Raw genomic sequence first — 57,025 nt, 5'->3', positions numbered from 1 at the left:
GCGGGAACGATTCGGCGTCGGTCTTCGGGAACTTCCGCCGCGCGTCGGCATGGTCGGCGTCGTCGAAGGGCACGCCGTCCTTGGTCAGGTACGGGAAGGCCCCCTTGGAGAGGTACGAGGAGGAGGCCTCCCGGTGGTCGATGACATCGGCCGTGTGGTTGGTGATGACGTCGAAGAAGACCTTCATCCCCTTCCCGTGCGCCTTGTCGATCAGCCGCTCCAGGTCGGCGTTGGTGCCGAAGTGGGGATCGACCTGGGTGAAGTCGGTGATCCAGTAACCGTGGTAGCCGGCCGAGACGTCGTCGCCCTTGCCCTGCACCGGCTGGTTCTTGAAGATCGGCGCCAGCCAGATGGCCGTGGTGCCGAGGCCCTGGATGTAGTCGAGCCGGTCGGTCAGGCCCTTGAGGTCGCCGCCCTGGTAGAAGCCCTTGTCCGTCGGGTCCAGGCCCGTCTCCAGCCGGGTGCCGGTCAGGCCGCCCCGGTCGTTGCGCGGGTCGCCGTTCGCGAACCGGTCCGGGAGGACGAAGTAGAACTGCTCCCGGGTCAGATCGTGCCGCGCCGGCTCGGCGGCCAGTTTCGCGTCCGAGGGCGGGGCCGGAGGCCGGGCGGCGGCCGCGGCGGGGAGGGCGGGCAGGAGCGTCACGGCCAGGGTGGCGGCGAGCACTCCTGCGGCGGGGCGTATCAAGGCGGTTCTCCTTGGTTACGTGCAGCGTGGATGAGGGCCGCCCGGCGGTGGCGGGGATTCTTGATGTGCCGGGCGGCCCTGGTCGGTGGGCGGTCAGCTCGCGGGTCAGCCGGCGGGTCAGCCGCGCCAGGTGTCGGCCAGCGTGACCTTGCCGTCGGCGGGGACGGTTGCGGTGCGGTTGGCTCCGCTCTCCCAAGTGACGTTCCCGGCCGCGTCCTTGCGGAGGTACTTGTACGCGAAGGCCGTACCGGCCGGGAGCGTGACGTCGAGCTTCCAGACGGGATAGGAGGCCGGGTCGAGCTTGAGGGCGCCGGCGGGGCTCCAGTTGCCGAGGGCGGACTGGTCGCCGGTGACGTAGATGTTCTCGCCGAGGGTGGTGGTGGCGTTGACGGCGAAGGAGGCACCGGAGGTGACCGGTACGCCGGAGCCGGTGCAGGTGCGGGCGCCCACGTGCAGCGCGACGGCGGTCCCGGCGCCGAGCGTGGCGGTGAACTGGCCGGAGGAGCCGACGGTGACCGTGCGGCCGCTCTGCACGTCGCAGTAGTCCCCGGCCGGCAGGGAGGTCTGGAAGGTCCGGGTCAGGGCCGAGCCCTCGTGGTTGACGGCCAGGTACGCCTTGGCGCCGCGCCCGAAGGCGATCTGGTCGCCGCCGTTGTCCCACCAGTTGGTGACGCCCTCGCCACGGGCCGCGTTGCGGAAGCCGACCATGGAGGAGATCTCCCGCCAGGCGTGCTGGCACTTCCAGCCGTCGGCGTAACAGGCGCTCACCGAGCCGCCGTTCGGCGGGCCCGCGTCCTTGTCGGTCCACTCGTAGCCGGAGTGCACGTCCGGTGAGCCGTAGGGCCAGGCCAGCATGAACACGCTGGCGAGGGTGTAGGCGGAGCCGTCCTTGTAGGAGAGGGTGTCGCCGCCGCGCTCGGTGTCGTGGTTGTCGACGAAGACGGCCGACTGCCCGCTCGCCATGTGCCCCCACGCCTCGCCGAAGTTCTTCAGGTAGGCGAGGTTCTCGTTCTGGAAGACGCGCTTGAGATCGCGCGCGTACCGGAACTCCTGGACATCCCCGTTGCCGAGGTACTCGCTGGGCGAGACGGCCTCGCCCGCCCCGTAAATGGCCTCCTGCTTCCAGTAGACGCCGGGATTGCTCAGCCGGGACTTGATGTTGGCGAGGTCGGCGGCGGGCATGTGCTTGGCGGCGTCGATCCGGAAGCCGTCGACGCCCAGCGACAGCAGGTCGTTCAGATACCCGGCGATCCGCCCCCGCACGTAGTCCTCACCGGTGTCCAGATCGGCGAGCTGCACGAGCTCGCAGTTCTGCACGTTGGACTTGTCCTGGTAATTGGAGATGGTCGCCCGGCAGTCGTCCATGTCGGCACCGGAATAGATCCCCGGATACCCGTACTTCGTGTACGAACTCCCACCCGTCCCGGTGCCGTCCGCGGCGGCCATGTGGTTGATGACGGAGTCGGCGACGACCTTCACCCCGGCGGCGTGACACGTGTCGACCATGGCCTTGAAGGCGGCCCGGTCCCCGAGCCGCCCGGCGATCTTGTAACTGACGGGCTGGTACGAGGTCCACCACTGGGGGCCCTGGATGTGCTCCTGGGGAGGTGAAACCTGAACGTAGCCGTATCCGGCGGGCCCGAGGGTGTCGGTGCAGGCGGCGGCGACGGAGTCGAAGCGCCACTCGAACAGCACGGCGGTGACGTCCTTGTCGCCGGGGGGCGCGGCCTGGGCCTGCGGCGCGAGGGTCGCGACGGCGAGCGCCACGCCGGCGGCGGCGGCGGCCAGCAAGGGTCTGCGGGTGGGGGGCATGCGGGGCCTCCTGGCGGAGAGGTGGGGATTGCAGGCGACCGTATGGGCCACCCCCCGCATGTTGCAAGACCTTGCGCAAGAGATTGCAGATTTGTTTCGTAGGAGTGCTGCGACGTTTCTCCGGTGAAGGTGTCCGGCCGACCCGGTGAGTCCGGAGCGGAGTCTCCGCTGTCGTCGCACGCAAGCGACCTATGAGACGGGCTCCCTGCGCCGGCATTACCCGGATCAGGTAGTGGGGGTCGCCATCCAGTCTCCCGACCTTCCGGCCTCTCAGCCCGACCGTCGACGTCGGCCCCGGCGGTCTCAAACACACTCCGCCAAAGTCGGCTACTCCGGTTGAACTCCCTCGCTCATCCCATAGGCCTTTATCTAGGATAGCGCTCCAGGGACCGGAAAAAAGGGGTCATATCATGATTTTTTAACCGCCGCTGCCGGGCGTTGCGCCGCTTGGCCAGCGTCGTCCCGTTGGCCCCGACCCGACCGCGCCGGGGCGGCGCCGGAGCCCCGTGACAGGGCCCCGGCGCCGGGCGGGGTCTCGGGGGAGCCCCGAGTTCAAAGGGAGCGGGTCGGTGGGGCCGAGGTCGAGCCGCGGACCACCAGTTCCGGCTGGAAGACGTACTCCGTGCGCTGGACCGGGGTGCCGCCCACCGACTCCAGGAGGGCGCCCACCGCCGCCGTCGCCATCGCACGGACCGGCTGGCGGACCGTCGTCAGCGGCGGGTCCGTGAAGGCGATCAGCGGGGAGTCGTCGAAGCCGACCACCGACACGTCCTCCGGCACCCGCAGCCCCCGCTCCCGCGCCGCCCGGATGACCCCGAGGGCCATCGGGTCGCTGCCGCACACGATGCCCGTGCAGCCCCGCTCCAGCAGGGCGACGCCCGCCGCGTGGCCGCCCTCGACCGTGAACAGGGTGCGCTGGATCAGGCCCTCGGCCTCCGCCCCCGGTACCGCCGCCAGGAACCCCTGCTCCTTGCGGGCCGACGGGACGTAGCGCGTCGGCCCGATGGCCAGGCCGATCCGCCGGTGCCCCAGGTCGGCGAGGTGCCGTACGGCCATGTCCGCCGCCGCCCGGTCGTCCGGGGAGATGAACGGGGCGTTGACCCGCTCGTTGAAGCCGTTGATCAGCACGAAGGGAATCCCCCGCCCCGCCAGCCGCTGATAGCGCGACGGGTCCGCCGCCGAGTCCGCGTGGAGGCCGGACAGGAACATGATCCCCGTGACCCCCCGCTCCACCAGCTGCTCCACCAGCTCGTCCTCGGTGGCCCCGCCCGGCGTCTGCGTGCACAGCACCGGCGTGTACCCGTGGCCCGCCAGCGCCTGCTCGATGACCTGCGCGAACGCCGGGAATATGGGGTTGGTCAGCTCCGGGATCAGCAGACCCACCAGGCCGTTGCTGCGGCGGCGCAGGCGCACCGGCCGCTCGTAGCCCAGCAGGTCGAGCGCGGCCAGCACCTTGCGCCGGGTGCCGGCCGCCACGCCCGATTTGCCGTTGAGCACCCGGCTGACGGTCGCCTCGCTGACCTCGGCCTGCGCGGCGATGTCCGTCAGCCGCAGCGGGGACGTCACCCCTGCCACCACACCGCGCTGTCGGCCGGGAGCACCGACGGGTCGGCGAGTTCCGTGCTGGCCAGGAGGACCGTGCCCGGCGCGGCCATCGGGGCCGGCGATCCCGTCGTGTTCACCGTGCAGACGAACTCTCCGCGACGGAAGGCCAGCACGCCGGCGGGCGCCTCCAGCCATTGCACCGAGTCCCCCGCGCCCAGCTCCGCCCGCTCCCGGCGGATCCGCAGCGCGGCCCGGTACAGCTCCAGCGTGGAGGCCGGGTCACCCGTCTGGGCCTCGACGCTCAGCCCCGCCCACTCGGCCGGCTGGGGCAGCCAGCTGCCGCCGTCGCCGAACCCGTACGGGGCCTCGGAACCGGACCAGGGCAGCGGCACGCGGCAGCCGTCGCGCAGTCCGTCCTGGCCGTTCTCCTTGAAGAAGGAGGGGTCCTGGCGCACCTCGTCGGGGAGGTCGGTGACCTCGGGCAGGCCGAGTTCCTCGCCCTGGTAGACGTACGCCGAACCGGGCAGCGCCAGCATCAGCAGCGCGGCCGCCCGCGCCCGGGCCAGGCCCTGCTCGCCGCCGCCGTAGCGCGTGACGTGCCGTACGACGTCGTGGTTGGACAGCACCCACGTCGTCGGGGCGCCCACGGGGCGCATCGCGTCCAGGGATTCGTCGATCGCCGCGCGCAGCGCCTCGGCGTCCCAGCCGGTGCCCAGGTAGTGGAAGTTGAACGCCTGGTGCAGCTCGTCGGGGCGCAGGTAGAGCGCGGTGCGGTCGGCGCTCGGCGTCCAGGCCTCGGCGACGCCGATGCGGTCGCCGGCGTACTCGTCCAGCACCTTGCGCCAGGAGCGGTAGATCTCGTGGACGCCGTCCTGGTCGAAGAAGGGCAGTACCTGGTTGCCGAGCAGCTTGAGCTGTTCGTCGCGGCCGAGGTCGGGCAGGCCGGGGGCCTTGACCAGGCCGTGGGCCACGTCGATGCGGAAGCCGTCGGTGCCGAGGTCGAGCCAGAAGCGCAGGATGGAGCGGAACTCGTCCTGGACGGCGGGGTGTTCCCAGTTGAAGTCGGGCTGCTCGGGGGCGAACAGGTGCAGATACCACTCGCCGTCCTCGACGCGCGTCCAGGCGGGGCCGCCGAATATGGACTCCCAGTCGTTGGGCGGGAGTTCGCCGTCGTCGCCGCGTCCCGGGCGGAAGTGGAAGCGCTCGCGCAGCGGGGTGCCGGGGCCTTCCCGCAGGGCCTGCTTGAACCATTCGTGCTGGTCGGAGCAGTGATTGGGGACGAGGTCCACGATGATCCGCAGGCCCAGGGCGTGGGCTTCGCGGATCACGGCGTCGGCGTCGTGCAGGGTGCCGAACATCGGGTCGATGGCCCGGTAGTCGGCGACGTCGTAGCCCGCGTCGGCCTGCGGGGAGGCGTAGAACGGGCTGAGCCAGACGGCGTCGACGCCCAGTTCCTTGAAGTAGGGCAGTCGGCGCCGGATGCCTTCGAGGTCCCCCATGCCGTCCCCGTTGCTGTCGGCGAAGCTGCGCGGATAGACCTGGTAAATCACCGCTTCTCTCCACCAACCGGGCTGCGTCGCGGTCGGGGTGGGGAGTACGTCGGCGAGGTGCTGGGTCATGTCGTCCTTGGAAGGGTCGGGCCGGGGGTGAGAGGGGGCAGGCGAGGGGGGTCAGCCCTTGGTCGCGCCTGCCGTCATCCCGGCGACGAGGTGACGCTGGGCGAAGAGGAAGAAGAAGGCCGCGGGGATGGCGATGAGGACCGAGGCGGCCGTCATCGGACCCCAGTTGGCGGTGTACTGGGTCACGAAGGTCTGGAGGCCCCCGGCCAGGGTCAGGTTCTCGTCACCGACCATGAAGGCGGAGGCGTACGCGACTTCGCCCCAGGCGGTGATGAAGGAGTAGAAGCCGGTGACCGCGAGGCCGGGCTTGGCCAGGGGCAGGATGAGGCGCCAGAAGGTGCCGAAGGGGTTGAGCCCGTCGACCCGGCCGGATTCGTCGATCTCCACCGGGATGGTGTCGAAGAAGCCCTTCATCATCCAGGCGCAGAACGGCACGGCGATGGTGAGGTAGGTGACGATCAGGCCGAGCGGCTGGTTGAGCAGCCCCATCTGTCCCATGAGGTTGTAGAGCGGGACGATGAGGATGGCCATGGGGAACATCTGCGTGATGAGCAGGGTCCACATCAGCGGCTTCATGCCGGGGAACTTGAACCGGCTGACGGCGTATCCGGTGGTGGCGGCGATGAACACACCGAGGACGGTGGTGATGCCGGCGACCAGTACGGAGTTGGCGAACCAGGTGAAGAAGGAGGTCTCCTCGACCAGGAAGCGGTAGTTGTCGAGGGTCGGTTCCTTCACGAAGTCCGTGGTGATGGCGTGCTTCGCGGGCTTGAGCGAGGTCAGTACGACCCACAGCACCGGGAAGACGGCGATCACGGAGGCCGCGACGAGGGTGGTGTGCAGGCCGACGGAGGCGAGCGGGGAGCGGCGCCCCCGCGCGGGCGTGCGGGTGGACGTGCCGGCGGGCGTACGAGTGGTCACGGTCACCACACCTCTCCCTGCTTGCGCAGCGAGCGCCGGTAGACCAGCGCGAAGATCATGAGCAGGGCGAGGATCAGCACACCCCAGGTCGCGGAGCCGGCGAAGTCGCGCGGGCTCGACACGAAGGCCTCCTTGAAGGCCTGGGTCACCAGGATCTCGGTGGCGTCGCCCGGACCGCCCCGGGTGAGCAGGAAGATCACCGGGAACATGTTGAAGGTCCAGATGGTGGAGAGCAGGATCACCGTCATGCTCACCGAGCGGAGTCCCGGCAGGGTGATGTGCCGGAACCGCTGCCAGGCAGAGGCCCCGTCCATCTCGGCGGCCTCGTAGAGCTCGCCGGGGATCGACTGCAGTCCGCCGAGCAGGGCGACCATCATGAAGGGGACGCCGAGCCAGACGTTGACGCTGATGACGGCGACCTTGGCCCAGGTCGGGTCGTCGAGCCACGGGACGGCGGAGATGCCGCCGCCGTCGAGGAGCTTGTTGAGGATGCCGTTGTCGCGGTTGAAGAGGAACCGCCAGGCGAAGACGGAGACGAAGCCGGGGACGGCCCAGGGCAGGATGAGCGCCATCCGGTAGGCGGCGCGGCCGCGGAACTCCCGGTTGAGCATGTTGGCCAGGACCAGGCCGAGCGTGAAGGTGATCGACACGCACAGCACGGTCCAGGTGACGGTCCACACCAGCCGTTGCAGGAACACCGGGTCGGCGAGGACGGCGGTGTAGTTGTCGAGCCCGACGAACTCGTACGTCGCCTCGATGTGGTTGGCGCCGATGGTCCGGCCGACGTTGCGCTCGTTGGCGTCGGTCAGCGACAGGTAGACGCCGCGGACGAGCGGCCAGCCGATGATCACGCCGAGGACGAGCACCACCGGAGCGACCATGGCCCAGGCGTACCAGTGGGTGGCGAGGGCGCGCCTCAGTCCACCGCTCCCGCCGCGGCGAGTGCCGTCGCTGTCAGTCCTGCGGCTCCGGCCGCGGGCGGCGACGTCGCTCTGCTCGACGTCGTCGCCCGCGGCCGTTGCCACCGACTGGCTGGTGTGAGCAGCCATCTTTTTGTCTACTTCCAACCCTTGAGGATCTTGCGGAACTCGGCGCCGGCCGACTTGGCCGCTTCCTCCGGGGTCGAGGCCCCGGTGATCGCCTTGGTGTATTCGATCTTCAGCGGCTCGAAGAGGGAGCCGTTCTCCGGGATCCAGGCGCGTTCGACGGCCTTGTCCACGGCGGGCTTGAAGAACTGCACCATCTCGCTGGCCTTGACGTCGGGCTGCTCGTAGGCGGCGGTCCGGGTCGGGAGCAGGCTGAGCTCCTTGGCGGACTGCACCTGGACGTCCTGCGAGGTCATGTACTCGACGAAGGCGTGCGCGGCGGCGCGGTTCTTGGAACCGGCGTAGACGCCGAGGTCGTGGCCGCCCTGCGGGGCGCCGGCCTTGACGGAGCCGGCCGGGACGGCGGCGACGCCGAGGTTGGCCTTGTCCTTGAACTGGTCTCCGGCGTAGGTGTCGGCGACGGCCCAGGGGCCGTTGATCATCATGGCGACCTCGCCGCCCTTGAAGGCGTTCTGCATGTTGGTGTAGCCGTCGGTGGCGTTCGTGACGGCGGCACCTGAGGTGACCAGGTCGCGGGCGGCCTTGAAGGCCTTGACGCCGGCCGGACCGTCGACGGTGACCGTCTTGGTCTTGGCGTCGACCAGGTCGCCGCCCTCGCCGTAGATCAGCGGGAGGAACCAGTAGGCCTCGTCGCCGCGCAGGTACAGGCCGGTCTTGCCGGTCTTCTCCTTGATGGTCGCCGAGACGGTCTTCAGCTCCTCCAGCGTGGTGGGGGGCTGGACGCCGGCGTCCGCGAGCATCTTCTTGTTGTAGAAGAGGCCGAGGGAGTCGATGACCTGCGGGACCGCGTAGGTCTTGCCCTCGAACTTGCCGCTGGCCGCGGCCTGCGGGAGGAACTCGGCGTCTACCTTCTTAGCCGTGTCCGCCGGGACCTGGTCGAGGTAGCCGAGCGAGGCGAAGTCGGCGACCCAGCCGACGTCGGCGCGGATCACGTCAGGGGCGTCGGAGCCGCTGGTGAAGGCGTTCTTGGCCTTGTTCTGGGCCTCGCCGTACGGAATGTTGACGTACTTGACGGTGACCTTGGGGTGCTTCGCGGTGAACGCCTCGGCGATCTTCTGGAAGCTGGCCTTCTCGGCGTCGTTCGAGGTGTCCCACCACGTGACGGTGCCGGAAAGCTCGCCACCGGCCTTGGTCTCGCCGCTGTCCCCGCCGTCCCCGCCGCCGCAAGCCGTCGCCGCGAGTGCCAAGGCCGCGACCAGCGCGGTGGCCGCTATGCCACGCCGCATATGAACTCCTTCGATGATCCCGGCCGCGCCCTCGCGGTCCCGAGTTGCCAGGAACGTAACAAGCCTGAAAGCCGACCGAAAGAGCTTGCGAGAATTTTCTGCAAGCTCTGCTGATCGTTACATCCGCGTGTCCGTACGGTTGCCGCAGCTTGCTGTTAGTTCGAATGACCTTCGACCCGTCAGGCCCGCAACCAGGGGACACGTGCACGCGTTGACCCCGATATGACCCATGAGCTGACCGCTCCGCGGCTTGCAAGCGCTTCCAGCAACGCGTCCGCGAGCAGTGCCTCAAGCAGTGCCTCTAGCAGTGCCTGGTGGCGCGATGCCGTCATCTACCAGGTGTACGTCCGCTCCTTCGCCGACAGCGACGGCGACGGCGTCGGCGACCTGCGCGGGGTGCGCACCCGCCTCCCGCACCTGGCCCGGCTCGGGGTGGACGCCGTCTGGCTGACCCCCTTCTACGTCTCCCCGCAGGCCGACGCGGGCTACGACGTCGCCGACTACCGGGCCGTCGATCCGCTCTTCGGGGACCTCGCCGACGCCGACGACCTCGTGCGGGCCGCGCACGCGCTGGGGCTGCGGGTGATCGTCGACGTGGTGCCGAACCACACCTCCGAGGAGCACGCCTGGTTCCGCGCCGCGCTCGCCGGGGAGCCCGGCGCCCGGGAGCGCTACTGGTTCCGCCCCGGGCGGGGCGCGGACGGGGCCGAGCCGCCCAACGACTGGGAGTCGGTCTTCGGCGGTCCCGCCTGGACCCGGGTGCCCGACGGCGACTGGTACCTGCACCTGTTCGCCCCCGAGCAGCCCGACCTGAACTGGGACCACCCCGAGGTCGCCGAGGAATTCGCCTCCGTCCTGCGCTTCTGGCTCGACCTCGGCGTGGACGGCTTCCGCGTCGACGTGGCCCACGGCCTGGTCAAGGCCCCCGGCCTGCCCGACATCGGCCGCGGCGCGCAGGCCACCCTGATCGGCACCGAGCCGCTCCCCTTCTTCGACCAGGACGGGGTCCACGAGATCCACCGCTCCTGGCGCCGGCTCCTCGACTCCTACGAGGGCCCGCGGATCGGGGTCGCCGAGGCCTGGGCCCCGACCTCCGAGCGGCTCGCCCTGTACGTGCGCCCCGACGAGCTGCACCAGGCCTTCAACTTCCGCTTCCTGAACTGCCCGTGGGATCCGGCCTCGATGCGCACCGTCATCGACGAGTCCCTCGCCGCCACCGCCTCGGTCGGTGCCCCGACGACGTGGGTGCTGTCCAACCACGACGTCGTACGGCACGTCACTCGCTACGGCGGGGGCGAGCAGGGCCTGGCCCGGGCGCGGGCGGCCGCGCTGCTGATGCTGGCGCTGCCCGGTTCGGCGTACGTCTACCAGGGCGAGGAACTCGGCCTGCCCGAGGTCACCGACCTCCCCGACGAGGCCCGCCAGGACCCGGCCTTCCGCCGCGGGCACCGACAGCGGGACCCGCGCGCCGGGGCGGCGGCCGCCGGGGCTGCAGGCGCCGGTGCGGCGGCGGCCGTGGCTACGGCGGCCGGGGCTGCGGGCGCCGGGGCTACGGCCGGGTCCGCGACCGGGTTCGCCGCCGGGCGTGCGACGGGGTTCGCAGCCGGGCCCGCGGCCGGGTCTGTGGCCGGGCGTACGACCGGCTCTGCGGCCGGGCCCACCGCCGGGTCGGCGGCCGGGCGTACGACCGGGTCTGCCGCCGGGCCCGCGCGGGAGGAGGCGGCCGGGCGGGAGGCGGCCGGGCAGGACGGGCTGCGCGACGGGTGCAGGGTGCCGCTCCCCTGGTCCGGCGCGGAGCCGCCGTACGACTTCGGGCCGGCCGGGAGCTGGCTGCCGCAGCCCGCCGGCTGGGGCGCCCTCAGCGTCGCCGCGCAGACCGGCGACCCGCACTCCACGCTGGAGCTGTACCGCGCCGCCCTGGAGCTGCGCCGCGCACTGCCGGGCCTGGGCGCTCCCGAGGCGGGACAGTCGGGGTCCGCCGACAGCTCGGGGCCCGGCGACGGCTCGGGGCCCGCCGACAGCCGGGGGCCCTGCGACCGCCGGGGCGGCTCCGCGGCCGGGATCCCATACTCCTGCGGGATGCGGTGGCTGCCCGCGCCCGAGGGCGTGCTCCTCTTCTCCCGTCCCGGTTTCGTCTGCACCCTCAACACCCGGGCCACGGCGGTCGAGCTCCCCGCCCCCGGTCGCCCGGTGCTCTCCAGTTCTCCGGTCGAAACCGATGGCCGTACCGTCCTGCTTCCCCCCGATTCCTGCACGTGGTGGGCTTTATGAGTCGGCTACCGGTACAGTCCCATCCCGTGACCGCACGGCTTGCCGACATCGCAGCCCAGGCGGGGGTCAGCGAAGCCACAGTCAGCCGCGTGCTCAACGGCAAGCCCGGTGTGGCCGCAGGCACCCGCGAATCCGTGCTGGCCGCCCTCGACGTACTCGGCTACGAGCGCCCCGTGAAACTGCGCCAGCGCAGCGCGGGCCTCGTCGGCCTGATAACCCCCGAGCTGGACAACCCCATCTTCCCGGCGCTCGCCCAGGTCATCGGCCAGGCGCTGACTCGCCAGGGGTACACCCCGGTTCTCGCCACGCAGACCCCCGGCGGGTCCACCGAGGACGAGCTGACGGAGATGCTGGTGGACCGCGGGGTCTCCGGAATCATCTTCGTGTCCGGGCTGCACGCCGATACGACGGCCGATATGGGCCGTTATGACCAGCTTCGCGGGCAAGGCGTCCCGTTCGTCCTCATCAACGGCTTCTCCGACAAGGTGCAGGCCCCCTTCGTCTCCCCCGACGACCGGGCCGCGATGCAGCTCGCGGTGACCCACCTGACGGCGCTCGGGCACACCCGGATCGGACTCGCGGTCGGGCCCAAGCGGTTCGTGCCCGTCCTGCGCAAGATCGAGGGCTTCCTCCTCGGGATGAAGGAGCGGCTCGGGCTCGACGAGGCCGAGGTCGAGGCAGAGGAACTCGTACAGCATTCCCTGTACTCGCTGGAGGGCGGGCAGGCCGCCGCGACCGCGCTCATCGGGCGCGGCTGCACGGCCATCGTCTGCGCCAGCGACATGATGGCGCTCGGCGCGATCCGGGCGGCCCGGCAGCAGGGGCTGCGGGTGCCGCAGGACGTGTCGGTCGTCGGCTTCGACGACTCCCCTCTCATAGCTTTCACCGATCCGCCGCTGACCACCATTCGGCAGCCCGTACTGGCCATGGGGCAGGCCGCGGTACGGACCCTGCTGGAGGAGATCGGCGGTACGCCGGCCCCGCACTGCGAGTTCGTTTTCCTGCCTGAACTGGTGGTCCGCGGATCCACCGCTTCCGGGCCCGGCCAACGGCGTACGCCGTAAGGGCAGTGGGTCGTCCGCAGGGCGGAGCGGCTGCGCCGAAGACCGTCCGGAGGGATGATCGAAGGCGAGAACGGATCTGGCAAACTCTTTTCCCATGGGTGAAGCGAGCGTGAAGACACTGGAAACTCCCCCAGCTACCGCCGGGGGCACCCCCAGGACGGACGTCTCGTCACCCCAAGTGACCGAGTGGGAGGCCCGGCCGGGTTCCGAGCGCACCCTCGTCTCGCGGCTGCGCGCCCCGCGCCGGCCGCGGATCTGGTTCGAGATCCTGCTCATCGCGGTGAGCTACTGGACGTACTCGCTCATCCGCAACGCCGTTCCGGAGCAGAAGACGTCAGCCCTGGCGAACGCGGACTGGCTGTGGAGCGTCGAGCGCACCCTCGGCATCGCGGTGGAACAGTCGGTCAACCACGCCGTCGATTCGGTGACCTGGCTGATCGTCGGCATGAACTACTACTACGCCACCCTCCACTTCGTGGTGACGATCGGCGTGCTGGTCTGGATCTACCGCCTCCATCCCGGGCGATACGCGGCCACGCGCCTCATCCTCTTCGCCACGACGGGCGTGGCCCTGGTGGGTTACTACCTGTACCCGCTCGCGCCGCCCCGGCTGATGAACGGGCAGCAGTTCATCGACACCGTGCTGAAGCACCACACCTGGGGCTCGATGGCCTCCGGGAACCTCAAACAGATGTCGAACCAGTACGCCGCCATGCCGTCCATGCACATAGGGTGGTCGCTCTGGTGCGGGCTGACGATCTTCGCCGTCGCCTCCGCGCCGTGGGCCCGGATCCTGGGCCTGCTCTACCCGACGGCGACCCTCGTCGTCATCGTGGCCACCGCCAACCACTTCTGGCTGGACGCCGTGGGCGGCATGCTCTGCCTGGCCTTCGGATACACGGTCTCACGCGCCTGGTTCGGCTCCCTCCCCCACCACCTGCCCCGCCACCCCCACCCGGCGGGCCCCCACCCGGCCGCGGCCCTGCTGAACCGCGTCCGGGTGCGCCGCTAGGGCGGGGCGCGGGGCGGTCAGAACTTGAACAGCACTCCGCGCCAGGTCCATCCCGCGTTGAGGACCGTGTTGCGCAGGGGATCCCTCACATCCCGCGTGTCGAAGCGGAACGTCTCGACCTTGCGCCGACGGCCGTCGGCCCCACGCTGGTACTCCGACTGCCGGTACACCGTGAAGCCCCCACGGCCATACTGCTGACCGGAGGACTCGTGCGACGGCTCCCACCGCTCCTCCAGGACGAGCACCTCGCGCTTCGCCGGCACCAGGCGCATGCGGGTCTTGAGCGTCAGCTTCACCTTCGGGATCTCGCACTCCGCCACCAGGTCGGCCTTCTCCTTGGGGAAGGCATCGCGCACGCTGAACGGCACGTCCTGACCGTTCAGCGCGAGCAGCGCGTCCCGGAGCTCCATGGTGGGCACGGGTGTGACACCGCTGTAGGGGTACTTGGTGCCGGTCCATTTGTCCCAGAGGCGGCCCATCGTCAGTCCTCCGCCCCGGTGTCCGGGCGCACCGTGCGCACGAAGTCCTGGAAGTCTTCCAGGACGCTGTCGTGCTGGGCCGCGGTGGCGGTCAGAGCCAGCCGGATCAACGCCCGCTTGTGCGGGTCCTCGGTGTCCAGCAGGATCAGGTAGATCTGGGACTGGACGAGGTCGAGGCGCGCGTCACCGACGACGGCCGAGAAGGTCAGCCGCTGGGCCAGGGCGGGTGCGTCGGCGGAGCCGAGCTCGCGGCGGTGGGTCACCACCACCGACTCGGCGACCGAGCGCAGGCGATCCGCCGACGCTTCGGCGAGCTCGTCCAGCGTCACGTCTTCCTTCGGGAACCCGCCGTCGATGGTGATGTTGGCGGCGAACCCGGCGTCCGGCTGCGGATGCACCGCGGCGTAGGCGACATCCTCCGGGGCGGCAGCGGGCAGCCAGCCCTCCGGCAACTGGAATTGGATCGGCACCGGCAGTGTCGTGGGCATTTCGGGCCCTCCTTCCTCGGAAATGTACATCAGTCGAACCAGCTGCCGATCTCGTCGACCACGGCGTCCTTGGCCTTGCCGAACTTGTCCGGATCGATGGTGATCTCAAGGCCCACGGCGCCACCGAAGCCGGGTGAGAGGCCTGCCTTGCCGCTGATCTTCCACGCGCCGTCTTCCTTCCTCCAGCCGAAGGAAGCCTCCGCACCGGGGCCGGCCCACCCCTCGCCGGTCAGACCGACGCCGATCCCGGCGACCTCCGCGCCCCCGCCGCCGGAGATCTTCCCTCCGGCGAACGCCTTCGCGCCGACGGTGACTTCTTCCTTGGTCGCTTTGGCGCTGACGCCGGCCTCGGCGCCGCCGAATGCCTCCACTCGCCCGTAGCCGCCGACATGCCCGTATTCGGCCCGGCCCTCTTCCAGGAACCGGATCCCGGCGGACGCCTCGGCCTTGCCGACGATGCCCTTGTCCGAGATTCCGGCGTTCGCGGTGGCCCGGGCTCCCCCGTAGATGTCCTCGATCCCGGAGAGCTTCAGCCGCCCGTATTCTTCCTCTCCCTTCGCGGTGATGTGGAAGAGGTCGGCGTAGGCCTTGGCCGAGGCCTCCTTGCCGTACTTGGGGCCACTGGCGCTCGCGCCGACACCGGGCCCGGTCACCTCCCAGGCGTCGGGCTTCGTCTTGATGTCGGCCGGTTCGTGCTTCTTGGCCTTCGCCAGGTCGCCTTCGGCGTAGTTGTTGAAGCCGGTGAGGGTTTCGTCGGCGCCCTTGCCCAGGGCGTCCCTGTTGCTGTCGATGACGGCGGCTTGGAGGGCGTCCTTGATGTGCGTGTCGGCCTCGGAGACGGCCTTGACGCGGTCGTCGATGTGCTTCTGCCACTTGGTGACCGCGGTACGGATGGTGGCCTGGCCGTCGGGGTCGTGGTGGTAGGCGCTGCGCTCGGCGGCCGTGAGCTTGGAGTAGTCGAAGGCGACGTGCCCCACCTCCGAGACCGTCATACCGGCGGCTATCGCGTCGTCGCGGGCGCTCTCCAACTTCTTCTTGAGGTCCGTGAGCTGCTCGTGCGCGCCGCGCAGCAGGCTCGCGACCGCCTTGGCCTGGCTCTGCGCGGCCGAGTACTCGTAGCGCGTCGCCGTGAACTTCGTACGTGCGACACCCGCGCTGACACCGGACCAGGTGTCGTCGCCCATGGTGATCTTCTGAACGGTCTCGCCGTAACGGGTCTCGACCTTCTTCAGCTCACCCGCCATCGCATCCCACTTGGCGGCCGCCGACGTCAACAGGCCCAGATTCGTGGTCATGACTTTGCCGTAGGTCAGCACCACAGCCCCCTTTACAGACCGTTCAGCTTCGACTGCGACACGAACTGGTTGTGCAGCCCCGTGTCGTTCCTTGCGAAAAGACCCGAGGCCCCGCGCAGCGCGCCCTTCTCTCCCGCGAGTCGGCCCATCAGGGTCTTGACCTGCTGGTCCCAGGTGTCCGCCACCTTTTTCAGGCCGGCGGCCGTCTCCCAGCCGTCGAAGCCCTTGTGGGCGGTGTTGGTGGCGTCGTCCGCGTGCTCGGCGGCCTTCTTGGTATTGGGCTCCAACTCGGTCTCGATCGTGCCCGCCGCCGCCTTCTTCTCCGCCGGAGTCGAAGCGAAGTTCGCGGAGCCGCCCGGCGAGCCGGGAACGAACGGCCCGTACTTCGGCGCACTGACACCCGGTACGAACGGCCCTGGCGGCGGCGCGGTGACGCCCGGAGCGTACGGCCCCACCGGCGGCCCGCTGTTCAGCCGCATGTCCACCTGCTGGTCCGATTCCAGACCGTTTTCGCCTGCCATTTTTGAGCCTCCCCGTTCGCAGGGGCCCGATCATATGCAAAGTGCTAAAGCATCGGCCAAGCAAGTGTGGTGCGTTGGGGGTCCCCGGGGCGCCGGACTGCCCGGGGGGAGGGGAGCCGGCAGCCGGGGCGGCGCGGTGAGGGCCGGCGGGGCGTGGGCGGGCTGCGCGTTGTCGTTCGTCGTCGTTTTCGGAAGGCACTTGGGATGAGCGGGCTGATCGATATCGGCGAGATTTGATGCCGCTAGAACATTCGAAGGGGACCCCCTGCTGACCTCCGGGCTATGTGGCGCCGCTCCTACGGCCCTCTTCCTCACCGCGCTTCGGCGTGATAGCCGCATCGACGGATGTGCGGCGCGGCCTGACTCGGGGAGGAAACCCGGCCATATCTCACCAGGCCGGATCTAGCAGACAGCGGGCCACTGATCCGCGCATAACCTCATGGAGTTCACGAACACAGCGAATCGGAACGGCGCAATCACCCATCCCATGGCACGTCCGGCCAAGGAGAAGTCACCATGACGACGCGCGCATCCGCAGCCTCCCAGCAAGTGGAATTCCCGATCATTGAATCGTTCGCCCAGGAGCCCCTCACCAATCCGCACTGGAAGCTGCATCCCAGCGCGCAGCTGAACGGCGGCAGCCTGGAACTCACCCCCAATGCCGTCTCCCAGGCGGGGACGGTCTTCCTCGACCAGCCGTTCTCGTCGTCGCTCGGCGTCACCATCGACTTCGACTACTCCTGCGAGGGTGGCAGCGGTCGCGAATTCGGAGACGGATTCAGCGTCTACCTGATCGACGGGGAACAGACGACGGGCCCCGGCGGCAGGGGTGGAGCGCTCGGCTACTCCTACACGAAGGACGGGTCGGGCGTGATCGTCACCCCTGGGGTCACGGCCGGCTACGTGGGCATCGGTTTCGACAACTTCGGGAACTTCGCCACGCCACTCGCCGGCACGGAGGGCCCGGGCAGTCGCCCCAACACCGTCGGGGTACGCGGCTCCGGCAGTCAGCGCGAAGGATTCCGCTGGCTCACCGGCGTCCACGTGCCCGGCGGATTCCGCGGGTCATGGGAGACCGGTGCCCACGTCCAGGTGTCGATCATCGACGGCCGGCTGACCGTACGCCATGCCGACAAAGCCAACCCGAACGGCATCCTGCTGATCGACGGCTTCGACCTCACCAGTGCCCCCGGCCAGACGCGGATGCCCGAGACGTTCAAGCTGGGCTTCGCGGCGGGTACCGGCGCCGCCACCGCATCCCACCGGATCAAGAACCTCACGGTGGCCCTGCCCGTGAACATGCCGCTGGAGATGAGCGGCCCGCAGACGGCAAAGTCGGGAGACCGGATCACCTACAGCATCAGCGTCGAGAACCTGGGCCCCAACGACGCCCCGGACGCCGTGGTGGAGGGCACCATTCCGGCAGCGCTGTCCGATCTGGAGCTGACCTGCCAGGGCGAGAACGGCGCCGTCTGCGGAACCGGCTCGGTCCTGGAGGGCCTGCGCCTGCCGATCGACCTGCCCAAGGGCAGCAAGGCGATGATCAACCTGACCGGCACCATCGACCCGGAATTCGAGGGCCGCTTCACGTGCACCAGCCTGGTCAAGTCGCCGACGCGCGCCAATACGGCCGGGCAGCACTCCGATGCGGTCACCACCGAGGTCGAACTGCCCCCGGTCAGCGTCATCCCCGTGATCGTCGGGCAATGGCTCCAGTCGTGGCCCGAGGACGCGCAGGGGTGGGTCATCAGCTACGACCTCACGCTGGCCGCCAATGAGCAGCGGGTGGTGAGGTGGGAAATCTCCTTCAACGTGCCGGCGGGAACCCGCATCAACCCGCAACAGAGCCAGTGGTACGAGGTGATCAAGGACGGCACCGACGGATCCGTTGTCATCGGCACGCCGGACGACTCCCACACCATCGAACCCGGCACACCTCTCACCGTGGCCATACAGCTGCTCTACCCGTCCCAGCACGAGGCCGGTGACGGCAAGCTGCGCAACCTCCGCGCCACCGAGGTGACCCGGCCGTAGAGCCCTGCCCCATCGTCAAGCGATCTCACCCGGAGCGGGAAGGACGATCTGACCGACGACGACAGCGGCTCAGGAACCGGTGGCGCGGACCGAGCCGGTGCTTGAGCCGCCGCTGGTGTCGCCCAGGAAGCAGGTGACCTCGCGGTCACCGAAGGCCCAGCTGACGGACTGCGGGTGGTAGTAGAACACCTCCAGCGTCTGCGGGAGCTTCGCGGCGTCGCCCACGTAGTCGGTGAGCGCCGTGCCGGCGCACTTCTCCTCGGCGATCGAGACGACCTTCTCCGCACCCGGGTACGGCCCGTCCTCCACGTCGAAGACGGCGTACGCCTCCCCCTCGTGAGCCTGATCGCAGGGCACGATGCGCACCGAGAAGGCTTGGCCGCCTTCCTTCTCGTCGTACTCCGCCAGATCGTCGTCCGTGTTGAAGCAGTCCCCCTTGCGGATGTCCTTCACGTCGCTGGAGCCCGGGCTGGTGACCTGACCACTGGTGTCGCGCTTGGGCGAGGGGCCGTCGTCCAGGGCTCCGGAGAGTCCGAGGATCAGCATGAGCGCGTAGAAGGCGATGGTCGCGACGTGGATGACGATGGCCGCGATGGCAAGGCCCTTGCCCTTCTCACCGCGGTCGCGGATCTGGGAAAGGGCGACAATGCCGAGGATCAGCGGGACCATCGGCAGCCCGCAGAGGATCGACATCACGAACGCCACGATGGCCAGCGAGTTGGTCTTCTGCGACAACGGCGTCTGCTGCGGCGCATACCAGCCCTGCGGGCCGCCGTACGGCCCGGGCTGTCCCGGCTGCCCGTACGGCCCCGACTGCGGGTACGGCCCGGGGGACGACGGTGGTTGCGGTGGTATGGACATGCGCGTGGCGCTCCTTGCACAGAGGATGAGACGCAACCAACAGCCGGGCGGTCACGCCGGGGCCTGGTCCGCGCACAGCCGACGACGACGGCGACGGGCGGCAACGGTGGCCGCTCCCTGCCCGGCGTGGCCTCGGACGCCTTCGTCGGGCTGATCGCGTGTGCAGTAAATCATGAATGCGGACCACGTCTCCGAGGAGGAGGCGTGCCGCCCTGCGATCATGTGCACATGGATACGGGGGGATCTACTCATGACCGCCGCATGCCGGTCGCCTCACGGCGGCGGCGGGTCATTTCCGCTCTTCTCGCGGTGGCGGCAGTGGTGGCCGTGCTCACCGCGCTGACCGTAGTGGTCGTGGTGCTGCCGGGGCTGGTGGTCGAGCGCGATCTCGGCGGGGCCAGGATCTCGGCCGCTGAACGGCTCGGAGCTGTGAACAACGTACGCACGACGCTCGTGCAGGCGGTCGGTGGCGCTGTCGTCCTCTTCGGCGCGTATGCCACCTGGCGGCAGTTGAGGGTCAACCAGGAGGGGCTGAACGCCACCCGGGAGGGACACATCACCGACCGCTTCAGCCGGGCGGTCGACCAGCTCGGCAGTGAGAAGACGGACGTGCGGATCGGCGGCCTCTACGCACTGTGGCGGATAGCGGACCATTCGGCTCACGACCGGGAGGCGGTCATCTCGATCAAGGCCGCGTTCCTCCGCACTCACGTGCCATGGCCTCCGCAGGGGCAGGACTCCCCAGCGGCGGAAGCCTCCATCAACTCCGTGCCTCCGCTGGAGACCCGTGCCCCCGATGCCCAGGTGGCGCTCACCGGCCTCGGAGTCTTGTGCCAGGAACGCCGGCCCGACTGGCTCAACGTCAGCTACACCGACCTGCGTCGGGCCGACTGCGACGGACTGTGGCTGCACCACATCAACTTCGACGGCGCCTGCTTGGAAGCGGCGAGCATCTACCAGGTCAACCTGACCAAGGCATCGCTGATCGCGGCCAACATGCGGCACGTGGAGCTCGGGACGTCGATTCTCCACCAGAGCCGCTGCGTCGAAGCCGACCTGCGCGGCGCTCGCATGGTCAGGACCGACCTCCGCGAGGCTGACTTCACCGGGGCCGACCTGCGGGAGGCGAATCTGCGCAAGGCGCGGGGCCATGGCACCAAGTTCACCGGCGCGGATCTGAGACTGGCTGACCTCCGAGGAACCGACCTCACCGGTGCCGACCTGACACGGGCGAATCTGGAGGGCGCACTGGCAAGCGACGTCACCATCTGGCCGACAGGCTTCGACTTCCAGGCGGCCGGCGTCGTCATGGTCGAGGACCCCGGCACCGAGCCGAGCATCCTGCTGCAAGCCGCCGCGCTCGCGAGGAACGTCCCGCCCCTGCACTCGGCGTCTTGATTTACGGCTGGCTTCCCCGGACGCTTCGCGACCGGGTCCACCGGACACCCCCTAGCCGCGCTACCCAGCCCGGGGGGAGATTACGGATTCACGGTTGCCGTGGCCGTGAAACCGCAGCACTCGAAGGTCTCTACCGGCGCGCCCGAGGTCTGCGTGATGCGTACGCCGTCCAGCACCGCGTGCGTATCGACCGACGCCGCGACGACTGCGACACCGTGCACCCCGCCCCTGATCCGGTCCTTCCGGACCGTGAACGAACCGTCCTGGAGGGCGATTCCGACGTACGAGCTCCGCTGGATGTCGTTGTGGCCGATGTCGATCCCCCCGCCCGCCACGTAGATCCCGACCTGGTTGCCGACGAGTCGGTTGTGCTGCACGACGGTGCCAGGTGTGTCGGCGACGATGCCCGCGTGCTGGAATTCGTTGAAGAAGTCGGGGCCGCAGCCCGGGTCGGGCTCCCGGCACTGGTTGTCGCTGACGGTACTGCGGGTGACGCGGCCGACCCCGCCGGCGACGAACTCGATGCCGTCGGTGGACAGCTTCGGGTGTCCGGTGACGGTGGTGTTCTCGATGGTGGCGGTGGACCCCTCGTTGAGGACGACCACGCCCGCGCCCTGGTAGTCCGTGATCTTGGTGTTGTGGATGGTCGCCGAACCCGTACCGGTCGGCACGTCCCCGATGAGGATCGCGTTCGCGCTGCGGAAGCAGGGCGCGGCGGGGGTGTCGGTGATGTGGGTGACGGCGGCGTGGTCCAGGTCGAGATGCGCGCCCCCGAGCACGCGGATGCCGGAGCCGAGTGCGCCGTTGTCGCACGTGCCGGAGCCCGGCCCACTGACGGCGAGCCGGGACAGCGCGACGGACGCACCGTCGTGGATCTCGACGATCGAGGTGCCGCCGTCGTCGCCGGGAGTCAGTGTCTGCGGGGCCTGGATCGTCGTCTTCCGGTCGCCCGAGCCGGTGATCGACACGTACTTGCCGATCACCACTTGCTCGCGGTAGATACCTGGCTGGACGGTGATCCGGTCACCGGGGTCGGCGGCGTTGACCGCTGCCTGGATCGTCGGATAGTCCCTGGGCACCACGAGGTTGTGCGACCCATCGGCCGACGCCGACGCCGGCGCCAGCGGGCAGACGGCGATTGCCGTGATGACGCAGAGGCCCAGCCGGGCGGCGGTTCTGATCAGTGGGTTTGGCATTCCGATTCCGCTCTCGTGCGGTACTCACACAGTGGATCCGGGGGGGGTCCCGGGACCCGCCTGCCGGACGCCCCCGGCGGCGCTGCCAACCTATTCACGGCGGTGAGCACAAGGCGGTCCCGGATGTCCGACACGGGTTCCGTTTCCCTCTGCCGGCCCAGCGAGGGCAACCCTTGGTCCGCCCGGACAGGGGCCCAAGGCTTGTCTGATGGGCCATGGCAGACGGTGTACCAGCGGTTCTGCCGTTGGGAGTCGGACGACACGCGGGCCCGGCTGCTGGAGCATGTTCAAGTCCGCGACGACGCCGGGGAGGGCTGACCACCAAGGTGCACCTCGCTGTGGACGGCCGGGGCCTGCCGCTGTCGATCGTGCTCACGCCCGGCAATGTCAACGACGCCACCGCGTTCGCCCACGTCCTCGACGGGATCCGCGTCCAGCGTGCCGCCATGGGTCGGCCCCGCACGACACTGGAGCGCGTGCTGCGACAAGGCCTACTCCAGCAGGGCGATCCGCCACCTGCTTCGGCGCCGGGGCATCGCCGCAACGATCCCCGAGCGCCGCGACCAGGCCGCCAACCGCAGGCGTCGCGGAACCCGCGGCGGCCGACCACCGGCCTTCGACAAGGCCGTCCACCGAGACCGCAACGTGGTCGAACGATGCTTCGCGCGCCTCAAGCAGTTCCGTGCGATCGCCAGCCGGTTCGACAAACTCGCCGTCCGCTACCGAGCCGGACTCGTTCTGGCCTCCCTAGCCCGCCGCGTACCCGAGGAATCCGGCCCAGGCGGCAGGCGCCACGGCCAGGCGGTCGCCGTCGGGGAGCTTGGAGTCCCGGACGAGGACCGCTTCCGGCATCACGGCTACCTCGACGCAGTCGTTGCTGCTGCTGGCGCTGTAGCTGCTCTTGACCCAGTCCAGTGCGGAAAGGCCGCCGACCGAGGGCTTGATGCTCATGTCTCTCCCAGCACTTTCTCGATGAACGCTCTCGACTGCCGAGGGTTGAGAGCCTGCGAACGGATGATCCCATACCGGAGTTCGAGGATCTGGATCTCCTTCGCGTTCGTGATCAGGCGGCTGAGCAACTGCGCCTCGACGTACCCGACCGTCGAACCGTCCTTGAGCCTCAAGACGTCGATCTGACCGCCCATCCCCGCGTGATCCTCGCAGTCCAGCGGCATCACCTGAATCTCGACGTTGCGTAGCCGAGCGATGTCGAGCAGATGCTCCAACTGCCTGCGGAGTACGTCCCGCCCGCCGATCGTCCGCTCCAGCGTCGCCTGCTCCAGGACGAAGGTCAGCGCTGGTAGCGGCTGCCGGTGAAAGATCTCCTGTCGCGCCATCCGGGCAGCAACGTGTCGCTCCACCTCGTCCGGCGAGAAGGCCGGCCGCCGGATCTCGTACAGCGCCCACGCGTACTCCTCGGTCTGGAGCAGTCCGTGCAGGTTGTGGTTCCCGTACGCGCCGAGCTCGACCGCGTCTGACTCCAACTTGGCCAGGTCTCGGACCTTCTTGGGGTAGCGGGCCTTTTCGACATCGGCCTTCATGGCGGCGATTTTCCCGCCGCCGCCCAGGATCCGGTCCGCCTTGTCCAGGTACTCCGGGCGTGGAATTCTGGCTCCGCGCTCGATCTTGTAGATCAGGTCCGGCCCGTATTCCATCCGCTGCGCGAACTTCGCACAATCGAGTCCGGCCGACTCGCGCCACATTTTCAACTGGCGGCCGACGGCGGCGACAACCGCTCCCGATTCGTCCTCCGGATCAAGCGCCCAACTCGACTCAGTCGACTCATCGGCGCTGTCTGCGCTCACAACCACCTCCGCGGGCCCCGCTGCTGCCTCACTCCTGTTCAGGTTACGCACGGCTCTCACCATGCCGAGTCACTTGAATCCTCCCCTCCCTGAAGGGAGGGGATTCCTCACCCTCCAGGGCTGATCGGGGATTTCTAGCTCAGGCAGCCACTTGGGGCTGCGCCCCAAGTGGTCTTACGCCCTCAGCACCAGCCGGGTTGAGACCAGCCCGGACCAGCATGACGCGGGCGGAGTTCTTGTCCCTGGGGGACACGGCTCCGCACGCGGTGCAGGCATACGTTCGTTCCGAGAGAGGTAGCGCGTGCTTGGTTCTCGCTCCGCACTGCGCGCAGTCCATGGTGGTATGCGCGGGGTGTACCAGGTGCACGGCCCGTCCGTGCTTTCGGCCCATCGCGATCAGGGCCGCCTTCGTCGCGGAGATCGCCGCGTCGGCCGCCTTCCTGGCCATGGTGGACTTGGCGAGGAACTTCGGCCGGAAGTCCTCCACCGCCAGGGCGTCGTGGTCGCGCACGACCTTCTTGGCCCACTTGCGGCCGGTGTCCTGGCGCTGACGGGCGACCTTCTTGTGGATCTTCGCCGTCAGCCTCTTCGCCACCCGGTAGCCCTTCGAGCCGGGCTTGCCCTTCGGCGGCTTACGGCGGGCCATCATCCGCTGATAGCGGGCGAGCCTGACGGCGGTGTTCTTGCCGTGCTGGGCGTGGGGCAGGTCGTGGTCGTCGGATGTGGTGGTCGCGGTCTCGCGCACGCCCCAGTCGATACCGATCACGGCACCGGTTGCCGGGAGCGGCCGCACCTCGGCGGGAACGACGAAGGAGCAATACCAATGCCCGAGGCTGTCCTGGTAGACACGCACGCTGGACGGTGCGGCGGGCAGTTCCCGCGACCACACCACGGTCAGGGCGATCCCGCCCGCCAGGTGCAGCTTCCCGTCCTTGAGGCGGAAGCCGTTGCGGTTGTAGTTCAACGACGGGCGCGCTTCCCGCTTCTTCTTCCACCTGGGCATCCCCGCCCGCTGCCGCATCGGCAGACGGTCCTTGATGTCCTTCTGTGCCTTCGCGCGGGACTTCCCGAAATCCCGGATCAACTGCTGCTGCGGAACGCTGGAGCCCTCATGGAGCCAGCTGTTCGTCTTGCGGGCCTCGGTCAGCATCTTGTCGAGCTGCCCCGGACCGCACGTCCGCTTGTCCACACCCTCGGGCCGGCGCTTGTTCCACAGGTGCGTCTGCTTCGACTTCGCGCAGCACTCGTTCCAGATCCACCGGCACCGATCCCACTCGCCCAGCAGTCCGGCGAGCGCGGCGGACGACACGCGAAGCCGGTAGGTGAACCGGGCGTACCCGGCACCGTCAGCGGCGGCCGTCGTCGTCATGATCCGACCGTAGCGCCACGCTCTCCGCGTCTCTGCTCGGATTCTCCGACGATCCCACGAACGAGTGACCGATCACGCACGGAACGACCGGCGATCCCTCACCGATCACCACGACGACGGATGAGCGGGCGTTCCTGTGAACGGCCGAGGCGACGACGAACGGGACGGGCAGAGCGCCTTCGAGCTGAACCTGCGGGAATGGATGGCCCAGGACGCGGCGGCCGCATGGCTGCCCGCCGGGCGGGACGGGACGGCGGCGCCGTCCTGCTAGGCCCCGTAGAACAGCTCGTCCACGACCGCGCGGGCGCGGCGGGTGGTGCGGCGGTAGTCGTCCAGCATCTCGCCGACCGTGCCCTCCGCGTATCCCAGGTAGCGGCCCACGGCGGCCAGTTCTCGGGCCCCGGCGGGGAAGGTGTCCCCGGCGCGGCCGCGGACCAGCATGACGGCGTTGCGGACCCGGGTGGCGAGTACCCACGCCTCGTCCAGGATCTGCGCCTCCTCGGTCGGGATCAGCCCGGCCGCCTGGGCGGCGGCCAGGGCCTCCCGGGTGCGGGTGGTGCGCAGGCCGGGCTCCGCCCAGGCGTGCCGCATCTGGATCAGCTGGACGGTCCATTCGACGTCGCTGAGCCCGCCGCGGCCGAGTTTGGTGTGCAGGGTCGGGTCGGCGCCGCGCGGCATCCGCTCCGACTCCATGCGGGCCTTGAGACGGCGGATCTCCCGTACGGCGTCCTCGCCGAGTCCTTCCATCGGGTAGCGCAGCGGGTCGATCAGGTCGATGAAGCGCCGGCCCAGGTCGGCGTCGCCCGCGACCGGTTCGGCGCGCAGCAGGGCCTGGCTCTCCCAGGTCAGGGACCAGCGCCGGTAGTACGCGGCGTAGGAGGCGAGGGTACGGACCAGGGGGCCGGAGCGGCCCTCGGGGCGCAGGTCGGCGTCGATGAGCAGCGGCGGGTCGGTGGTGGGGAGCTGGAGCAGTCGGCGCATTTCGGCGATGACGGTCTGGGCGGCCCTCGCGGCCTCCTGTTCCTCGACGCCCTCGCGGGGTTCGTGGACGAAGAGGACGTCGGCGTCGGAGCCGTAGCCGAGTTCGTGGCCGCCGAAGCGGCCGACGCCGATGATCGCGAAGCGGGTGGGGAGGGTGTCGCCCCAGTGGCTGTGGACGGCGGCGCGCAGGGCTCCGGCGACGGTGGCGGCGGTGAGGTCGGAGACGGCGCTGCCGACCCGGTCGACGAGGGCTCCGGGGTCCTCCACGGCGGGGCTGTCCTCCGTACCGTACGAGCCGATGATGTCGGCGGCGGCGGTACGGAACAGCTCCCGGCGGCGGACACCCCGGGCGGCGGCGACGGCGGCCTCGGGGTCCCCGGCGCGTCCGACGGCGGCGAGCACCTCCTGTTCGAGGGCTTCGTGCGTACGGGGGAGCAGCCCTTCGGGGTCCCCGAGCAGGGCGACGGCCTCGGGGGCGCGCATGAGCAGGTCGGGGGCGAGGCGTCCGGCGGAGAGGACGCGGGCGAGGTTCTCGGCGGCGGCGCCCTCGTCGCGCAGCAGCCGCAGGTACCAGGGGGTCTTGCCGAGGGCGTCGGAGACCTTGCGGAAGTTGAGCAGGCCGGCGTCCGGGTCGGCGGAGTCGGCGAACCAGCCGAGCAGGACCGGCAGCAGGGTTCGCTGGATGGCGGCCTTGCGGCTGACGCCGGAGGTGAGGGCTTCGAGGTGGCGCAGGGCGGAGGCCGGGTCGGCGTATCCGAGGGCTTCGAGGCGTTGCCCGGCGGCGCGCGGGGAGAGCCGGGTCTCGCCGGGGGTGAGCTGGGCGACGGCGTCGAGGAGCGGTCGGTAGAAGAGCTTCTCGTGGAGGCGGCGGACCACGGAGGTGTGCCGGCGCCAGGCCCTGGTGAGCTCGGAGACGGGTTCGGTGCGCAGGCCCAGGGAGCGGCCGAGGCGGCGCAGGTCGTTCTCGTCCTCGGGGACGAGGTGGGTGCGGCGCAGCCGGTAGAGCTGGATGCGGTGTTCCATGGCGCGCAGGAACCGGTACGCGTCGTGCAGCTGGGCGGCGTCGGCGCGGCCGACGTAGCCGCCGGCGGCGAGGGCCTGGAGGGCGTCGAGGGTGGCGCCGGAGTGCAGGGTGGCGTCGGAGCGGCCGTGTACGAGCTGGAGCAGCTGGACGGCGAACTCGACGTCGCGCAGGCCGCCGGGGCCGAGTTTGAGTTCGCGCTCGACCTGGGCGGCGGGGATGTTGTCGACGACGCGGCGGCGCATCTTCTGGACGTCGGCGACGAAGTTCTCGCGTTCGGCGGCCTGCCAGACGAGGGGCGTTATGGCGTCGATGTACTGGGCGCCGAGTTCGGCGTCGCCGGCCACCGCGCGGGCCTTGAGCAGGGCCTGGAACTCCCAGGTCTTGGCCCAGCGTTGGTAGTAGGCCAGGTGGGAGGCGAGAGTGCGGACGAGGGGCCCGTTGCGGCCTTCGGGCCGCAGGTTGGCGTCGACGGGCCAGATGGTGCCTTCGATGGTGGTCTCGGAGCAGATCCGCATGAGGTGGGAGGCGAGCCGGGTGGCGGCCTGGATCGCCTTGCCCTCGTCGGCGCCGTTGGCCGCGTTGGCCGCGCCGGCCCCGTTGGCCGTGCCGGCACCGCCAGCGGTGCCTGCGGTGCCTGCGGTATCGCCCACGAAGATCACGTCTACGTCGGACACGTAGTTCAGCTCGTTGCCGCCGCACTTGCCCATGGCGATGACGGCGAGCCGGCAGGCGGCCGCGTCCTCGGGGGCGGCCGCACTGGCGATCCGCAGGGCCGCGCGGAGGGTGGCGGTGGCGAGGTCGGCGAGTTCGGCGGCGGTCTGGGCGAGGTCGATGGTGCCGCAGACGTCGCGGGCGGCGATGGACAGCAGGCAGCGGCGGTAGGCGACGCGCAGCGCGACGGGGTCGCGGGCTTCGGCCAGTCCGTGTTCGAACTCGGCGAGTCCGGGGTGCAGATCGGCGGCCTCGTAGGTGACGAGGGCCCGCCAGTCCTGCGGGTGGCGGGCGAGGTGGTCGCCGAGGGCCTCGGAGGCGCCGAGTACGCCGAGCAGCCGGTCGCGCAGCGGTTTGGCGCTGACGAGGGTGTCGAGGAGCACGGGGAGCTGGGCCGGGGACTGCGCCTCGGCGATCCGTACGAGGCCGCGCAGGGCGAGGTCGGGGTCGGCGGTGGCTCCGAGGGCGTCGAGGAGCACGGGATCGGTGCGTACGGCGGCCAGTACGCCGGAGTCGAGCAGCCGGGCCGCGGCCGAGGGGTCGGTGAAGCCGCTGCGGAGCAGCCGGATGAAGGTGCTGCTCCTGCGTCCCGGGACTGTCATCCCGCCGCCTCCCGCGTCCGTCGGTGCCAGTGGCGCGGCCTGCCCTGACATGCCCTGGGGCGAGCCTAAGCGGTCTCGGGGAAGTGAGGTGCGTCTCGGCGTCGTCCGGTGCGGTGCCGTCGTCCGGGGCGGCGCCTCGGGGGGGTGCGGTGCCGTCGCCCGGTGCGGTGCCTCGGGGGGCAACGCCGTCGTCCGGTGCGGTGCCTCGGGGGCAGTGCCTCGGCGGGTGTGCCCGGGCTCGTCAAGGTGGCTCTTGTCTCATCGTCCGGGGTGGGTGTTCGACCGGTCTGCGCGATTACCATGAGCCGACTTATTGGATTATCGGAAGAATTGGGGACCTTTCGATCTTGTGGGGCACGCTCCCCGCCTGACGGCCCGGAGGAGTCCCATGCCCGACGACGCACGCCCCAGCACGGGCAACACGGGCAGCACGGGCAGCACGGGCTCCCGGCGCGCCCACCCCCACTGGAACCGGCTGGTCAAGGCCGTCGCCTTCGCCGCGGCCACCGCCGCCGGCAGCATGCTCATACTCCGGGGGAACGAGGCCCTCACCGGGCTCGCCTCCCCCACCGTCCCCGACGCCAGGCCCCTGTCGGCCGCGGCGGCACCCGCCGAGGCCCCGGACCCGGGCCGCGCGCTCCAGATCGTCGCGCACCCCGACGACGACCTCTATTTCATGAACCCGGACCTGCGGTACTCCATAACCGCCGGCCGCCCCGTGACCTCGGTCTACCTGACCTCCGGCGAGGCCGACGGCGTCAACGCCGGAGCCGCCGGGAAGTCCTCCACCGCGCCGGACAAGCCCGCCTACGCCGAGGCCCGCCAGAACGGCATCCGCGCCGCCTACGCCAAGATGGCCACCGGCGACCGCGGCAGCGCCTGGAAGCGCACCGTCCTGCCGACCGACGGCGGCGGCCTCGCCGAGGTGGACGTCCTCGTCGCCAAGCCCGAGGTCAACCTCGTCTGGCTCCAGATGCGCGAGGCCGGCAACGTATGGGCCGACCGCCCCGACAGCCTGCACGGCCTGTGGGACGGCCGGGTGGACCGCCTGGAGTCGATGCTCGCCTCCGGCACCCCGGTCAGGCAGCCGTTCACGTACACCAAGGACCAGATCGTCCGGACCCTCGTGGGCGTGCTGGCGCGGTACAAGCCGACGACGGTGCGGATGCAGGACCCGACCCCCGGCCGGCACCCCGACACCGAGCGGTACACCGACCACCAGGACCACCTCTACGGGGCCCGGTTCGCACAGGCCGCCCTCGCCGCGTACGCGGAGGAGGTGAAGGACCGCCCGCACTTCGCGGTGCAGAACTACCTCGGATATCCCAACGGCTCCCTCCCCAGCTCCCTGGACCCGGCCGAAGCCGGGGAGAAACTGGACATCCTGGACACCTATGCCTGGCTCGACCGGAGCAACCACTGCGGCAGCGAGGCCGGCTGCGGCGACCTCAAGGTGGCCGACCACCCCGCCGGCAACAACTGGGCACAGTCCATCAACTACGCCCGCGGCACCAGCACCTCCTGGCTGACCTCCGACCGGGAGCACGGCCTGTGGGCGTTCAAGGTGCTCGACGGCCAGGTCGCCGTCTGGCACCGGGCCGGCCTGCTCGGCCTCTGGAGCGGACCCGGCCTGCTCCCCGGCAGGGGCATGGACCCGGGCATCTCCACCGTGACCCTGCCGGACGGCCGGATCGCCGCCTTCGGCACCCGCACCTCCTTCGGCGCCGGGCCCGCGCAGTACACGCGGGAGGTCGTCTACGCCGTCCAGCGCGCCCCCGGCTCCGAGCAGTTCGGGGACTGGCAGTCGCTGGGTACCCCCGAGGCCTCCGACGAGGAGTGGACCTCCGACATCAGCGCCCCGGCCGTCTCCCTCGACGGCACCGGGCAGCCGGCGGTGTACGTCCGCGACGGCGCGTACACCCTGCGCGGGCGGGTACGGGCGGCGGACGGCGGCTGGGGTCCGTGGCAGCGGTACGGCGGCACCGGTCTGCACGGCACCCCGGTCACCGCCACCGACGCCGCCGGGCGGCGCATGGTGTTCGCCGGCACCGCCATGTCGGTGGTGGGCTGGGTCCAGCCGAAGCCGGGCGCCCCGCTGGGCCCGGCCACCGGGACCGGGCTGCCGGACACCGCGCTCCCGCTCACGGCGCAGGGCCGCGAGGGCGGGGTGCGGCTGTGGTTCCGCAAGCCGGGCTCGGGCAATGTCCGTACCGCCCTGATGACGGCGGCGGGCGGATCGAAGGGCGCGTCGAAGGGCGGGTCGAAGGGCGCGGCGGCGGGCGGGTCCAAGGGCGGTTCGAAGGGCGCGGCGCAGGGCGCGGCAGCGGGCGCGGCGCAGGGCGGGCTGAAGGTGAGCGGCCTCACCGACCTCGGCGGGCTCTCGGGCTTCGGCGCGGTGACCGCGAGCGGGCACCTGCTCGCGGCGCGCGCGGCGGGCGGACAGCTGGGCTCCGAGATCGGCTCGGGGCGGCCGTGGGAGCGCTCGCGGCTGATGTTCGTCGGCTCGCCCTCCAGCACGATGACCGGCCGGAACATGGTCAGCCTGGCGGTGGTGGGGCTCGACGCGCGGCTGTACGTGACCTCCTCGGCGGACGCCCCGGGCGCATATCTGGCGCCGTGGCAGCCGGTGGGGCCGCGCAACACGGCGCCGTAGAACCGCAGGTGCCCTCACGGACCCACGGACCCACGGACCCACGGACCACATGATCGCCAGGTGTTTCCCGGGCGTACACCTGGAGCAAAACTGCACACGGCACCATCACATCCGGTCGCTTTCGGAAGCAACGGAGTCATCGGCGCATTCGGCGAACCAAGTTCCCCGTATGGCCCTCTCTCTGACTGCACAGCGGTTTTCCCGCCCGGAACGCGCACCCGGAGGCGTGACTGATGCCCGTAGCCCGCCGTCATGTCCTCGCGGCTCTGCTCACCGTGCTCACCGCGGGCACCACCGGCGTGCTCGCCGTCGCCTCGGGACAGCAGACCTCCGCCGAGGCCGCCGGTGAGAAGACCCCGGCCACCGTCGGCCCGGTCAGCACGACGGCCGGTACGGTCGTGCAGATCGTCGCCCACCCGGACGACGACCTGTTCTTCATGAACCCCGACCTCAGCCGGTCCCTGATGGCCGGCAGCCGGCTCACCACCGCCTACCTCACCTCCGGCGAGTCCGACGGCCGCAACGAGGCCCGCGGCGCCTCCGCCAAGGACCCGGCGCAGCCCGCCGACCGCACGCACTACGCGGAGGCCCGGCAGAACGGCATCCGCGCCGCGTACGCCCAGATGGCCACCGGCGACCGCACGAGTGCGTGGCGGCGCACGGTCATACCCACCGCCGGCGGCGGGTACGCCGAGCTCGACGTCCTCATCGCCAAGCCCGAGGTCAACCTGGTCTTCCTGCAACTGCGCGAGGCCCGCAGCCCGTCCGGGGACAACCCGGAGAGCCTGCACGGACTGTGGGACGGCCGGATATCCCGGCTCGGTGCCCAGTTGACCGCCGGAACGCCCGTCAAGAAGCAGTTCACGTACACGAAGGACCAACTGACGGCGGCGATAGCCGGAATCCTGGAGCGGTACAAGCCGACGACGATACGGATGCAGGATCCGACGCCGGGCCGGTACGAGGACACCGGCAAGTACACCGACCACCAGGACCACATGTACGGCGCCCGCTTCGTGCAGGCCGCCACCGCGCGCTATGCCCTGGTGGGGGACCGCCCGCGGTTCTCGGTACAGAACTACCTCGGCTACCACAACGGCACCCTGCCGCACGCCCTGGACCCGCAGACGGCCGAGGCGAAGATCGGCTACCTGAAGACCTACGCCTGGCTCGACCACTCGGACTACTGCGGCAGCCCCTCGGGCTGCGGTGACCGCAAGGTGGCCGGCAGCCCCACGGGGCGCAACTGGGCCCAGTCGCTGCGCTACGCGCGCGCCGACGGCACCTCCTGGCTGGCGGAGGGCATGGACGGCAGGCTGTGGGCCTTCGCCGCCCTGGACGGCCGGATGGCGGTGTGGGAGCGCGAGCGGGACCGCTGGACCGGCCCCGCCCTGCTGCCCGGTACGGGCATCGACCCGGGCGCCTCCACCGCCCGCTTCCCCGACGGCCGCCTCGCGGTGCTCGCCACCCGGACCGTCCTCGGCGACCGGCCGCAGGACTACCGGCGCGAGGTCGTGTACGCCGTCCAGTCGGCGCCCGGCGGGCCGTTCGGGGCGTGGCAGTCGCTCGGCACCCCCGAGCGGGAGGACGAGCACAGCACCTCCGCGATCAGCGGGCCGTCGGCCGCCGTGGACCAGGACGGCCGCCTGACGGTCTACGTCCGCGACGCGCGCCGCACCCTGCGCGCCCGCGTCCAGGAGCCGTCGGGCGCCTTCACCGACTGGCAGCGGCTCGGGGGCTGGGACCTGCAGAGCGACCCGGTGACGGCGGTCGACGCGGCCGGACGGCGCCACGTGTACGTCACCAACACGCGCTCCGTGCTGGCCTGGATCCAGCCCTCGCCGGGCGCCCCGGTCCAGGGCCCCTTCCCGACACACCTCCCGGCCACCACGGTCCCGCTCTCCGCCGCCCGGGACGGCGCGGGGGTCCGGCTCTGGTTCCGCCGGCCCGACTCGGGGGTCGTGCGCAGCGCCCTGGTCACGGCGGGCCGCGGCTCCGGCAAGCCGTCGGTCTCCCGGGTCAGCGAGGCGGGCGGCCGGGCCGGCTACGGCGCGGTGAGCGTCGCGGGCCGCCTCGTCGCGGGCCGCGCGGACACCGGCACGGTCAGCACGGCGACCCTCGGCGGACCGCCCGCGTGGACGCAGTCCCGGATGCTCTACGCCGGCGCCCCGGCCGCCATCCTCGACCCGGCGGGCGTCACCACGACGGCGGTCCTGGGCCTGGACGCCGAACTCCACGTCACCACCACCCCGCCCACCGGCACCACCCACCCGACCTGGCACCTGGCGGTACCGCGCCTGCCGTGAGGCGGCGTGGGGGCGTTGCGGCCGGCCTTCGCGCGCGCCGAGCCGGTCCTCGGACCGGCGAGGTGCGACGATCACCCCGACTCCGACTCAAACTCCGACTCCGACTCCTCGACGGCACCAGGGGGCGTGATGCAGGACACCGCAGACCTGATCGACGCGCTGACGGCCCTGGCGTGGCCGCTCATCGCCGGCCTGGCGCTGTGGCGGCTGCTCCCCGTCATCGAGGGCATCATCAAATCCCGGGGATTCACCGTGAAGGTGGGCGCGGCGGAGCTGACGGTCCAGGAGATCTCGGACAAGCTCCTGCGGACCACGACGGACATCCAGGGCAAACTGGCCTCGGTCAGCACCTCCTCCCCCTCCACTTCAGATCTCGAATCGCTTCCCGTGCCCCTCCTGCGACGGATCCTCTGGGTGGACGACAACCCGTCGAACAATGCCTACGAGGCGGCCCAGCTGGAGGCCCTGGGCGTGGAGGTGGTCCAGGTCACGTCGACACGCGAGGCCCTCACGGCCCTGTCGGCGCCGACACCCCCGTTCGACGCCGTCCTCTCCGACATGGGCCGCGACGAGGACGGCACCTTCCACCAGGACGCGGGCCTGAAGCTGGCCAAGGCACTCCGCGCGCGGGGGGACAGCGTCCCGGTGTTCATCTACTCCACCGCCACGCAAACCTGGAAGCCCGACATCCTCACCTCCGGCGCCAACGGCCTCGCCACCACCTCCACAGCCCTCTTCGAGCTCCTGCGCGGGGTGGGCGAATTCCCCCGCGAGGCGGAGACGGCTTAACTCACGCCTGGCAGTGTCAGGCGGACGTCATGTCAGGAGATCCGTGATCTGTTCGGCGCTCCAATGACCTGCCGCGCCTGGGCATTCCGAGAGGTAGCCGGCAATGGACCGCTCGTTCCAGGGGCCGGACTCCAACATGCCCGCCGCGAGATGCTTCACGTAGGCGGCGGACGGCTTGACCCAGTCCACTTCGCCCATGGCCCAGGGTGCCGTGAAGGTCAGCAGCGGGATTCCTTCCAGAGCGCCCGAACAGATCAGCGTCTCGTACCGGCCCGGCCCCAATACGTCCCGCCCCGAACGCAGGACCTCGGTGAGATCGACGTCGGCCCCGGGCTCCCGGTACATCTCCTGGGCGACGATGTCGGAAAACTGCTGCGCCGTCACCAGGTGGGCGCGTGCGCGCACTCGGCCCCGCGCCGTCGGATCGTAGAAGCCCCTGCCGCCCGTCCACACCGGAGACTCCGTGGCGAAGTACAGCCGCCCTCGCAGCTCAACGGGCACCGACCGCTCCGGCGCACGGCGGTCACGGCATCCGGGATACCTGCGCGAGGCACCCGGAGGAGTGCCCCCGGCCATGTAGAAGGCTAAGCGGGCCATGTGCATGTTCGAGCCGTATGACGTGTACCAGATCAGCTCAGGCGCAGTCCCGTCGATACGAGCCGCTTCCACCGCGCGTACGCTCACCCGCCCCACGCTCGCACCCGGAAGCGACCACTCTCCGCCAGCACGCCGAAGGGCTAATCGCCCGAGAAGGCAATCCGCAGGTCCCGGTCGGCACGGCACCGAAGGCCCCAGGCCAACACTGTCACCATGACCTCACGCTCGGCACTCGTCAGCCGAGCGAAATCCGAACCTTCCAGCTCCCGCACCATCTGGTCCACGGCCTCACCGCGCAGAACGGTGTCCCCGTACGGATCGATGCCGGCGAAAGTGGGCAGTCGGTGCTGGCCGAGCCTCCGAATGGCCACCCAGAACTCGTCGACGACGAGCCGCTCCAGCACCCCTGTCGCTGGCACCGGCCCGGCCTTTCGCCCCGTCCTAGACGCGGAGACCCCACGCCGAAGTTCCATGACGAGCCCCACGCCAGCCCCCTTCTTCTTCCTCAGGCCTGACAACAGTCCCCTCCGGCCTGACACGGAGGCCGATTCTCCATGGTCCGAAAGAAACGGCCTAAGCCCCGCGTACGGACTGTGTGGTCAGCCAATGGTGAGGAAGGTGTTCCAGCCGTCCTCGTCCCGCCCGATCGCCTCGCCGTAGGTGGTGGTTGCGCCGGGTCTACAAGGCCTCGGGTTCCGCGTCGGACGGCCCACAGACGGCCCAGGGCCAGTGAGACGACTCCGGGCCGGTGGTCATTGACCACCGGCCCGGAGTGCCGTGCGCGGCCCGCAGGGGCTTCGACCTGGTGTTACAGGACCGGGAGGTTTTTGCGGAGTTCGAAGGCGGTGACCTCCGAGCGGTATTCCTCCCACTCCTGCTTCTTGTTGCGCAGGAAGAAGTCGAAGACGTGTTCGCCGAGGGTTTCGGCGACCAGTTCGCTGCGTTCCATGAGGGAGATGGCCTCGCCGAGGTTCTGCGGGAGGGGTTCGATGCCCATCGCGCGGCGTTCGGCGTCGGAGAGGGCCCAGACGTCGTCGTCGGCGCCCGCCGGGAGTTCGTAGCCCTCCTCGATGCCCTTCAGGCCGGCGGCCAGGAGGACGGCGTACGTGAGGTACGGGTTCGCGCCGGAGTCGATCGAGCGGACCTCGACGCGCGAGGAGCCGGTCTTGCCCGGCTTGTACATCGGGACGCGGATCAGGGCCGAGCGGTTGTTGTGGCCCCAGCAGATGTACGAGGGGGCCTCGCCGCCGGAGCCGGCCGTGCGGGAGGAGCCGCCCCAGATGCGCTTGTAGGAGTTGACCCACTGGTTGGTGACCGCCGCCGTCTCCGCCGCGTGGCGCAGGAGGCCCGCGATGAAGGAGCGGCCGACCTTGGACAGCTGGTACTCGGCGCCCGACTCGTAGAAGGCGTTGCGGTCGCCCTCGAAGAGGGAGAGGTGGGTGTGCATGCCGGAGCCCGGGTACTCGGAGAACGGCTTCGGCATGAAGGTGGCCTGGACGCCCTGTTCCAGCGCGACCTGCTTCATGACCAGGCGGAAGGTCATGATGTTGTCGGCCGTGGAGAGCGCGTCGGCGTAGCGGAGGTCGATCTCCTGCTGGCCCGGGGCGCCCTCGTGGTGGCTGAATTCGACGGAGATGCCCATGGATTCGAGCATGGTGATCGCCTGGCGGCGGAAGTCCATGCCCACGTTCTGCGGGGTGTGGTCGAAGTAGCCGGAGTTGTCCGCCGGAACCGGACGGGATCCGTCCAGCGGCTTGTCCTTCAGTAGGAAGAACTCGATCTCCGGGTGGGTGTAGAAGGTGAAGCCCAGGTCGGAGGTCTTGGCCAGGATGCGCTTGAGCACGTAGCGCGGGTCCGCGAAGGACGGCGAGCCGTCCGGCATCAGGATGTCGCAGAACATCCGGGCGGTCCCGGGGGCCTCGGCGCGCCACGGCAGTATCTGGAAGGTGCTCGGGTCCGGCTTGGCGATCATGTCGGACTCGTAGACCCGCGCGAAGCCCTCGATCGCGGAGCCGTCGAAGCCGATGCCCTCGTCGAAGGCCTGCTCCAGTTCCGCCGGTGCGACCGCGACGGACTTGAGGAAGCCCAGTACGTCGGTGAACCACAGGCGCACGAAGCGGATGTCGCGCTCCTCGAGCGTCCGGAGGACGAATTCCTGCTGCTTGTCCATGCCTTCATCCTCGCAGTTCAGACGGCCTGTGCACCACTGCCGGGGGGATCGGGGGGCACAGTCGGGCGGGCCCAGTATCGCCAGCCGTGGTTTCCGCCACATTACGCACCCGGGAAAGCTCGTGGCACCCCGCACTGACCTCGGGTCGGTCATGAGCATTACCATCTGCGCCCATGGGGGGCTGGGAGTGTCGGGCGGACAGCGGGGGCCGGGGGCGTCCCGCCCTTCGTGCGTGCCCTCGGCGTGCCGCGCTGCTGCTGCTGGCCTTCGGGGTGCTGTTCGGCGCGTTGCTCCTGTGCGCGCGGCCCGGGGCCGCGGCCGGGCACGGGACCGGGCACGGGACCGGGCACGGGACCGGGCACGGGACCGGACACGGTGAGGTCCATGCCCAGGCCCATACCCATACCCATCATCCGGACGCGGTGACGGTGACGGCCGCCACGGTGGTGGCGCACGTCGTCTGCGACGTCCCCCACGACCTTCCGGGCTGCTCCGCCCGCCCGCACGTGAGCCCCGCGGTGCTGCCCGCCCCGACGCCCGCCGTCGCCGTGGCGGGGGCCGGGCCGGCGGTCCTGGTGCGCCCCGCGCGAACGGGGTGGAACCGGCCGCCCGGGACCCTCGCGCGCGCCCCCGACCTCCACGCCCTGCAAGTGCTGCGGACCTGACCGGTCCGGCGCCGTACCGCGCTCCACCGGATCCACCCCCTCCACCCCCCTCAGCAGAAGGAATACGGGCACATGGCCGGCAAGACCCCGCAGGACACCTCCCGCCAGGCGCGCATAGCCGAGATGCGCCGCGCCGAAAAGGCACGCGACCGGCGTAACAAGATCATCGCGATCACGGTCTCCTCGGCCGTCGTCGCCGGGCTGATCGGCTTCGGCGCCTGGGTGCTGATCGACCAGAAGCAGAAGGAGAAGGATGCCGAGGCGGCCCGCAAGGCGCCGGTCAACGGCGAGCAGACCTGGGAGGCCAAGGACCTGGGCCGCAAGCACGTCGAGACCCCGGTGAAGTACGAGATGAACCCGCCGGTCGGCGGGGACCACAACCCGCGCTGGATGAACTGCAACGGCGACGTGTACAAGAACCCGATCCCCGAGGTGAACGCCGTGCACTCGCTGGAGCACGGCGCGGTCTGGGTGACGTACAACGAGAAGGCCGCCCAGGGCGACCTGGACAAGCTCGCCGAGACGGTGGGCAAGACCCCGTACACGCTGATGAGCCCGGTCAAGGAGCAGACCGGCGCGATCATGCTCAGCGCGTGGGGCAAGCAGCTGACGGTGGACAACGCCTCCGATCCCCGGGTCGCGCAGTTCTTCACCAAGTACGTGCAGGGCCCGCAGACCCCCGAGCCGGGCGCGGCCTGCACGAACGGGCTGGCCGACAAGTGACCGGGTCGGACGGGTCGAGCCGGCCGGACGGGCCGGACGGGCCGGACGGGCCGGACGGGCCGGACGGGCCGGACGGGCCGGACGGGGCGAGCCGGCCCGACAGCCGCTCGCACCGTACGTACTGGGTCGCGGGCTCGGCCGTCGCGCTCGCGCTGCTGTTCGCGGTGGGCGCCACGGTCACGGCCGCGAGCGACAGCGGCGGCGGCGACCGGGCGTCCGGTACGTCGTCCCGCGCGCCCGGGCTCTACTCGCCGGACGCCGGCTTCGCCCGGGACATGGCGGTGCACCACCAGCAGGCGGTGGAGATGTCCTTCATCGTGCGCGACCGCACGCAGGACGAGCCGGTACGGAGCCTCGCCTACGACATCGCCAACACCCAGGCCAACCAGCGGGGCATGCTGCTGGGCTGGCTGGACCTGTGGGGGCTGCCGAAGGTGGTCGCGGACGAGCCGCCCATGTCCTGGATGGAATCCGGCGGACATCAGGGTCATGACATGGGTGCCGCCAAGCCCGGCGCGCTGATGCCCGGCATGGCCACCAAGGAGGAGCTCGCAGGGCTGGGCTCCGCCGACGGCCGCGACGCGGAGGTTCTCTACCTCCAGCTCATGACCGACCACCACAAGGGCGGCGTCGCGATGGCCCAGGGCTGCGCGCGCCAGTGCGCGACCCCGGCCGAGCGGGCGCTGGCCCAGGGCATGGTCGAGGCGCAGCAGTCGGAGCTCACCCTGATGGCCGACATGCTGAAGCAGCGCGGGGCCGCGCCGCGCGGGTGACGGGACACGCTCGTACGGTGGTGGGAGGCGCCCTCTCACCCGTACGGGCGTGTGCTCCACCGCGGCCGTCCGCCGCACGGGGCCGCCTGCCTGCGGCGTGGGGCCGAACGGCCGCATCGCGAGGGGGCGCCGGGCCGGGCGCTTCCGCGTCCGGCCCGAACGGCGAGCTCAGGAGGTTAAACGATGACCACCGCCGCAGACATCATGCACCCCGGGGCCCAGTGGATCCCCGCCACCGAGACGCTGGACCGGGCCGCTCAGCTGATGGCCCGCCTCAATGTGGGCGCCCTGCCCGTCAGCGACGCCGCGGAACGGCTGTGCGGCATCGTCACCGACCGCGACATCGTTGTGGGCTGTGTGGCCAAGGGCCAGGACCCGGCGAAGGTCACCTGCGGTGAGCTGTGTCAGGGCACTCCGCGCTGGATCGACGCGAACGCGGACGTGTCCGAGGTGCTGGACGAGATGGAGAGCCACCAGATCAAGCGGCTTCCGGTGATCAGGGACAAGAGGCTCGTCGGCATGATCAGCGAGGCCGACCTGGCCCAGCACCTTTCGGAGGACCAGATCGCGGGCTTCGTCGAGAAGGTCTACGCCAGGCACTGACCCCCGACCCCCGACCACTGGCCACTGGCCACTGGCCACTGGCCACTGATCTGCTACGCCGGGTGCTGTCCCAGCTCCCCCGCTCCGAGGACCGCCCGGGCCACCTGGTCCGGGCGGTCCAGCATGACCAGGTGCCCTGCCGGTTCGGCGACCTCGAAGCGGGCGCCGAGCCGGTCGGCCAGGTCCGCCTGACGGGCGAGCCAGCGCAGGGCGCCGGGGCGCGCGGAGCCGTCGTAGCCCGCCAGGACGCAGGCGGGCGCGGTCGGCGGGCGCCCGGCCGCTGCCGCCCGCAGCGCGAGCACCTCGGCGGCCATGTCGGGGTACCGGGAGTTCTCCAGCAGGGCTCCCCGCCAGACCCGGCCGGTGCGGTAGCAGCGGCGTACGAGGTCCCGCGCGGCCGGATCGGCCGGGTCTCCCCCGTCGGCCCGGGAGGACCCGTCGGCGCGGGAAGGCCCGTCGGCGCGGGAGGACCCGCCGGCCCGGGAGGGACCGGGGGCCTGGAAGGACCCGTCGGCCCGGGAAGCCCCGTCGGCTCGGGAAGCCCCGTCGGCGCGGGAAGCCCCCGGGACCCGGGAGGCCCGTACGGCGGTACGCCGGGCCAGGGGCCCGAGCGCGGCCGGGAGTCCGGCGGCGGTCACCGCGCGGCCGAGGGCGCGGGCGGCGCCGGTGCGCACGGCGGCGGACAGCAGCGTACGGGGGTCCTCCTCCACGCTGGAGTCGACCAGCACCAGAGCCGCGGTGCGCCCCGGGTACAGGCGGGCGAAGGCCTCGGCGTGGAATCCGGCGATGGAGTGCCCGACCACGGTGGCAGGTGCGCCCCCCAGGCCCAGCGCGTCCAGCAGCCCGGCGATCCGGCGGGCCTCCCCGGCGGCGCTCGGCGGGACGGCGGCGGGGGCGCTGAGGCCGTGCCCGGGACGGTCGAAGCGGACGACGGTGCGGCCCCGGGCGGCGAGCAGCGCGGCGACCGGGTCCCAGTCGAACCAGGCCATGGCGAGCCCGGCGCTGAGGACGACGGTCGGCCCGCTCCCCTCCACCACCACGTGCAGCGGCACCCCGTCCACGGCGACGAACCGGCCGGTCCCGCCGGTACCGGGACCGCCGGGGCGGCCGGGATGCCCGGGACCACCGGGGCGATTGGGGCGATCGGGACCGCCGGGACCACCGGAACCGCCAGGACCACCAGGACCACCGGTGCGACCAGGACCACCGGTGCGACCGGGACCACCGGTGCGACCGGGACCACCGGGACCACCGGGACGATCGGGATGATCGGGACGATCGGGACCGCCGATGCGATCGGCACTGGCGGTGCGACCGGGCCCGCCAGGACCACCCGGACCACCGGGGCGATCGGGACTGCCGGTGCGGTCTGGACCGGCGGGGCGATCGGGACCACCGGGGCGGCCGGGACCGGCGGTGCGGTCTGGACCGGCGGTGCGGTCTGGACCGGTGGGGCGGTCTGAACCGCCGAGGTGGCCGGGATCGGCGGGGCCACCAGGGTGAGCGGGGGCGCTCATGTGCGGCGGTCCCGGTATACGGAGTACGCGAGCAGACCCAGCCAGAGCGCCACGAACAGGACTTGGAGGCGCCGCCCGGCGCCGAGGGCCCAGGTGCCGCGCCCGGCGGTGAACAGGGCGATCGCGGTCAGGGTCCAGACGGTGGCGAGCAGTTCCAGTGCGACGAGCGCGGGCCCGTAGCGGGCGAGCGGGGCGAACCAGCCGTAGCGGCGGGCGGCGACGGTGAGGGCCACGATTCCGGTGAGGGCGCCGGCCATGGCGAGGCTGCTGCTGACGGCGTGGGCCTGATGGGTGGCCGGAACCAGTCCGGCGGTCTCCCGGGCGGCGCATTCGGGGTCGGCGGTGGGGGCGCAGCTCAGCGGCAGCCAGGCGTCGGCGGCGGTGGCCGCGCCGAACAGGGTGACCCCGGCCCAGCCGAGGACGGCCCACGGCCGCCGGCACGCGGGGTAGCGGGCGAGCCGGACGAGGGCCAGCAGCCCGCCGGCGAAGGCGAGCAGGCCCGCGGTGAAGTCGGTGGCCCGGAACAGGCCGCCGAGCGGCCGGTCCTGGGCGGCGAGCTCGCTGACGTAGGCCTCGATGGGATTGAGGCCCGTGGAGAGGACGACTTCGAGCACCCACGCGGTGTAGGCGGTGGCGCCGAGACCGATCAGGGCCGCGACACGCCACGTGTGCCGCGCGGATGGCGCGGGCCGCGCCGTCGGTTCGCGTCGGGCATACAAGCCTTTGGTGCGCATAGTGCGATTAATCCTCAGCAACACCGGGGTGGCTCCATGGATCGGATACCCACCCCCGGTAGGGTTCCGCGTATGACGCGCAGTGCCCAGCGAGCAACCCCAGGGAGCCGGTTGGTGCTGCTCGCCGCGCTGCTGCTGGGGATCGTCGCGATGCACACGCTGGGCCATCCGAGCGAGTCCCACGCCTTGGAGGACGCGACCGCGGCCCGCGGCGTTGCCCGCGAGCGCACGGTTCCGGCACATCAGCCGATGCCGGCCGGCCACGCAGCACCGGCGGCCCACGCCGCCCCGGATGTCCACCCCCGTCCGGCGGCGCACGCGGCCCACGCCGGCCCGGATGTCCACCCCGGTCCGGCGGGCCACCACGGTCCCGCGGCCCACCCCAGTCCGGCGGCCCACCCCAGTCCGGCGGCCCACCCCGATCCGGCGGCCCACCCCAGTGCCGCGGACCGCACACCGGCCGTCCACACACCGGCCGGGCCCGCCATGAACCCCATGTCCGTCTGCCTGGCCGTACTCGCCGGGCTGGTGCTGCTCGCCCTCGGCCGGGCGCTCGTACGGTACGAGGGCGACCGGGCCACCGGCGGGCGCGGCCGGGACCGCGCCCCGCGCGGCCCAGGTCCGCCCGGGCCCCGGGAACTCCTCACACGGCTGGCGGTACTGCGCGTATAGGACGGGCACCGCTGTCGCCCCCGCGTGCCCACGCGCCCAAGGGCCCACGGGCCGCTCGGCGACGGCGAACGGCGTTCCTCCACCCGCATCGCCACACCACGAGGTGCACCCATGCGTTCCCTTCCCACCCGTCCCACCCGTCGCGCCGTGCTCGGCGCCACCGCCGCCCTCGCCGGCTCCGGGCTGCTCGCCGCCTGCTCCGGCGACGGCTCGTCCACCGGCCACGACTCCGGCTCCATGGGCCACGGCGCCATGAAGCACGGCGGCTCGGCCGCCGCCACCCCGCGCGGCTACGTCGATCCGGCGGGTCCCCAGGTCCAGGCCGCCGAGGCCGCCCGCAAGGCCACCGGCCCGCTCACCGAGGTCAAGCTCACCGCCACCATCACCCCGCTCGACCTCGGCGGCGGCGTCTCCGTCCGCTCCTGGGCGTACGGGGACGAGCTGCCGGGCCAGGAGGTACGGGCCACCGCGGGCGGCACCCTCGCCCTGACCCTGGCCAACCACCTGCCCGAGGCCACCTCCCTGCACTGGCACGGCCTGGCCCTGCGCAACGACATGGACGGCGTCCCCGGGCTCACCCAGCGGGACATCGCCCCGGGCGAGTCGTTCGCGTACAAGTTCGCCGTCCCGAAACCGGGGACGTACTGGTTCCACCCGCACACCGGGGTCCAGCAGGACCGCGGCCTGTACGCCCCGCTCATCATCGAGGACCCGAAGGAGCCCCTCTCCTACGACAAGGAGTGGGTGGTCGTGCTGGACGACTGGCTCGACGGAGTGGACGGCTCCACCCCGGATGCCGTGCTCGCCGCGCTCCGCAAGGGCATGAGCACCGACCCCGGCCACGGCGGGCACGGCGGACACGGCGGTACGGCGGGCCACGCCGCCCCCGTCCCGGCCACCTCGCACTCCCCCTCGCCGAGCGGCAGCGGCGGCGGCCCCAACCGGCTCCTCATGGGCAGCGAGAGCGACATCCTCGGCAAGGACGCGGGCGATGTCGCGTACCCGTACTACCTGATCAACGGCCGGATGGCGGACGACCCGTCGGTCTTCACCGCCCGCCCCGGCGACCGGATCCGGCTGCGCATCATCAACGCGGGCGGGGACACCGCCTTCCGCGTCGCCCTCGGCGACCACGAACTGACGGTCACGCACACCGACGGTTTCCCCGTCGCGCCCGCCAAAGCCAGCAGCCTGCTGCTCGGCATGGGCGAGCGGTACGACGTACTGGTCACCGCCGGGGACGGGGTGTTCCCGCTCACCGCGCTCGCCGAGGGCAAGGGGCAGGCGGCCCTCGCCGTGCTGCGCACCGGCGCGGGGAAGGCGCCGACCGCCGCGACCCGGCCCGCGGAACTGGACGTGCGGCCACTGCTGGCGAACAAGCTCAAGGCCGCCGAGTCGGCCGCGCTCAGCAACCGCCGGCCCGACCGTACGATCAAGCTGAGGCTGACGGGAAGCATGGACCGGTACAACTGGGCCTTCAACCACGCGCCTTACACACCGGACCAGCGATACCCGGTGAAGGCGGGCGAGCGGGTCCGGATCGAATTCACCAACGCGACGCCGATGTGGCACCCGCTGCACCTGCACGGGCACCACTTCGCCCTCGGCGCGGGCGGCCGGGGCGGCCGGCGCGGCCAAGGCGGTGCCCGCAAGGACACCACGATCATCCTGCCGGGCGCGAAGCTGACGGTGGACTTCGACGCCGACAACCCCGGGCTGTGGATGGCGCACTGCCACAACGTCTACCACTCGGAGTCCGGGATGATGACGGTCCTCGGCTACCGGCTCTAACGGTGACGCCCTGGTCCGGCGCGGGTCGGGCGGTGTCCCGGCCGTCGCCGGACCGGGGCGGAGAGTACCGGGGCGGAAAGTCCGGAGCGGGCTGCTCGGCGGACATGGCAATCTGGTGATCTCCACGCGCCGATCACCGCACGTCGGCCGCGCCGTACATAAGGATCGCCCACCGGTATGAGCAACCCCGCCAACCCGCCCAGCAACCCGACCGGCCCGCCGACGGAACCCGCGGGCACGCCCATACCGGAGGCGGCGTCGATACCGCCGCCCGCGCAGCCGGACCCGCCCGCGCAACCGCTGTCGCTCACGAAGGCCCCGGCCGACCTACCCGCCCCGGCCGCCGAGCCCGGCCCGGCGGACGCACCGGCCCCGGCTCCCGAGCCCGAGTCGGCCGAAGCGGCTGTCCCGACTCCCGAGCCCGGGCCGACGGACGGCCTTGCCCCGGCTGCCGAGCCCGGCCCGACGGAAGTACCCGCCCCGGCTCCCGAGCCCGGGCCCGGGCCGGCTGACGCGGCTGTCCCGGCTCCCCGGCCCGAGCCCGACGCAGCTGTTCCGGTTGCCGGGCCCGCCGACGCGCCCCCGTCCGCCTCCGCACCCGCACCCACCCCCGCGTCCGCCTTCGCTCCCCCGAGCCCGTCGGCCCCCTCGCCCACGGCCCCCGGCGCGCCGGCCAACCCCTGGGGCACCCCCGCAGGCCCCGGCCCCGGATACGGCGGCGGCGTGGGCTACGGCCCCGGATACGGCGGCGGCGCGGGCTACCCCGGATACGCGGCGGCCTACCCGCAGCCCGCCGAGCCCGTCAACGGCCTGGCCGTGGCCGCCCTGGTCCTCGGCATCATCAGCACCTTCCTGAGCGTCATCCCCTTCATCTTCTGGGGCGGCACCCTTCTCGCGCTGATCGCCATCGGCATCGGCATCGGCGCCGTCTCCCGCGCCAAGTCCCTGCCCGGCTCCCCGCGCAGGACCATGGCGATCATCGGCGCCGCCCTCGGCGGGCTCGCCCTCATCGGCTCGATCGGGGGCTTCTTCACCACGAAGAGCATCCTGACCGAGATCGACCGGCAGACCGCGAACGAGATCGACGAGCTGGACGACGTCGACGGCCTCGACGTCTACCCCTACCCGCCCGGGTACAGCGACCCCACGCCGAAGGCCCCCACGCCGAAGGCCTCCCCGTCGGACATCCCCGGCCGGACCTCCGCGCTGGCCTGGGGAAAGACCTTCACGTACCCGAACGGCGTCGAGGTCACCGCCGAGCGCGCCGTCCCGTACTCCCCGGGGAAGAGCACGTACCCGCGCGACCACTCCGGGCACGCGGTCAAGGTGACCGTGAAGATCGTCAACAAGTCCGACGCCGCACTCGACGTGCACCTGGCGCTGCCGCACGCCCGTGACGACCAGGGCGGCTCGGCCGACATGCTCTTCGACACCCCTCTGCCGAAGATGTTCAAGGGTTCGGTCATGCCGGGCGAATCGGCCACGGGCGTCTTCCTCTTCTCCGTCCCCGAGGGCACCAAGGGCCTGCACTTCGAGCTCTCGCCCGGCCTGCCCCCGGAGTACCCCCAGACGATCTGGAGCGGCCCGATCGGCTGACCGCGGCCCCGCGCACGCTCCCCGCACGCCCCGCGAACGCCCCGCGAACGGTCTCGCGCACACTCCGCGTACGGGACCCGAGGCGCCCCCGAGTGGGGCGCCTCACGCATATCGCGGACCGGAACCCCAGGACATCGCGTCAGAAAGACGATTACACTGGCCCCCGTGCCTCAACTTCGCCTCGCTCTGAATCAGATCGACTCGCACGTCGGCAACATCGCCGCCAACGCCGACTCGGTCGTCCACTGGACCCGGCACTCCGCCGAGCAGGGCGCCCATCTGGTGGCGTTCCCGGAGATGGTGCTGACCGGCTACCCCGTCGAGGACCTCGCCCTGCGCGGCTCCTTCGTCGACGCCTCCCGCACCGCGCTGCGCGACCTCGCGGAGCGGCTGGCGGCCGAGGGCTTCGGGGAACTGCCGGTCATCGTCGGCTACCTCGACCGTACGGAGCGGGCCGCGCCCCGGCTCGGCCGTCCGGCGGGCTCCCCGGAGAACGCGGCCGCCGTGCTCCACGGCGGGAAGGTCGCCCTCCGCTTCGCCAAGCACCACCTCCCCAACTACGGCGTGTTCGACGAGTTCCGGTACTTCGTACCGGGCGACACGCAGCCGGTGATCCGGGTGCGCGGCGTGGACGTGGCCCTGGCCATCTGCGAGGACCTCTGGCAGGAGGGCGGCCGGGTCCCCGCCACCCGCTCCGCCGGGGCCGGGCTGCTGCTCTCCATCAACGCCTCCCCGTACGAGCGCAACAAGGACGACCTGCGCCTCGAACTGGTCCAGAGGCGGGCCAAGGAGGCCGGCTGCACCCTCGCGTACCTGGCGATGATCGGCGGCCAGGACGAGCTGGTCTTCGACGGGGACTCGATCGTCGTGGACGGCAGCGGCGAGGTCATCGCCCGCGCCCCGCAGTTCTCCGAGGGCTGCGTGCTCGTCGACCTCGACCTGCCCGCCGCCCGCCCCGACGCCCCCGAGGGCGTGGTGGACGACGGGCTGCGGATCGACCGCGTGATCCTCTCCGAGGAGCCCGTGGAGCCGTACGAGCCGGTGGTCACCGGCGGTTACGCCGACCGCCTCGACGACGACGAGGAGATCTACGACGCGCTGGTCGTGGGCCTGCGCGCGTACGTCAAGAAGAACGGTTTCCGCTCCGTCCTGATCGGGCTCTCGGGCGGCATCGACTCGGCGCTCGTCGCCGCCATCGCCTGCGACGCGATCGGCGCGCAGAACGTGTACGGCATCTCGATGCCCTCCAAGTACTCCTCGGACCACTCGAAGGGCGACGCGGCCGACCTGGCCGAGCGGACCGGGCTGAACTTCCGGACCGTGCCGATCGAGCCGATGTTCGACGCGTACATGGGTTCCCTGGGCCTGACGGGCCTGGCCGAGGAGAACCTCCAGTCCCGGCTGCGCGGCACCATGCTGATGGCGGTGTCCAACCAGGAGGGCCACATCGTGCTGGCCCCGGGCAACAAGTCGGAGCTGGCCGTCGGCTACTCCACCCTGTACGGCGACTCGGTGGGCGCGTACGGCCCGATCAAGGACGTCTACAAGACGGACATCTTCCGCCTCGCCGAGTACCGCAACCGGGCCGCCGCCGAGCGCGGCGAGACCCCGCCGATCCCGGAGAACTCCATCGTGAAGCCGCCGAGCGCCGAGCTGCGCCCGGGCCAGGTGGACACGGACTCGCTGCCGGACTACCCCGTCCTGGACGCGATCCTGGCGATGTACGTGGACGGTGACCAGGGCCTGGAGGCGATCGTCGAGGCCGGCTTCGACCGCGAGCTCGTCGCCAAGACCCTGCGGATGGTGGACACGGCGGAGTACAAGCGCCGCCAGTACCCGCCGGGCACGAAGATCTCCGCGAAGGGCTTCGGCAAGGACCGCCGGCTGCCCATCACGAACGGCTGGCGCGAGCACGCGTAGCCGTTCGCGACCTCAGGGGAAGGGGCCCGGCCGCTGCTGCGGCGGGGCCCCTTCTCCGTGCACTGCGCCCTCCGGCTACGGCTACGGCTACCGCTAGGGCTACGGCTACGGCTACGGCTACGGCTACGGCTACGGCTACGGCTTGACCGTGACCCGGGCCGCGGTCGGGAGGTGGTCGCTGCCCGTGCGCGGGAGCGTCCAGGAGGCCTCCGGCTGGATGCCGCGGACCATGATCTGGTCGATCCGGGCCATCGGGAACTGGGCGGGCCAGGTGAACCCGAAGCCGTCGCCCGCCGCGCCCTGGGTGGAGCGCATCTGCGAGGTGACCTCGGACAGCGCCCGGTCGTTCATGGTGCCGTTGAGGTCGCCGAGGAGGATGACCTTCTTCAGCGGTTCGCCGGCGAGCGCGGCGCCCAGCGCGTCGGCGCTGTTGTCGCGCTGGTTGGCGGTGAAGCCGGCGTTGAGCTTGACCCGGACCGAGGGCAGGTGGGCGACGAAGACGGCAACCGGGCCCTGCGGGGTCTTCACGGTGGTGCGCATCGCCCGGGTCCAGCCCATCTTGATGTCCACCGCCCGGCTGGAGGTCAGCGGGTACTTGCTCCACACCCCGACCGTGCCCTCCGTGGCGTGGTACTTGTAGGCGTCGGCGAGGGCCTTCTCGTACGTCGGGATGACGCCCGCCTTGAGCTCCGTGAGGGCCAGTACGTCGGACCCGGACTTCGCCAGGGATTCGGCGGTGCCGCGCGGGTCGGCGTTGTCGGCGTCGACGTTGTGCGTGGCGACCACCAGGTTGCCGCCGGAGCCCGACTTGTCAGTGGCCAGGCCGCCGAACAGGTTCACCCAGACCACGGCGGTCAGCAGTATCGCGATCAGCGCGGTCGCGGACGTGCGGACCACGGCGGCGACCAGCAGCGCCACCACGACCAGGCCCAGCCAGGGCAGGAAGGTCTCCGTGAGGCTGCCGAGGTTGCCCACGTCGTTGGGCAGGCTGGCGTGGAAGATCATCACGAGCGAGATCAGCGCGGCCAGCCCGGCGGTCACGCTTCCGCGCCGCCAGATGCCGGGGTCTCTGCGCAGATCGGCCAGTCGGCGCCGGAGACCGGACCCGGAGGGCTCGGGCTCCGAGCCGCCGTTCCCCGTCTCCGTCATGTACGCCTGTGCCATACCGCTGCCCTCACTGCCGTGCTCGCGCTCCGTCCCCGCCCCTTGACCCTAGGCGATGTACGAAGCCTTCCGTGCCGTTTGTCCGGCCGTACGTCCGGGAGGACGAACGGGTATGCGGCGCGGGTTCCGGTTGTCACGAAACGCGCACATTAGGCCGTGCGGGCGACGGTTCGGGCCGGGAGTGTGACGGACCGAGCAGCGCGCCGCCCCCGCGCCCACTACCGCCCCGGGCCCGGCGGGTGCCACCATGGTGGGTGAGTCCGGGGACGCCGTGAGGGCGCCTCGAGATGACCTGAGGAGCAGTTGCAATGACGCATGCCGTTTCGCCTGCCCGCGAAACCCGTCAGACGACGACGCCCACCCTGTACGGGGGAACGGGCACCCGGCGCATCACCGTCCGCGACCTCACGCTCGCCAAGGAGCGCGGCGAGAAGTGGCCCATGCTCACCGCGTACGACGCGATGACCGCGTCCGTGTTCGACGAGGCCGGCATCCCGGTCATCCTCGTCGGCGACTCGATGGGCAACTGTCACCTGGGTTACGAGACCACCGTCCCCGTGACGATGGACGAGATGACCCTCCTGTCGGCGGCCGTGGTCCGGGGCACCAGCCGGGCCCTGGTCATCGGCGACCTGCCGTTCGGCTCGTACCAGGAAGGCGCCGTACAGGCGCTGCGCAGTGCCACCCGGCTGGTCAAGGAGGCCGGCGTCGGAGCGGTCAAGCTGGAGGGCGGCGAGCGTTCGCTGCACCAGACCGAGCTGATCGTGCAGTCCGGCATCCCGGTCATGTCCCACCTGGGTCTGACCCCGCAGTCGGTGAACGCCATGGGCTACCGGGTGCAGGGCCGCGGTGACGAGGCCGCGCACCAGCTGCTGCGCGACGCGAAGGCGGCGCAGGACGCGGGCGCGTTCGCGGTGGTCCTGGAACTGGTTCCGGCCGAGCTGGCCGCCGAGGTCACCAAGTCCCTGCACATCCCGACCGTCGGCATCGGCGCCGGCTCGGAGTGCGACGCGCAGGTGCTGGTGTGGACCGACATGATGGGCCTGACCGGCGGGAAGCTGCCGAGGTTCGTCAAGCAGTACGCGAACCTCCGGGCGACCATGGGCGACGCGGCGAAGGCCTTCGCCGAGGACGTGGTCGGCGGAACGTTCCCGCAGGAGGAGCACGCCTTCCACTGACCGACTGGCCGACTGACCGACTGGCCGACTGGCCGACTGGCCGACTGGCCGACGCGGATCACCGACAGCCCGCCGACACGTGTCGGCGGGCTGTCGCTCGTCTGTCGGTGGCCTGTCGGTGGCTTGTCGGTCGCTTGTCAGTGGCGGATGGTCCCATGGGGGACATGACGCGAAACGACAAGAACCCCAACGCCGTAGAAGTGCGGGGCTTGGTCAAGCACTACGGCGAGACCAAGGCACTCGACGGTGTGGACCTCGATGTCCGCGAGGGCACGGTCCTCGGGGTCCTCGGCCCCAACGGCGCCGGCAAGACCACCCTGGTGCGCTGCCTGTCCACCCTGATCACCCCCGACGCCGGCACGGCCGTCGTCGCCGGATACGACGTGGTGCGCCAGCCCCGGCAGCTGCGCCGCACCATAGGCCTCACCGGCCAGTACGCCTCGGTCGACGAGAAGCTCTCCGGCTGGGAGAACCTCTACATGATCGGCCGGCTGCTGGACCTGTCCCGCAAGGACGCCCGCCTCCGGGCGGACGAGATGCTGGAGCGGTTCTCCCTGACCGAGGCGGCCAAGAAGGCCGCCATGAACTACTCCGGCGGCATGCGCCGGCGGCTGGACCTCGCCGCCTCGCTCATCGGCAACCCTGCCGTGCTCTACCTGGACGAGCCGACCACCGGCCTGGACCCCCGTACCCGCAACGAGGTGTGGGACGAGGTCCAGCGGCTGGTCGCCGAGGGCGCCACCGTCCTGCTCACCACCCAGTACATGGAGGAGGCCGAGCAGCTCGCCAGCGAGCTGACGGTCATCGACCGCGGCAAGGTCATCGCCACGGGCAAGGTCGACGAACTCAAGGCCCGGGTCGGCGGCCGCACCCTGAGGATCCGCCCCGTGGACTCCTCGGACCTGCCGGGCATGGCCCGCGCGCTGGCCGAGGCCGGGCTCGACGGGGTGGCCGGTTCGCAGGCCGTTCCGGACGAGGGCGTGCTGCTGGTGCCGATCCTGAGCGACGAGCAACTGACCGCCGTCGTCGGCCTGCTGGCCGCCCGCGGGTACGCGATCGCCGACCTCGGCACCTACCTGCCCAGCCTCGACGAGGTGTTCCTCTCCATCACCGGCCAGAAGCCCGCCATCGAGACGACCGAGGAGGTCGCGGCATGAGCACCGCAACCACGACGAAGCCGGCCGACGCCCCGGCCGCCCCGGCCGCCGGCGCGGCCGTCTCCTCCGGCGAGGGCCGGATCGGCCTGCGGGCCAACCTGCGGCACATCGGCGCCCTGGTGCGCCGCAACGCCCTGCAGATCAAGCAGGACCCCGAGTCGATGTTCGACGTCCTGTTCATGCCGATCATCTTCACGCTGCTGTTCGTGTTCGTCTTCGGCGGCGCCGTGGCGGGCAAGGGCAACCAGGGCGAGTACGTCAACTACCTGATCCCGGGTCTGATGGCGATGATGGGCATGAACATCTCCATGGCGGTCGGTACCGGCGTCAACGACGACTTCAAGAAGGGCGTGATGGACCGCTTCCGGTCCATGCCCATCGCCCGGTCCTCCGTGCTCCTCGCGAAGATCGTCGTCGAGGTCGGCCGGATGCTCGTCGCCATCGCGATCCTGCTCGCGGTCGGTTTCATCCTGGGCCTGTCGATCAAGTCCTCGGTGCTGGACCTGTTCCTGGCCATCGGTCTGTCGGCCGTCTTCGGCGCTTCGCTGATGTGGATCTTCATCCTGCTCGGTCTGACCATGAAGACCGCGCAGGCAGTCCAGGGCATGGCAATGCTGGTCCTGATGCCGCTACAGTTCGGCAGCTCGATCTTCGCCAAGCCCGCCACGATGCCGGGCTGGCTGCAGTCCTTCACGGACTACAACCCGCTGTCCAACCTGGCCGACGCGGCGCGCGCCCTGATCAACGGGACACCGGTCGGCGACTCGGTGTGGTTGACCCTGGGCTGGTCGGTGGCCATCACGGCGATCACGATGCCGCTCGCGGTCCGGAAGTTCCGCCAGAAGACCTGATCCGGACGACCGGTCCGCCGCGGATCGCGTCCCGTGCGGGCCCCGGACGGGGGCCGGGTCAGATGAGGGCGGTGGCCTCCTCCAGGGTGAGGCCACCGCCTTCGGCGTACGCGGCCTCGTACGCGGCGTCATCGAGCGCCGCCCGCGTCAGCTTCTCGGCCAGGGCGTGGTCCTCGCGTTCCGCGGTGACGGGGAAGTGGCCGGGAGGCAGCTGGGCCCGGTGGGCGCCGAGCAGCCGCACGGCGTCGCGGACCCGGCGCGGGCCGCCGAGCGAGGCCAGCGAGACCGCGGCCGTCAGCAGATAGACCGCCGGCATCTGCGGGGCCACCATCCGCGCGAGCGGGTCCTGGGCTGTCCCCGTGGCCCGGCGAAGCCGCGCGAGGGCCTCCTCGTACGCGCCCTCCCGGTTGTCGAGCCAGGCCAGTGTGCCGAGCAGGAAGCCGTCGAAGATGGCGAACGCGCCGAAGGCGAACTCCTTGCGCAGCAGGTCGATCTGGGCGCGGGCCTGCGGGATCCGGCCGGTGCGGCCGAGGATGCCCGCGTAGAACATCCGGGCGGCGGGCATCGCCTCGTTGCTGAACCGGTGTGCCGTGGCGACGATCGCGGCGAGGATCTCCTCAGCCTCCTCCATCTCGCCGTTCTCGGCCAGGGTCCCGGCCATCCGTACGCGCAGCACCGTCACCTGCGCCTTGGCGCCCAGGCGTTCGGCGTACGCGATGGCCTCACGGAAGTCCCGGGTGGCCAGGCCGTATTCGCCGCGCTTCTCCCGGGACTCGGCGCGGGCGGAGAGCGCCTCGGCGCAGCCCCAGGCGTCGCCGAGTTCGCGGAAGAGGGCGAGGCTCTCGTCGGCGTCGCGGGAGGCATCGCCGGCCCAGTCGGCGCGGTTGGCGAGGACGTTGGCGCGCAGCTGGAGGGCGCAGGCGAGCTCCCAGCGGTAGCCGAGCGCGCGGGCGGTGTCCACGGTTTCGTCGAGGACGAGCTGGAGCAGCCCGGCGTCCCCGGCGATCATGACGGCGTAGATCCAGACGGAGGCGGGTGTCCGGCAGGTCTGCGGGAGTCCGGGGCGGTAGGTGGCGAGGGCGCCGTCGACCCTGGCGCGGACCTCGGGGCTGTTCCAGTTCTCGTTGGTCTGGTCGCGGGCGGCGAGCCGGACGAGATGAATGCCGCGCCAGCCCTCGGCGAGCAGCTCCTCGGAGTAGGGCGGGGGTGTGTCGACGAGCCGCTCGTACACGGGCTCGGCGGGGACGACGGGCGGTGCGAAGGGGTCCGGGCCGAGCGCCGCGGCGGCCTCGGTCCAGTGCCGGGACTCGGCGCGCAGGTCGTGCATGTGCCAGTACCAGCCCAGGGAGTGGATGAGGCACAGCACTTCGTCGACGTCGCGGGCGGCGACGGCCCGGCGCAGGGCGGTACGGACGTTCTCGTACTCGGTGGCGAGCCGGTCGGTGGCCGCGCGCTGGCCGTGCCCGCGGAGCAGCGGCTCGCTGGTACGGGCGAGTTCGCGGTAGTGGACGAGGTGGCGGCGCTCGGTGTCCTCCCGGTCGCGGCCGGCCTCGGCCAGGCGCTCGGCGGCGTACTCCCCGACGGTCTCCAGGAGGCGGTAGCGCATGCCGGATCCGTCGGGGCCGGGGGCGGCCACGACGAGGGACTTGTCGACGAGGGAGCCGAGCGAGTCGGCGACGTCGAGGCCCGTCCCGTCGCCGCACACCGTCTCGGCGGCGGCCAGGTCGCAGCCGCCGGCGAAGACGGACAGACGGCGCAGGACGGTGCGCTCGGGTGCGGTGAGCAGGTCCCAGGACCAGTCGACGACGGCGCGCAGGGTCTGCTGGCGGGGCAGGACGGTGCGGGCGCCGCTGGTCAGGAGCCGGAAGCGGTCGTCGAGGCGGTCGGCGATCTGGCGCGGGGTGAGCAGACGCAGCCGGGCGGCGGCCAGCTCGATCGCGAGCGGGAGTCCGTCCAGGCGCCGGCAGATCTCGGCGCAGGCGGCCGGGTCCTCGTCGGGGGTGAAGCCGGGGCGGGCCGAGGCGCCGCGGTCGGCGAGGAGCCGCAGCGCGACGGGGTCGGGCAGCGGCTCGACGGGTCGCAGCGTCTCCCCCGGTACACCGAGGGGTTCGCGGCTGGTGGCCAGGATCCGGACTCCCGGGCAGTGGGTCAGGAGGCGCTCGGCGAGTTCGGCGGCCGCGCCGATGACGTGCTCGCAGTTGTCGAGCAGCAGCAGGAGCCCCCGCCGGGCGCAGTGGTCGACGAGCCGGTCGAGGGGGTCGTCCCCGCCCCGGTCGGTGAGCGCCCGCAGTTCCTCGGCGGCGGCGGCGCGCAGCTTGGTCTCCCGCGCGCCGAGCGCGGCGAGCACGGCCTCGGCGACGTCCTCGGGGTCGTCCACGGGTGCCAGCTCGACGAGCCACACCCCGTCGGGCCAGCCGCCCGCGTCCTGCGCCTCGGCGGCCTCCTGCGAGAGCCGTGTCTTGCCGGCCCCGCCGGGCCCGAGCAGGGTGACGAGCCGGGCCCGCGCGAGATCGGCGCCGATGACGCGGATGTCCTCCTCGCGCCCGACAAAGGTGGTAAGCCGCGCCCGCAGATTCCCCTGCCCGGGCGGTACGGATCCGCCCGCCCCGGCGTGGGCCTCAGCACCACCCCACCCGGCGGGTCCACCGCCAGTGCCCTGGCCGGGCGGTACGAGGGCAGCCTCCTCCGCGTGAACCGCAGCGCCATCCCACCCGAACCCGGCCCGGAACCTGGCGGGACCGGGACCCGTGCCGGGGCTGGGGCTGGCGCCCGTACCGGGGCCAGAGCCCGTGCTGGGGCCGGGGCCAGAGCCCGTGCCGGGGCCGGGGCCAGAGCCCGTACCGAGGCCGGGGCCCGTGCCCGTGGCGCCCGTGCCGAGTCGGCTCGGGGCGGGTGGGGGCTTGGGTGGGGTGAGGAGGTTGGTGTGGAGGGATTGGAGGGTGGGGCCCGGGTTGGTGCCCAGGCGGGCGGCCAGGTCGCGGCGGACCCCCTCGTACGCGGCCAGCGCTTCCGCCGGGCGGCCGGCGTCGCGCAGGGCCCGGATCCGGAGGGCCTGGAGCGGCTCGTCCAGGGGCTGTCCGGCGCACAGGGCGGTCAGCTCCGGAAGGGCGGCCTCCGCCTGCCCGAGGTCGAGGGCGGCGGCGAGCCGGCCCCGGCGCGCTTCCAGTCGTAGCGCCTCCCAGCGGGCGGACTCCGCCGCCCGGTCGGGGAGGTCCGCCAGGGCCGGCCCGCGCCAGAGGGCGAGGGCCTCGTCGTAGAGCGCGCCCGCCGAAGCGGAATCCGTGGCGGCGGCCGCCCGGACCAGGGCCTCGAAGCGGTACAGGTCCACGTCCTCCCGCGAAGCGGCCAGCGCGTACCCGCTCCCCTCGTAACGCACGGCCGCGCGGCCGAGGGCCCGTCGCAGCCGGGCCACCAGCGCCTGGAGCGCGGCCACGGCGTCGGCCGGCGGATCCCCGTCCCACACCTCGGCGACCAGCGCGCGCACCGGCACCGCCCGCCCGGGCCGCAGCGCGAGCGCGGTCAGCAGCGCCCGCAGGCGTGCTCCGCCGACGGCGACGGGGGTCCCGTCGTCGCGGATGGCCTGGGTGGTGCCGAGAATCGCGTAGCGCACCGGTCCATTCTCCCCGGCCCCGGGCCCCGGACCGTCCGGCTCCCGGGATAGGTTTCGCCGCATGGGTCACCAGGGCAGCCGCGGCGAGCGGCGTATCAGTTCCGTATTCCTCGGCATAGTGGCCGTGATGGCGGTCACCGGCTGGGCCGTGTGGACGGGCTACGCGGCCAGCCCCGGCCTCGCGGTGTTCCTGTTCGTCACGTCCGCCTGGATCGTCTCGCTCTGCCTGCACGAGTACGCGCACGCGCGCACCGCCCTGCACGGCGGCGACCTCACGGTCGGCGCCAAGGGCTATCTGACGCTGAACCCGCTGAAGTACACGCACGCGCTGCTCAGCATCGTCCTGCCGGTGATATTCGTGATCCTGGGCGGCCTGGGCCTGCCCGGCGGCGCCGTCTACATCGAGCGGGACCGGATCCGGGGGCGCTGGAAGCACAGCCTCATCTCGGCGGCGGGCCCGCTGGCCAACGTCGCGTTCGCGATCGTGTGCACCGCCCCGTTCTGGCTGAACGCCCTGGACGGGGTGCCGCTGACGTTCCGCTTCGCGCTCGCCTTCCTCGCCCTGCTCCAGGTCTCGGCGGCGATCCTGAACTTCCTGCCGGTGCCGGGCCTGGACGGCTACGGGATCATCGAGCCCTGGCTCTCGCACCGGGTGCGCCGCGAGCTGGCGCCGCTGGCGCCGTTCGGGCTGATCGCCCTCTTCGCGCTGCTGTGGATCCCGGAGATCAACCAGTTCTTCTTCGGCGTGGTGCACGGCGTACTGTCCGCGCTGGGCGTGAGCGACCTGGAGACCTACTGCGGCCACAACCTGTACCGCTTCTGGCAGGACACCGACGGCATGTGCACCGTCCCGGCCGCATAGGCCGGGCGCGTCTAGCCCGCCGTACGGCCGCCGGCCGCTGCCTCCGCCGCCTTGTCCGCCTTCGCCTTGCGTACGTAGAACCAGGCCATGTTGGACGTGACACCGGCCAGCAGCACCCACACGATCCCGAGGAAGCTGCCCTCGACGAAGGCGACCACGGCCGCGGCCACGGACAGGGCGCAGACGACTACGGCGAACACGGCAAGGCGGGGCATGGGGAACAGCTCCTCGGAAACACGGCACGGGGTCGAGCCCCTCCAGTGTCCCCCATGCCCCGCAGTGCTCCCGTAAAGGCGCGGCCCGGCCCCTCCCCGCCGCCCGCTGGATTCACGTCCGGACGATTTTCAGTATGTGCCGATCTTTGGCCTCGGAACACGGCTACGGTGCCAGGCGCACGCCGTGCACGCCGCGCGACGGATCGAAAGCCCGACCTGCTCCGTCCTTGACGCAGGTGCCGGGCGGGTGGGGGAAGCCATGCAGGAAATCGCGAAGGGCGCGAACGTCAGCCTCACCGCCCTGGGGGGCGAGGACGCCGGTTCGGTGGTCGTCAGTCTGAGCTGGAGCAGCGCCTCCGGGGCCGGCGACGCCGATGTCTCCGTCCTGCTGTTGGACGAGTACGGCAAGGTCTGCGGCGAGAACGACTTCTACTACTACAACCACCTCGCCGCC

The 57,025-nt window shown here is 71.5% G+C and carries 48 protein-coding genes, 1 pseudogene and 1 riboswitch (2 of these 50 running past the window's edge); of the genes and pseudogenes, 24 read left to right on the top strand and 25 right to left on the bottom strand.

Going from position 1 to position 57,025, the window contains the following annotated elements; all coding sequences use genetic code 11:
- From pulA to MTF65_RS09935, 7 genes are all read right to left on the bottom strand, one after another.
- Positions 1-685, bottom strand: the beginning of a protein-coding gene (pulA, locus tag MTF65_RS09965) for a pullulanase-type alpha-1,6-glucosidase (protein WP_243628170.1). It extends 4,685 nt beyond the left edge of the window; only the first 685 of its 5,370 coding nucleotides appear in the window; its start codon is at positions 683-685; its stop codon lies beyond the left edge, outside the window.
- A 117-nt stretch (positions 686-802) separates the two neighbouring features.
- Positions 803-2,497, bottom strand: coding sequence for a carbohydrate-binding module family 20 domain-containing protein (locus MTF65_RS09960; protein WP_243628168.1), 1,695 nt, complete (start codon positions 2,495-2,497; stop codon positions 803-805).
- Between the two features lie 185 nt (positions 2,498-2,682).
- Positions 2,683-2,855, bottom strand: a riboswitch (TPP riboswitch).
- A gap of 194 nt (positions 2,856-3,049) precedes the next feature.
- Complete coding sequence (locus MTF65_RS09955; protein ID WP_243628163.1) at positions 3,050-4,072, bottom strand: LacI family DNA-binding transcriptional regulator; 1,023 nt, start codon at positions 4,070-4,072, stop codon at positions 3,050-3,052.
- Positions 4,060-5,661, bottom strand: coding sequence for a glycoside hydrolase family 13 protein (locus MTF65_RS09950; protein ID WP_243628160.1), 1,602 nt, complete (start codon positions 5,659-5,661; stop codon positions 4,060-4,062). Before MTF65_RS09950 ends, MTF65_RS09955 begins: the two co-directional genes overlap by 13 nt.
- 51 nt (positions 5,662-5,712) lie before the next feature.
- Entirely contained in the window at positions 5,713-6,588 is an 876-nt protein-coding gene (locus tag MTF65_RS09945; RefSeq protein ID WP_374207192.1) for a sugar ABC transporter permease, read from the bottom strand.
- A complete protein-coding gene (locus tag MTF65_RS09940) occupies positions 6,585-7,631 on the bottom strand; it encodes a carbohydrate ABC transporter permease (protein WP_243628157.1) in 1,047 nt (348 codons plus the stop codon). The genes MTF65_RS09945 and MTF65_RS09940 overlap by 4 nt, the downstream gene beginning before the upstream one ends.
- A gap of 8 nt (positions 7,632-7,639) precedes the next feature.
- Positions 7,640-8,914, bottom strand: a complete 1,275-nt coding sequence (locus MTF65_RS09935) for an extracellular solute-binding protein (protein WP_243628156.1) — start codon at positions 8,912-8,914, stop codon at positions 7,640-7,642.
- A gap of 222 nt (positions 8,915-9,136) precedes the next feature.
- Between MTF65_RS09935 and MTF65_RS09930 the strand changes: the two genes are divergently transcribed.
- The 3 genes from MTF65_RS09930 (at position 9,137) to MTF65_RS09920 (ending at position 13,261) form a co-directional block, all read left to right on the top strand.
- Positions 9,137-11,185 carry a glycoside hydrolase family 13 protein gene (locus MTF65_RS09930; protein WP_243628155.1) on the top strand — a complete coding sequence of 683 codons (2,049 nt, stop codon included), beginning with the start codon at positions 9,137-9,139 and terminating at the stop codon, positions 11,183-11,185.
- A 26-nt stretch (positions 11,186-11,211) separates the two neighbouring features.
- Complete coding sequence (locus MTF65_RS09925) at positions 11,212-12,249, top strand: LacI family DNA-binding transcriptional regulator (RefSeq protein WP_243628154.1); 1,038 nt, start codon at positions 11,212-11,214, stop codon at positions 12,247-12,249.
- Between the two features lie 94 nt (positions 12,250-12,343).
- Entirely contained in the window at positions 12,344-13,261 is a 918-nt protein-coding gene (locus MTF65_RS09920; RefSeq protein WP_243628152.1) for a phosphatase PAP2 family protein, read from the top strand.
- A 17-nt stretch (positions 13,262-13,278) separates the two neighbouring features.
- On the opposite strand, the gene MTF65_RS09915 is transcribed toward MTF65_RS09920, so the two are convergent.
- From MTF65_RS09915 to MTF65_RS09900, 4 genes are read right to left on the bottom strand one after another with little or no spacing between them, the layout of a single operon-like run.
- Positions 13,279-13,740, bottom strand: a complete 462-nt coding sequence (locus MTF65_RS09915) for a hypothetical protein (RefSeq protein WP_243628151.1) — start codon at positions 13,738-13,740, stop codon at positions 13,279-13,281.
- A 2-nt stretch (positions 13,741-13,742) separates the two neighbouring features.
- Entirely contained in the window at positions 13,743-14,228 is a 486-nt protein-coding gene (locus MTF65_RS09910) for a hypothetical protein (RefSeq protein ID WP_243628150.1), read from the bottom strand.
- Between the two features lie 29 nt (positions 14,229-14,257).
- Entirely contained in the window at positions 14,258-15,523 is a 1,266-nt protein-coding gene (locus MTF65_RS09905; RefSeq protein ID WP_243628149.1) for a hypothetical protein, read from the bottom strand.
- A gap of 32 nt (positions 15,524-15,555) precedes the next feature.
- Positions 15,556-16,044, bottom strand: a complete 489-nt coding sequence (locus MTF65_RS09900) for a hypothetical protein (protein ID WP_243628148.1) — start codon at positions 16,042-16,044, stop codon at positions 15,556-15,558.
- 516 nt (positions 16,045-16,560) lie between these two features.
- Between MTF65_RS09900 and MTF65_RS09895 the strand changes: the two genes are divergently transcribed.
- A complete protein-coding gene (locus MTF65_RS09895) occupies positions 16,561-18,078 on the top strand; it encodes a lectin-like domain-containing protein (protein ID WP_243628147.1) in 1,518 nt (505 codons plus the stop codon).
- 69 nt (positions 18,079-18,147) lie between these two features.
- On the opposite strand, the gene MTF65_RS09890 is transcribed toward MTF65_RS09895, so the two are convergent.
- Entirely contained in the window at positions 18,148-18,939 is a 792-nt protein-coding gene (locus MTF65_RS09890) for a DUF4190 domain-containing protein (protein ID WP_243628146.1), read from the bottom strand.
- 261 nt (positions 18,940-19,200) lie between these two features.
- Here MTF65_RS09890 and MTF65_RS09885 point away from each other — a divergent pair, with 261 nt between their 5' ends.
- Complete coding sequence (locus tag MTF65_RS09885) at positions 19,201-20,337, top strand: pentapeptide repeat-containing protein (protein WP_243628145.1); 1,137 nt, start codon at positions 19,201-19,203, stop codon at positions 20,335-20,337.
- An 80-nt stretch (positions 20,338-20,417) separates the two neighbouring features.
- Here the strand turns inward: MTF65_RS09885 and MTF65_RS09880 are convergent, their stop codons facing one another.
- Positions 20,418-21,533, bottom strand: coding sequence for a right-handed parallel beta-helix repeat-containing protein (locus MTF65_RS09880; RefSeq protein ID WP_243628144.1), 1,116 nt, complete (start codon positions 21,531-21,533; stop codon positions 20,418-20,420).
- A 174-nt stretch (positions 21,534-21,707) separates the two neighbouring features.
- On the opposite strand from MTF65_RS09880, the pseudogene MTF65_RS09875 reads away from it, so the two are divergent.
- Positions 21,708-22,283: pseudogene (locus MTF65_RS09875) on the top strand (IS5 family transposase); the annotation flags it as partial.
- On the opposite strand, the gene MTF65_RS09870 reads toward MTF65_RS09875, so the two are convergent.
- The 3 genes from MTF65_RS09870 to MTF65_RS09860 form a co-directional block, all read right to left on the bottom strand.
- Positions 22,281-22,484, bottom strand: coding sequence for a DUF397 domain-containing protein (locus MTF65_RS09870; RefSeq protein WP_243628143.1), 204 nt, complete (start codon positions 22,482-22,484; stop codon positions 22,281-22,283). The pseudogene MTF65_RS09875 and the gene MTF65_RS09870 overlap by 3 nt on opposite strands.
- The gene (locus MTF65_RS09865; RefSeq protein ID WP_243628642.1) at positions 22,481-23,338 is read right to left on the bottom strand and encodes a helix-turn-helix transcriptional regulator; all 858 of its coding nucleotides are present in this window, start codon (positions 23,336-23,338) and stop codon (positions 22,481-22,483) included. Before MTF65_RS09865 ends, MTF65_RS09870 begins: the two co-directional genes overlap by 4 nt.
- Before the next feature lie 139 nt (positions 23,339-23,477).
- Positions 23,478-24,707 (bottom strand): transposase, encoded by a 1,230-nt coding sequence (locus MTF65_RS09860; RefSeq protein ID WP_243628142.1) that lies wholly within the window; start codon positions 24,705-24,707, stop codon positions 23,478-23,480.
- A 136-nt stretch (positions 24,708-24,843) separates the two neighbouring features.
- Between MTF65_RS09860 and MTF65_RS30205 the strand changes: the two genes are divergently transcribed.
- Positions 24,844-24,978, top strand: coding sequence for a hypothetical protein (locus MTF65_RS30205; RefSeq protein WP_279398797.1), 135 nt, complete (start codon positions 24,844-24,846; stop codon positions 24,976-24,978).
- On the opposite strand, the gene MTF65_RS09855 is transcribed toward MTF65_RS30205, so the two are convergent.
- A complete protein-coding gene (locus tag MTF65_RS09855) occupies positions 24,975-28,025 on the bottom strand; it encodes a bifunctional [glutamine synthetase] adenylyltransferase/[glutamine synthetase]-adenylyl-L-tyrosine phosphorylase (RefSeq protein ID WP_243628140.1) in 3,051 nt (1,016 codons plus the stop codon). The genes MTF65_RS30205 and MTF65_RS09855 overlap by 4 nt on opposite strands.
- Before the next feature lie 388 nt (positions 28,026-28,413).
- Here MTF65_RS09855 and MTF65_RS09850 point away from each other — a divergent pair, with 388 nt between their 5' ends.
- From MTF65_RS09850 to MTF65_RS09840, 3 genes are all read left to right on the top strand, one after another.
- Positions 28,414-30,678: a PIG-L family deacetylase gene (locus tag MTF65_RS09850; protein WP_243628139.1), complete on the top strand. Its 2,265-nt coding sequence runs from the start codon at positions 28,414-28,416 to the stop codon at positions 30,676-30,678.
- A 233-nt stretch (positions 30,679-30,911) separates the two neighbouring features.
- Positions 30,912-32,984, top strand: a complete 2,073-nt coding sequence (locus MTF65_RS09845) for a PIG-L family deacetylase (RefSeq protein ID WP_243628138.1) — start codon at positions 30,912-30,914, stop codon at positions 32,982-32,984.
- A gap of 129 nt (positions 32,985-33,113) precedes the next feature.
- Complete coding sequence (locus MTF65_RS09840) at positions 33,114-33,773, top strand: response regulator (protein WP_243628136.1); 660 nt, start codon at positions 33,114-33,116, stop codon at positions 33,771-33,773.
- A 27-nt stretch (positions 33,774-33,800) separates the two neighbouring features.
- Here MTF65_RS09840 and MTF65_RS09835 read toward each other — a convergent pair whose 3' ends face one another.
- From MTF65_RS09835 to MTF65_RS09825, 3 genes are all read right to left on the bottom strand, one after another.
- Positions 33,801-34,457: a histone deacetylase gene (locus MTF65_RS09835; protein WP_308407131.1), complete on the bottom strand. Its 657-nt coding sequence runs from the start codon at positions 34,455-34,457 to the stop codon at positions 33,801-33,803.
- 53 nt (positions 34,458-34,510) lie between these two features.
- Positions 34,511-34,774 (bottom strand): hypothetical protein, encoded by a 264-nt coding sequence (locus MTF65_RS09830; RefSeq protein WP_243628134.1) that lies wholly within the window; start codon positions 34,772-34,774, stop codon positions 34,511-34,513.
- A 404-nt stretch (positions 34,775-35,178) separates the two neighbouring features.
- Positions 35,179-36,540 (bottom strand): glutamine synthetase family protein, encoded by a 1,362-nt coding sequence (locus tag MTF65_RS09825; protein ID WP_030238655.1) that lies wholly within the window; start codon positions 36,538-36,540, stop codon positions 35,179-35,181.
- Positions 36,541-36,713: 173 nt separating this feature from the next.
- Here MTF65_RS09825 and MTF65_RS09820 point away from each other — a divergent pair, with 173 nt between their 5' ends.
- From MTF65_RS09820 to MTF65_RS09805, 4 genes are all read left to right on the top strand, one after another.
- Entirely contained in the window at positions 36,714-37,205 is a 492-nt protein-coding gene (locus tag MTF65_RS09820; protein ID WP_243628133.1) for a hypothetical protein, read from the top strand.
- Between the two features lie 72 nt (positions 37,206-37,277).
- On the top strand, positions 37,278-37,928 hold the full coding sequence (locus tag MTF65_RS09815; protein WP_243628131.1) for a DUF3105 domain-containing protein: 651 nt from the start codon (positions 37,278-37,280) through the stop codon (positions 37,926-37,928).
- Positions 37,929-38,080: 152 nt separating this feature from the next.
- The gene (locus MTF65_RS09810; RefSeq protein WP_243628640.1) at positions 38,081-38,701 is read left to right on the top strand and encodes a DUF305 domain-containing protein; all 621 of its coding nucleotides are present in this window, start codon (positions 38,081-38,083) and stop codon (positions 38,699-38,701) included.
- Positions 38,702-38,884: 183 nt separating this feature from the next.
- On the top strand, positions 38,885-39,304 hold the full coding sequence (locus tag MTF65_RS09805; RefSeq protein ID WP_243628128.1) for a CBS domain-containing protein: 420 nt from the start codon (positions 38,885-38,887) through the stop codon (positions 39,302-39,304).
- Positions 39,305-39,357: 53 nt separating this feature from the next.
- Here MTF65_RS09805 and MTF65_RS09800 read toward each other — a convergent pair whose 3' ends face one another.
- Positions 39,358-40,365, bottom strand: coding sequence for an alpha/beta fold hydrolase (locus MTF65_RS09800; protein WP_243628639.1), 1,008 nt, complete (start codon positions 40,363-40,365; stop codon positions 39,358-39,360).
- Between MTF65_RS09800 and MTF65_RS09795 the strand changes: the two genes are divergently transcribed.
- The gene (locus tag MTF65_RS09795) at positions 40,345-40,767 is read left to right on the top strand and encodes a hypothetical protein (RefSeq protein ID WP_243628696.1); all 423 of its coding nucleotides are present in this window, start codon (positions 40,345-40,347) and stop codon (positions 40,765-40,767) included. The two genes, MTF65_RS09800 and MTF65_RS09795, sit on opposite strands and share 21 nt — an antisense overlap.
- A 50-nt stretch (positions 40,768-40,817) precedes the next feature.
- On the opposite strand, the gene MTF65_RS09790 is transcribed toward MTF65_RS09795, so the two are convergent.
- Positions 40,818-41,555 carry a DUF998 domain-containing protein gene (locus tag MTF65_RS09790; protein ID WP_374207191.1) on the bottom strand — a complete coding sequence of 246 codons (738 nt, stop codon included), beginning with the start codon at positions 41,553-41,555 and terminating at the stop codon, positions 40,818-40,820.
- 72 nt (positions 41,556-41,627) lie between these two features.
- Between MTF65_RS09790 and MTF65_RS09785 the strand changes: the two genes are divergently transcribed.
- The 4 genes from MTF65_RS09785 (at position 41,628) to MTF65_RS09770 (ending at position 47,534) form a co-directional block, all read left to right on the top strand.
- Positions 41,628-42,227 (top strand): hypothetical protein, encoded by a 600-nt coding sequence (locus MTF65_RS09785; protein WP_243628126.1) that lies wholly within the window; start codon positions 41,628-41,630, stop codon positions 42,225-42,227.
- A 111-nt stretch (positions 42,228-42,338) separates the two neighbouring features.
- Positions 42,339-44,018 (top strand): multicopper oxidase family protein, encoded by a 1,680-nt coding sequence (locus MTF65_RS09780; RefSeq protein ID WP_243628125.1) that lies wholly within the window; start codon positions 42,339-42,341, stop codon positions 44,016-44,018.
- A gap of 177 nt (positions 44,019-44,195) precedes the next feature.
- Positions 44,196-45,614 (top strand): DUF4190 domain-containing protein, encoded by a 1,419-nt coding sequence (locus MTF65_RS09775; protein ID WP_243628123.1) that lies wholly within the window; start codon positions 44,196-44,198, stop codon positions 45,612-45,614.
- A 165-nt stretch (positions 45,615-45,779) separates the two neighbouring features.
- Positions 45,780-47,534 (top strand): NAD+ synthase, encoded by a 1,755-nt coding sequence (locus MTF65_RS09770; RefSeq protein WP_243628121.1) that lies wholly within the window; start codon positions 45,780-45,782, stop codon positions 47,532-47,534.
- Positions 47,535-47,669: 135 nt separating this feature from the next.
- Here MTF65_RS09770 and MTF65_RS09765 read toward each other — a convergent pair whose 3' ends face one another.
- On the bottom strand, positions 47,670-48,698 hold the full coding sequence (locus MTF65_RS09765; RefSeq protein WP_243628120.1) for an endonuclease/exonuclease/phosphatase family protein: 1,029 nt from the start codon (positions 48,696-48,698) through the stop codon (positions 47,670-47,672).
- A gap of 308 nt (positions 48,699-49,006) precedes the next feature.
- Here MTF65_RS09765 and panB point away from each other — a divergent pair, with 308 nt between their 5' ends.
- The 3 genes from panB to MTF65_RS09750 all read left to right on the top strand — a co-directional run bounded on the left by panB (position 49,007) and on the right by MTF65_RS09750 (position 51,884).
- Positions 49,007-49,876 (top strand): 3-methyl-2-oxobutanoate hydroxymethyltransferase, encoded by an 870-nt coding sequence (gene panB, locus MTF65_RS09760; protein WP_243628119.1) that lies wholly within the window; start codon positions 49,007-49,009, stop codon positions 49,874-49,876.
- 155 nt (positions 49,877-50,031) lie between these two features.
- The gene (locus MTF65_RS09755) at positions 50,032-51,033 is read left to right on the top strand and encodes an ATP-binding cassette domain-containing protein (protein ID WP_374207190.1); all 1,002 of its coding nucleotides are present in this window, start codon (positions 50,032-50,034) and stop codon (positions 51,031-51,033) included.
- Positions 51,030-51,884, top strand: a complete 855-nt coding sequence (locus tag MTF65_RS09750; protein WP_243628117.1) for an ABC transporter permease — start codon at positions 51,030-51,032, stop codon at positions 51,882-51,884. Before MTF65_RS09755 ends, MTF65_RS09750 begins: the two co-directional genes overlap by 4 nt.
- Positions 51,885-51,942: 58 nt before the next feature.
- Here MTF65_RS09750 and MTF65_RS09745 read toward each other — a convergent pair whose 3' ends face one another.
- A complete protein-coding gene (locus MTF65_RS09745; protein WP_243628104.1) occupies positions 51,943-55,557 on the bottom strand; it encodes a BTAD domain-containing putative transcriptional regulator in 3,615 nt (1,204 codons plus the stop codon).
- Between MTF65_RS09745 and MTF65_RS09740 the strand changes: the two genes are divergently transcribed.
- On the top strand, positions 55,556-56,356 hold the full coding sequence (locus tag MTF65_RS09740; protein WP_243628101.1) for a site-2 protease family protein: 801 nt from the start codon (positions 55,556-55,558) through the stop codon (positions 56,354-56,356). The genes MTF65_RS09745 and MTF65_RS09740 overlap by 2 nt on opposite strands.
- Positions 56,357-56,367: 11 nt before the next feature.
- Here the strand turns inward: MTF65_RS09740 and MTF65_RS09735 are convergent, their stop codons facing one another.
- A complete protein-coding gene (locus MTF65_RS09735) occupies positions 56,368-56,571 on the bottom strand; it encodes a hypothetical protein (RefSeq protein WP_243628099.1) in 204 nt (67 codons plus the stop codon).
- Positions 56,572-56,830: 259 nt separating this feature from the next.
- On the opposite strand from MTF65_RS09735, the gene MTF65_RS09730 reads away from it, so the two are divergent.
- Positions 56,831-57,025, top strand: the start of a protein-coding gene (locus MTF65_RS09730) for a TerD family protein (RefSeq protein WP_243628098.1). It continues 1,851 nt past the right edge of the window; the window shows 195 of its 2,046 coding nt (coding positions 1-195); its start codon is at positions 56,831-56,833; its stop codon lies beyond the right edge, outside the window.

It is taken from the genome of Streptomyces sp. APSN-46.1 (assembly GCF_022815725.1).
Lineage (GTDB): Bacteria > Actinomycetota > Actinomycetes > Streptomycetales > Streptomycetaceae > Streptomyces.
The sequence above is the reverse complement of the archived record's forward strand: the minus strand, read 5'-3'. Positions and strand labels throughout refer to the sequence as shown.

Excerpts from the sequence above, each read along its gene's own strand:
- MTF65_RS09775 (WP_243628123.1), top strand. The coding sequence starts at position 44,196 with ATGAGCAACCCCGCCAACCCGCCCAGCAACCCGACCGGCCCGCCGACG.
- MTF65_RS09915 (WP_243628151.1), bottom strand. The coding sequence starts at position 13,740 with ATGGGCCGCCTCTGGGACAAATGGACCGGCACCAAGTACCCCTACAGC.
- MTF65_RS09825 (WP_030238655.1), bottom strand. The coding sequence starts at position 36,540 with ATGGACAAGCAGCAGGAATTCGTCCTCCGGACGCTCGAGGAGCGCGAC.
- MTF65_RS09885 (WP_243628145.1), top strand. The coding sequence starts at position 19,201 with ATGCCGGTCGCCTCACGGCGGCGGCGGGTCATTTCCGCTCTTCTCGCG.
- MTF65_RS09935 (WP_243628156.1), bottom strand. The coding sequence starts at position 8,914 with ATGCGGCGTGGCATAGCGGCCACCGCGCTGGTCGCGGCCTTGGCACTC.
- MTF65_RS09840 (WP_243628136.1), top strand. The coding sequence starts at position 33,114 with ATGCAGGACACCGCAGACCTGATCGACGCGCTGACGGCCCTGGCGTGG.
- MTF65_RS09895 (WP_243628147.1), top strand. The coding sequence starts at position 16,561 with ATGACGACGCGCGCATCCGCAGCCTCCCAGCAAGTGGAATTCCCGATC.
- MTF65_RS09750 (WP_243628117.1), top strand. The coding sequence starts at position 51,030 with ATGAGCACCGCAACCACGACGAAGCCGGCCGACGCCCCGGCCGCCCCG.
- MTF65_RS09845 (WP_243628138.1), top strand. The coding sequence starts at position 30,912 with ATGCCCGTAGCCCGCCGTCATGTCCTCGCGGCTCTGCTCACCGTGCTC.
- MTF65_RS09755 (WP_374207190.1), top strand. The coding sequence starts at position 50,032 with ATGGGGGACATGACGCGAAACGACAAGAACCCCAACGCCGTAGAAGTG.
- MTF65_RS09860 (WP_243628142.1), bottom strand. The coding sequence starts at position 24,707 with ATGACGACGACGGCCGCCGCTGACGGTGCCGGGTACGCCCGGTTCACC.
- MTF65_RS09780 (WP_243628125.1), top strand. The coding sequence starts at position 42,339 with ATGCGTTCCCTTCCCACCCGTCCCACCCGTCGCGCCGTGCTCGGCGCC.
- MTF65_RS09940 (WP_243628157.1), bottom strand. The coding sequence starts at position 7,631 with ATGGCTGCTCACACCAGCCAGTCGGTGGCAACGGCCGCGGGCGACGAC.
- MTF65_RS09790 (WP_374207191.1), bottom strand. The coding sequence starts at position 41,555 with ATGCGCACCAAAGGCTTGTATGCCCGACGCGAACCGACGGCGCGGCCC.
- MTF65_RS09950 (WP_243628160.1), bottom strand. The coding sequence starts at position 5,661 with ATGACCCAGCACCTCGCCGACGTACTCCCCACCCCGACCGCGACGCAG.
- MTF65_RS09905 (WP_243628149.1), bottom strand. The coding sequence starts at position 15,523 with ATGACCACGAATCTGGGCCTGTTGACGTCGGCGGCCGCCAAGTGGGAT.
- MTF65_RS09930 (WP_243628155.1), top strand. The coding sequence starts at position 9,137 with ATGACCCATGAGCTGACCGCTCCGCGGCTTGCAAGCGCTTCCAGCAAC.
- MTF65_RS09805 (WP_243628128.1), top strand. The coding sequence starts at position 38,885 with ATGACCACCGCCGCAGACATCATGCACCCCGGGGCCCAGTGGATCCCC.
- MTF65_RS09785 (WP_243628126.1), top strand. The coding sequence starts at position 41,628 with ATGACGCGCAGTGCCCAGCGAGCAACCCCAGGGAGCCGGTTGGTGCTG.
- MTF65_RS09960 (WP_243628168.1), bottom strand. The coding sequence starts at position 2,497 with ATGCCCCCCACCCGCAGACCCTTGCTGGCCGCCGCCGCCGCCGGCGTG.
- MTF65_RS09920 (WP_243628152.1), top strand. The coding sequence starts at position 12,344 with ATGGGTGAAGCGAGCGTGAAGACACTGGAAACTCCCCCAGCTACCGCC.
- MTF65_RS09815 (WP_243628131.1), top strand. The coding sequence starts at position 37,278 with ATGGCCGGCAAGACCCCGCAGGACACCTCCCGCCAGGCGCGCATAGCC.
- MTF65_RS09850 (WP_243628139.1), top strand. The coding sequence starts at position 28,414 with ATGCCCGACGACGCACGCCCCAGCACGGGCAACACGGGCAGCACGGGC.
- MTF65_RS09880 (WP_243628144.1), bottom strand. The coding sequence starts at position 21,533 with ATGCCAAACCCACTGATCAGAACCGCCGCCCGGCTGGGCCTCTGCGTC.
- MTF65_RS09735 (WP_243628099.1), bottom strand. The coding sequence starts at position 56,571 with ATGCCCCGCCTTGCCGTGTTCGCCGTAGTCGTCTGCGCCCTGTCCGTG.
- MTF65_RS09745 (WP_243628104.1), bottom strand. The coding sequence starts at position 55,557 with ATGCGGCGAAACCTATCCCGGGAGCCGGACGGTCCGGGGCCCGGGGCC.
- MTF65_RS09900 (WP_243628148.1), bottom strand. The coding sequence starts at position 16,044 with ATGGCAGGCGAAAACGGTCTGGAATCGGACCAGCAGGTGGACATGCGG.
- MTF65_RS09820 (WP_243628133.1), top strand. The coding sequence starts at position 36,714 with ATGGGGGGCTGGGAGTGTCGGGCGGACAGCGGGGGCCGGGGGCGTCCC.
- MTF65_RS09765 (WP_243628120.1), bottom strand. The coding sequence starts at position 48,698 with ATGGCACAGGCGTACATGACGGAGACGGGGAACGGCGGCTCGGAGCCC.
- MTF65_RS09910 (WP_243628150.1), bottom strand. The coding sequence starts at position 14,228 with ATGCCCACGACACTGCCGGTGCCGATCCAATTCCAGTTGCCGGAGGGC.
- MTF65_RS09740 (WP_243628101.1), top strand. The coding sequence starts at position 55,556 with ATGGGTCACCAGGGCAGCCGCGGCGAGCGGCGTATCAGTTCCGTATTC.
- panB (WP_243628119.1), top strand. The coding sequence starts at position 49,007 with ATGACGCATGCCGTTTCGCCTGCCCGCGAAACCCGTCAGACGACGACG.
- MTF65_RS09870 (WP_243628143.1), bottom strand. The coding sequence starts at position 22,484 with ATGAGCATCAAGCCCTCGGTCGGCGGCCTTTCCGCACTGGACTGGGTC.
- MTF65_RS09855 (WP_243628140.1), bottom strand. The coding sequence starts at position 28,025 with ATGACAGTCCCGGGACGCAGGAGCAGCACCTTCATCCGGCTGCTCCGC.
- MTF65_RS09890 (WP_243628146.1), bottom strand. The coding sequence starts at position 18,939 with ATGTCCATACCACCGCAACCACCGTCGTCCCCCGGGCCGTACCCGCAG.